Below are 56113 nucleotides of genomic sequence, written 5' to 3' on the forward strand. Positions count from 1 at the left end.
CCGGCAGGGCCGCCAGCGTCTCCACCGGCACGCTCAGCGGGTCCGCCCCCGGGCTGAAGTGGGAGGACTTGCGCACCGCTTCGATCGAATCCGTTCCGCAGATACCGCAGGAACTGGAGGTGAAGATGTTCCGCCCGGTCTCCGGCAGGACGACGTCGGGCCGGAGCTGGGCCTCCACGACGTTGAACGTCTGGACCCCGTCCTCGTCCTCGCCTGCACAAAACCGCAGGGAGACCAGCTGTTCCGGGCTCCAGATGACGCCCTCGGAGACCAGGAACCCGGCCACGAGGTCGAAGTCGTTGCCCGGCGTGCGCATCGTGACGGAAAACGAGAGGCTCCCCAGCCTGATTTCCAGCGGTTCCTCAACGGCCAGCACATCTTCCCGGTAGCGGACCGGAAATTCGAGGGCTTGCGGGGACCCGTCCAGGACGAATTTGTGCACTTTGCGGCGCTGCGTCACGCGACCCATATAAGACTCCTAAGCAACGTGGTGTGGGGGTTTTCGGCTGATTCCATCATTGCAACTGCCGGTCACGGAAGCCAGCGCGGCGCAGACCCGGGAGCTTTCACCCAAGAAGGGCGCTCCAGTCCACGGGCCCGCTGTTCGCTGAGGGCTTCCGGGCCGGCCTCTTGGTTGGCACCGCGGCCTTCGCGGCGGCCTGCGCGGGGTCCGGGATGGGTGCTCCCCACGGAAGCGCGAAGGCGGGAACCAGTGCCCCCAGCTGGACGCCGTGCGGCGGGACCACCAGTACGCCGTCGGCCGCGGCCAGTCCGCGCATCATTCCGGGACCGGCGTGCTGGGCCGGTGATGCCATGCCGTAGAGCAGACGGTAAGGCATCAGCCGGGTCCGTCCGGGATCGGGGTCAATCGTCGACCCGCACGGCACCTCCGCGACCGGCGGCAGGGTCCCGTGGCCCAATGCCGCGAGGAGCGGCGCCCCGATCGTGGACAGCGCCATCATGGCCGCCAGCGGGTTCCCCGGGAGGCCGAGGATGAAGCGGCCGTCGGGCAGCCCGGCCAGCACGGCGGGGTGGCCCGGGCGCATGGCGATGCCATCGATCAGCAGCCGTCCGCCGAGCTCGGCGACGGAGCGCCGGAGGTGGTCCGTACCTGAGCGACCGGTGCCGCCGGTCGTGATGACGACGTCGGCGGGCAGGTTTTCGACGGCGGCCCCAGCCGCCTGGCCGACGCCGGACCCCGGGACTGGAACAGCGGCCTGGGCCGCCGGTCCGGTGGGCTCAGTGTCCTCGAGCGCGGCGAGCCATTCGGCGTAGCTGTCGCCGATCTTCACCTCCTCGGCGCAGATCCCGCCGAGCATGTGCACCACGCCGGCCAGCTGGGGCCCGAAGGTGTCACGCACTTTCCCCGGCCCGGGAAGACCGGACGACACGACCTCGGAGCCGGTCAGCACGAGGCGGACGACGGCCTTGCCAAGCACCGGGAGGGCGTCGTGCCCGGCCAGTGCGGCCAGGGCCAGGTGGGCCGGGTTGAGTACGGTGCCGCTCCGGATCAGCACCTCGCCGGCGGTGGCCTCCTCGGCGGCCCTGCGGATGTGTTCGCCGTTTCGCGGTTCACCGGGCTTGGCGGTGCCGCTGGTCTTGAGGACAGGAAGCCCGTCCTCGTCCGTGGCGAGGGTCCCGCTCTCGCTGCGCAGCACGGCCTTCGCCCCCGCCGGGATGAGTCCGCCGGTGACGATCGGACTCGCCTGGTGCGGGGTGAGCCGCTGGTTCGGTTCAGCCAGGATCCACGGTCCGCTTCCGCTGACGGCCCAGCCGTCCATGGCTGAGGACGCATAGTGCGGTATGTCCTGCAGGGCTGTCACGTCCGCTGAAAGCGTCCGTCCCAGCGCGCTACGGAGCGGCACGGGGGCCGCGGGAATGGGGGTGGCGCAGTCGAAGGCGAGCTGCCGGGCCTCTTGCCAGGTGTGGGCGAGGTGACGGTGCGGCGTTGTGTCGGCGCCGTCCGCCGTCGGGTCCTTCTCCGGGTGCGTCCCGGCGTCGTGGGGATACCCGGGTCCGGAGCCGTCCGCGGAAGCGGGGTCGCCGCCGCGGGGAGGGGCAGGTGTCATGCCCCGGAAGCTTCGGCGTCCGCGTAGTCCTTGGCAAGCTGGCGGGCCACGCGCATGGCAGCCTGCATGGAGGTTGCGTCGGTGGCCTGGCCGGAACCGGATGCCAGTCCGGCGGCGAAGCCGGCGATGAACGTGGTCAGCGGGGCGGCCGGGCGCACTATGGAATGGGCGGCGACGCCGGCCAGGGACAGGACCTCGTTCACGTCAATCTCGACGTCCTCCAGTTCCAGGGCCTGCAGCAGCGCACGGCACCAGTCCTCCAGCGTTTCGTCCTGGCTCTTCACCGTTTGCCTCCAAAGTCGTGTTCAGTTGCGGCCCCCGGACCGGCCTCCTGGACATGGCCGGGAATGGGGCCGGATACCCCGAGCGCGGAGGCGTCGTCCCAAGTGTCCACATCGTCCGTGGAACCGGCCGGGACGCGAACTTCCCGCACCTCAAGACTAGCAAGAAGGCCGAAGACCGAGGCGTTTTCGAGGGCGCCCCGCCCGGCAGCGTCCGCGACGGATCGTTGTAGCGCAATTGTGCTATAGAGCCCGAGGAGGGGTTGCCTGCGTCCGTCGGCGGAGACCGCCATGACGCCCCCTGCCCCGGTCTCGCCGGCCACCCCGTGACCGGACGTGCCCAGCGGCCCGCTTCCTTCCAGCACGTCGAGGAGTGCACGAACGGCGGCTTCCGCGCCCGGCATGTCACACGCCAGGACCAGGGTCAGGGGTGCGGCACCGGTGGAGCCCGGGCGCATGGTCCTGTGCGCGGCCAGCGCGGAGAGCCCGGCGGCGATTGCGGCAGCCGGACCGGCGAAGGGAGGGTCCTCGCGGCAGTTCAAGACGCCGGCGGGCAAGGTTCCCGGGTCCGGCCCGACCACGACGACGTCCCCGGCGCCGTGCGCGGCCCGCAGCGAGAGCTCAAGGAGGGTGGCGCCCCCGTACTCCAGCCCGGATTTGGGCACGCCGCCGAGCCTGGCGGACCGCCCGCCGGCGAGAATGACAGCATCGAACTCCACGGCTTCAGCCTAGCGCGGCGCGGCAGCCGGCGCGGCCGGACCGCGGAGGAAGTCAGGCGGCGGATTCGGGCAGCAGGAACGGATCCCAGGCCGGCGTCGGCTTCTCGAGCTCTTTGATCTGCCAGATGGTGCCCCTGGGCGGGGCTGGGACGAAGCCGAGCTTCCAGCCCATTTCGGCCGGGGTGTGGTCACCTTTGGCGTTGTTGCACCGGAGGCAGGCAGCGACGAGGTTCTCCCAGGAATCGGCCCCGCCCCGGGACTTGGGCTGGACGTGATCGATCGTATGGGCCGCCTTGCCGCAGTACGCGCACCGGTGGCTGTCCCGGCGCAGCACCCCCCGGCGGCTGACCGCGGTCAGGGTGTTGTAGCGGGGCCTGATGTAGCGGTTCAGGAGGATCACGGACGGGCGGCCCAGGATGTCCTGCGGCCCGACGACGGGATCGTCGCCCTCGGCCACCACGCTGGCCTTTCCGGTGAGCACGAGGACAAGAGCCCGGCGGAAGGTCACTACCGCGAGCGGTTCATATCCAGCATTCAGAACGAGAGTGCGCATCCGCATACCTCTTCACGGCCGCACCCGCCAGGGGCACGAGGGCCGGCTGCCCTCTGCATGGTCGGGCTATGGATCGACAAGACAAGAGTAAACACCCAAGTGCCGTATCACCGAATTTTTTTCTCGCCCGCGGGTCCGTAGTACCGGACTGGTTCATGCCGGGGAAACGCAAAGGACCCCCGCCGCAAGGGCAGGGGTCCTTCAAACGATGGAGCTATTGACCTAGCCGCCGACGCGGATGAAGACCGGGCCGGAGCCGATGTTGACGCTGTAGAGGGCGGTGGTGCCGCCGTTCCAGCCGCCGTGGACGGCCATGCCGTTGCCGACGTAAACAGCGATGTGAGCCATGCCCACGCCACCGTTCTGGTAGTAAGCGAGGTCGCCCGGCTGAGCCTCGGCGGCGCTCACGGTGCGGCCCAGGGACAGGTAACCTGCCGGCCAGCCGTGGTAGTGGATGCCGGCTGCGGCCAAAGCGTTCGTGGCCAGCGCGGTGCAGTCCTGCGACACACCGATCTGGGCGTAGGCGGCGGCGGCGATGGTTGCGCCGAAGCCGCTGCCGATGGCTGCCGGTGCGCCGACGGATGCAGTGGCGCCGGCCTGGGTGCCCGCAGTCTTTGCCGCGGTGGCATCCTGGACCTTCACAACGGGCTTAGGGGCCTCGACCACGGGGGCGGGCGACGTGGACACAGTCGGCTTCTCGTAGGAGATCGCGATGGTCGAAGCAGCCGAAATAGTTGCCGGGGAAGCTGACTGGACTTCGAGGGCGGAAGCGGAGGTGGATTCGCGCTGAACGTTGGTCTCAGCAGCGTTGGCCGCGATACCGCTGGTCAGGACCAGGCCGGATGCTGCAGCGATGACTGCAGCCTGGCGGCCCATGCCGCCGGCGTTGTCGCCGACAGCCTTGGCAATGACAGCCAGCGAGTTGGTCTTGGTGACCTCGGCGCGGTGCCGTGCGATTGCACGAGTAGTCATTCAGTTCTCTCTTTCGTGATCCTTGGACCGCGCGTTTTAGGCGCGGACTGAGGACGCTCCGGCATCTTGGGGGTACGCCGGATCGCCCCGAATGGGTTAGTTAGCGAAGGGTGTACTGCGAAGACGCGCCAAAAGCGGGAACTGCGTGCAGGTGCTTGGCCTGCAGTCCGGACTCGGCAGCAATGAAGCGTGTGGAGTCGGATCCAATCCGGGCGCCGGCAAGGGCAGCACGGGACTTGGATTCCAGCGGGCTCGCTAGAGCCGCGCACGCGCGGTGACGCGCAGCATTGTGGCGTGAAGACACGAAAGTAGCCTCTCCCAATGCCTGCGAGGTGAGCTGTCGGATTCGGATGGGAGTCACCCGGCCGCTCCGCTTCCTTGGAAGCTTTGCGACTTAACCCCAAGGCCTTCTTGCGAAGACCAAAATTGGTTCCCCCGCCCCTGCCAGACGATGTAATGCGAACGGACCTTGAGCGGTGGCAGAGCTAGGCAATCCACTCAAGAGCGCCAACTTCGGAAAAGTTGGCGTACCTCATACGGTACAGCAGTTGGGATTCAATGTCACATTCAGATCACGGCGTGTCACAAGAATGCGAGAGTGACCCATCATCTTGGCTCAGAGCCAGCCGAGGGGGTCAACAACATCGCCGTTGACCATCACCTCGAAGTGGAGGTGGCAGCCGGTCGACGCGCCCGTGGTGCCGCTCATCGCGATGAGGTCGCCGCGCGAGACCTTCTGGCCGACGTGGACCGAGGAAGAGGACAGGTGGTTGTAGGTGGTCTCCAGGCCGTTGCCGTGGTCGATCACGATGCGGTTGCCCCCGCCATAGGGGTGCCATCCCGAAAAGGTCACCGTGCCGCTGGCTGCCGCGTGGACGGCTGTTCCGCACTGCGCGGCATAGTCCTGGCCGCGGTGGAACTCACCGGCACCGCCGGTGATCGGGCTGACACGGTAGCCGAAGGGCGAGGAAGCGATCATCACATCCAGCGGCGCACCGAGGGTGCCGGCCGACGCCGCACGGGTGATACTGCCGACGGACTGCGCGCTCAGCAGCTGCTTGAGCTTCCCGTCCGGGTCACCCTTGGTGGTGACGGCCGTGCGGCTGAAGTCGACCTTGGCGCCCGCTGCGGCAGTTACATCCGGCTGCGACGCGGCGGAAACGGATCCGGAAGGCCCGCCGTCCGTGGCCATGACCGGGCTGGTGACCGGGACGGTGACCGTGAGGACCAGGCCTGTGGCAGCCAACGCCATTCCGGCCTTCTGCCCGACGCCGCTGGCAGCGGCAAAGTCCGTAATCTGGCGGAACGGACTGCGGCGGCCCCGGCGTTCGACGCGGTGCGCGTCACGCGGGCGGTCGGCCAACGGCGCGAGAGCCTGACGCGGTACCGGAGCAGGACCGGCGGCGCGACGGCGACCTTTGGCGGTCTGGGTGGTCAAGGACGGTTCCTCTCTGGATGGCCTGCGGAGTTAGCTGTCGGATTCGGGTCAGAGAGATCAAAGACCCGGTCCGCCGTGGCAAGCTTCCAGACACAGAGGCACGTTGGAATCCCACTGTGGAGTGCGCTTGCCGCTGACGGACTTCACCCCAAGGCCGCTCTGAAGGCGGCCGCAAGTGGTTCCCCCGCCCCTGCCAGAAGGCGATTCTGCGACTGATCCGCTGGCAGGGCTCGGCTTCGGATCAGGTAACGCTTTGGTATCGGTACTGGAGACTAACTATAGGTGATTAAGCCGCCCGGTAATAAATCCGTAATCACCCTTGTGCACAACTCATAGGTCGCCCCACCACCCAGGCGTCAGCGCAGGTCAGCCGACCGTTACAAACACATGCGCCGCGACTTCGGGCGGCAGTTCGAGGGCGCCTTCGATATCCGGAACCCGGACCGAGATGTACTCGCCCACCCGCTCCAGCGAGAGGCGCGCCCCGGGGCGGATTCCGCCCTCGTCCAACTGGACGAGCAACTCCGGTTCCACCTGGATCGGCTCCGCCAGGCGGCTGACGATGATCCTCGAATCAGCGCCGTAACCGGCCATGGCGTCCAGCAGGTTCACCACGTCCGCGGCGAACTCGCTGGACGGGGTGCCGCCGAGGTCCGCGAGCCCGGGAATCGGGTTCCCGTACGGCGAAACGGTCGGGTGGTCGAGCATCTCGAAGATCCTGCGCTCCACGCGTTCGCTCATCACGTGTTCCCAGCGGCAGGCTTCCTCGTGGACGTACGCCCAGTCGAGGCCGATCACGTCAGCGAGCAGGCGTTCGGCCAGGCGGTGCTTCCGCATGACTCCGACGGCGCGTTTCCGGCCGGTTTCCGTCAGCTCAAGGTGGCGGTCGCCCGAAACAATCACGAGGCCGTCACGCTCCATCCGGCCAATGGTCTGGGACACAGTGGGGCCGGAGTGACGCAGTCTTTCGGCAATGCGGGCGCGGAGGGCGACGATGTTTTCTTCTTCAAGTTCCAGAATGGTCCGAAGATACATCTCCGTCGTATCAATCAGATCCGTCATTCAGCTCAGCTCCTCGAGCGCCGTCCTTGCATCATTCCCACCGTACCGCGCGCAGGTTGCGCCCTGGCGGGATCCGCCGTACGTTCGCAGCACAGCTTAGCCTATTTTGAATTACTCCGGATAATCTTCGGGCGTACGCGCGGTCGTCTCAATGACCGGACTGTGACGGCCTTTTTCCGCGTCCACCGGGGCAGTCAGGCAGAATGAAACGGAGTCTTCGTTGCAGCCACCCCTGCCGGACCATCTCCCAAGCCACGCTAAGCATCAGCCGAAAATTGGAGCCCCTGTGAGCGACACCAGCATCACGATCCCCGCAAACCTCCTCCCCAAGGACGGACGGTTCGGCGCCGGCCCGTCCAAGGTCCGTCCGGAACAGATGGAGGCCTTGGCAGCGGCGTCGGCGACACTGCTGGGAACTTCCCACCGCCAGGCGCCCGTCAAGAACCTTGTCGGCTCGGTCCGGACGGGGCTCGGTGAATTCTTCCGCGCTCCGGAGGGCTACGAGGTCATCCTCGGTGTCGGCGGCTCCACGGCGTTCTGGGATATCGCCAGCTTCGGCCTGGTCGAGAACAAGGCACAGCACTTGTCCTTTGGAGAATTCGGCTCGAAGTTCGCTGCCGCCACCAACAAGGCGCCCTTCCTCGCGGAGTCGTCCATCATCAAGTCCGAGCCCGGCACCCGCCCGTCCGCCCAGGCAGAGTCCGGCGTCGACGTTTATGCGTGGCCGCAGAACGAAACTTCGACCGGCGTTGCCGCTCCGGTCAAGCGCGTGGCCGGCGCCGACCGGGGTTCCCTCGTGCTCGTGGACGCGACATCGGCGGCGGGTGGCCTGGACGTGGACGTGGCCGAAGCGGACGTGTACTACTTTGCCCCGCAAAAGAACTTCGCGTCCGACGGCGGCCTGTGGCTGGGTCTGTTTTCCCCGGCGGCCCTGGAACGGGCAGCCCGGATCAAGGCCAGCGACCGCTGGATTCCCGATTTCCTGGACCTCCAGACGGCCATCGACAATTCGCGGCTGAACCAGACGTACAACACGCCGGCACTGGCCACGCTGGTCACCCTGGATGCCCAGGTGCGGTGGCTCAACGCCAATGGCGGGCTGGACTTTGCCGCGGCCCGGACCGCGGACTCCGCCGGGCGGATCTACCGCTGGGCCGAGGCCTCCGACTACGCCACGCCGTTCGTGGCCCGGGCTGAGGACCGCTCGAATGTTATCGCCACGATCGATTTCGACGAATCGGTCGACGCCGCCGCCATCGCCAAGGTGCTCCGCGCCAACGGCGTCGTGGACACGGAGCCGTACCGCAAGCTGGGCCGCAACCAGTTGCGGATCGCAACCTTCGTGGCGATCGAGCCGGACGATGTTTCGGCGCTGCTGGAGTGCATCGACTTCGTCGTGGGCGAGCTCAAGAAATAGCGCCACACCGCGGCGAGCCCAGGGCGGGGAACGCCGCCGGCCGCGCAGGGTTCAGTGTTCGACGGCGTCGTCCGGGTTTGTTTCCCGGGCGGCGCCGCTCGCGTTTGCGCCGGAGCCCGATTCGAGGCGGAAGTGCCGCAGCCCGCGGGCACGCCGGTCAAAGCGGATCCGCAGCTGCTTCGCCCGGACAATCCACAGGACCCCGATCAGTGCCGCGATCAGGCCGGAGCCGGCCGCCACGCTCATCGACCAGCGCGGACCGGCAACGTTGGCCACCCAGCCCACGAACGGCGCGCCGATGGGGGTGCCGCCCATGAAGATCGCCATGTACAGGGCCATGACGCGGCCGCGCATTACCGGATCCGTCGTGGTCTGGACATAGCCGTTCGCGCTGGTCATCATGGTGATCGCGAAGAGGCCCACGGGCACCAGCGCGACTCCGAACCAGAAGTAGTCCGGCGCCAGGGCCGCTATCCCGCATGCAACGCCGAACGCTCCGGCGGCGCCGAAGATGATCCGCAGCCTGGGCTTGCTGCGCCCTGCTGACAACAACGCCCCGGCGACCGAGCCGATTGCCATGATCGAGTTCATCAGGCCGAAGGCACCAGCGTCCAGGCCGAACTCGGTCCCTACCATGGCGGCGATGAACAGGGCGAAGTTCAGTCCAAGGGTTCCGACGATGAAGATTGCCACGAGCACCACGACTATGTCCGGCCGGAACCGGACGTACCGCAGACCTTCCCGGATCCGGCCCTTGCCCGTCCCCGCCCGCGGCAGCTGACGAAGTGACATCGCCGGAATCTTCCACAGGCTCAAGAGCAGGGCGAGAAATGTGAGCGTGTTGATCAGGAACACCCAGCCGGGGCCGACGACCACCGTGAGCACGCCGGCCACGGCCGGTCCGATCATCCGGGCCACATTGAACGAGGCACTGTTCAGGGCCACCGCGTTGGGAAGATAGTCGTCCCGGACCAGTTCGGAGACGAAGGTCTGCCGCACGGGCGCGTCCAGCGCGGAGACGACGCCGAGCAGCAGCGCGAACGCGTACACGTGCCAGAGCTGCGCGGCGCCGGAGACCACGAGGACCCCGAGCCCTGCGCTCAGCAGCGCCATCGCGGACTGGGTCAGGACAAGGAGCTGTTTGCGGTTGAACCGGTCGGCGACCAGGCCGGCAACCGGGGCAAGGAACAGCTGGGGACCGAGCTGGAGCGCCATCGTGATGCCCATGGCACCGGCGTCGTGATCGGTGAGGTGGGCAAACACGAGCCAGTCCTGGGCGGTGCGCTGCATCCAGGTCCCGATATTGGAAATGATCGCACCGATAAACCAGATCCGGTAGTTAAGGATCTGCAGCGACTTGAACGTGGACATCATGTCCGGCCCTCCCCGTGCACTCCCCCGGACGCTTCCAACCGCTAGTCAGCCTCGACTGCGGAATCGTCCTGCTCGTCGTCGGATTCTTCGGGCTCGTCGTCGGACATGTCCGAGGGCTGCTCCGCCGGCTGGGCCTGAGCGTCCGTGGTGTCCTCGTCGCCCTGGGCGTCCTCCGGGCGCACGCGCTCTGCCCACGGGATCCAGGCCGGCGCCAGTACGGAATTCTCCGAGGGCAGCAGGCCGAGCTCGTCGACCGTGACCACCTTGGAGCGCGAGTTGCGGGTCAGCACGGCATACCACTGCCAGCCCAGGTAGCCGGGCAGCTTGGAGTCGAACAGGTGCGTCACAACGCGGTCGCCCTCTGACTTGGCACCCAGGTGCTCGCCGATCTGCCACGCCGGGGCGATACCCTCCAGCGCGGTCCGGGCAACGTCGACGGCGGCGGCCAGGAAAGCGTCGGGCTTACCGATGCGCCAAACGGGAACGCCGGTGCGCGGACGGGTGCCGTCTTTGGATTCGGCTTCGCCGCGTGCCTTGCGCACCCTCTGATCAGGTTCCGGAGTCATCAAAAGCCTTATACGTCCAACTCGTCGGCAACCTTACGCAGCGCAACGGCAATCGCCTTGCCCTTGTTGCCTTCCGGGTACTTGCCCGCGGAGAGAGTTCCGGACAGGTTGTCCAGCACGGTCACGAGGTCCTGGACCAGCGGGGCAAGATCCTTGGCGCTGGGCCGCTTTGCCTTGGCGATGGAGGGCGTCTTGTCCAGCACGCGCAGGCCCAGGGCCTGGGCGCCCTTGCGGCCGTCGGCGACACCGAATTCAACGCGGGTGCCGGCCTTCAGCTCCGTGACGCCTTCGGGCAGGGCCGACTTGGGCAGGAACACTTCCTGGCCGTCCTCCCCCGCGAGGAATCCGAAGCCCTTTTCCTTGTCATACCACTTGACCTTGCCGGTAGGCACGTAATCAACCTTCTTCGTTCTGCTGGGTACACGGCCGGCGGTCACCGCATCCGCATGGATATGCGGGTTCAGGGTATGACTGCCTGGAGACCGTGTTGGTCTGTATCTCCAAGGTTATCCTGCCTGACCCACTTTGACGGTGTGAGGCGCGGGCGAGGCCGGACTGTTAGCGTTGCCCTCATGACTCGACAGCGCTATCGGCGGCCCCTCCTGATCCTCGCGGCCGCCGTTGCCGTGCTCTCCCTCGCGGCTGTCGGCGCGGTCATCGCCGCAGCCTCGAACCACGTGGTGACCCCGGTCTGGATCACCTCCGCCGCCCTCTACGGGCTGCCGGTCGCGTTCTTGCTCATGCTGGCGCTGGTGGTGGACGGAGCCGCAGCCCGTCGCCGCCCGCCCGAGCGGCGCGAAAGGTAACGTTGGACTGATGTCCCAGATCCGCGCGCTCAGCAAGGAACTTCAGGCACGCAGCGACGAGTCGTTGCGGGCCCTGTTCTCCGCGCGGCCGGACCTGATTTCCCCCGGGGTTCCGGACTTTGCTGCCCTCGCCGCCCGCGCCAGCGGCCGGGTCAGCGTGCAGCGCGCCCTCGAGCGGCTCAACCGCCCCGAGATGCAGGTACTGGAAACACTCCATCTGTGCACCAACGGGGACACCGGCCACAGCGCGTCCGCGGCAATGCTGAAGAAAGCCATCAATGGCTCCACGGTCGCGGCAATCGAGCGGCTCCTGCATTCACTGCAGGAACTTGCACTCGTCCACCGGGCAGACCCCCCGCACGGCGTCGCCCCGGCGGCAGCGAAGCAGCGCTACTACCTCCCGATCGGCAGCCTCAAGGACGTCATTGGCATCTACCCTGCAGGACTGGGTCGCAGCTACACCGAACTCGTGCGGCTCCAGCCGGCCTTCGCCCAGCGCGTCGTGCAGCTCGTGGGAGAACTCGCCCGCAGCGGGGCGGCCATCTCCCCAGCCACGACGCCGATGGAGGCGGCCTTGTCCCTGCAGCACTGGACGGCGACCCCGGAAGCGCTCCAGAAGATCCTCGCCACAGCCCCGGAACGCACGACGGCCCTCCTGGCCCGGTTCGGGAACTGGGCCATGGGTGCCGTTCCCCAGGCGCAACGCCGCGCCTCCGTGCTTCACGAAAGTGACGACGTCGGCCCCGTGGACTGGCTGCTGGCCAGGGGCCTGCTGGTGCCCCTGGACGCCGCCCACGTTGAACTGCCGCACAGCGTCGGCATTTCGCTGCGCGGCGGGCACGTCATTGAGAACTTCGCACTGACTCCCCCCGTGCCCCGGCTCGGCCAGACCAGCGCGGCGCTGCGGCGCAACGCGGCCCTCGGCGCGATCGCCGAAACCTTGCGGCTCGTAGGCGAACTCCTCTACATCGTGCGTGATCAGCCGCTTGTGACCCTCCGCAGCGGCGGGGTCGGTGTCCGCGAGATGAAACGCCTGGCCGACTCCCTGCGGATCGAACTGCATGAGGCCGGGGTGCTCACGGAGCTGTGCGCCCTTGCCGGGCTCCTGCGCCTGGACGTGGACAGCTCGGCCTGGGTCCAGCCCCCGCAGCTTGAGTGGCTGACCCTTCCGCGGCAGGAACAATGGCTCTGGCTGGTCCACGCCTGGCTGGCCAGTGAACGCGCGCCTTCCCTCGTCGGCCAGCCCGCCGGCGGCGCCGCGTCCGGACCGGCCGGGCACCGGGGCGCAGCCGGCACCACGATCAATGCGCTCTCCGCGGAGGCCCAGCGGCCGGATGCGCCGGTGGTCCGGAAGCGGATCCTGGAAATCCTGAATGAACTCACGCTGGAGGCCGCTGCGCCGGACGGGCAGGCTCCGGTGCTCGATGCCGCCGCCGTGCTGGAGCGCGCGGACTGGGCGCAGCCCCGCATGGCCCGGCGCTTCAGCTCGCTGGTCCGGGGCGTCCTGGCCGAGGCGGAAATGCTGGGCCTCTTCGGCTCGGGGGCCCTCAGCCAGCTCGGTGCGGCGATAGCAGCCGAACAGCCGGACGACGCCCTGGGAATCCTCGGCGAACACCTCCCGGCGGCGCTGAACCACGTCCTGCTGCAGGCAGACCTGACCGCGGTGGCGCCGGGCTATCTCGCACCGGAACTGAGCGAGAGACTCCTCACCATGGCCACCGCCGAAGGCCAGGGGCCGGCCACCATCTACCGGTTCTCCGTGGCGTCAGTCCGCAGGGCCCTCGATGCAGGCCAGGACGCCCAGGCAATCCTGGACTTCCTGGGCCAGCATTCGGCCACGGCCATCCCGCAGCCGCTCAAGTACCTCATCGAAGACACCTCAGCGCGGCATTCCCGGCTCCGTGTCGGAGCCGCCGGCAGCTTCATCCAAAGCGAGGACGAAGCCGCGCTGCTCGAACTGCTCAACGCCCCCGCCGCTGCCGGCCTGGGACTGGCGCGCATTGCCCCCACGGTGCTCATCTCGCACACCGCGCCCCGGGACGCCGCGCAGGTGCTCCGCGCACTGGGGTTGTCGCCCGTGGTCCAGGAGTCCGAATCCGCCGTCGTGCGGCTGCGCCGCAGCACCGCCGTGCCCGGCAGCGGGCGTCCGGTCTATACGGCACCGCGCACCGCCCCGCCGGAAGCCGACGTCGCCGCCCAGCTCGCGGTGCTCCGAAGCGGCCGGGTCCACGCTGCTGGCTCCCCCGATGGCCACTTTCCGGCCGCGGCTCCGGGCAGCGAGGAGGCCACCCAGCTCGGCCTGGAAACGTTGCAGAAGGCGATCCGGCTCAAACAGCGCGTCGTCATGAACGTCGTCGACAGCATGGGGAATGCCAGCCGCGAGACGGTCGTTCCGGTAGCAGTGAACGGCGGGCGCGTGCGGGTCTTCGACCCGGACAAGGAAACCGAGCGGGTCCTGTCCATCCACCGCATTATTGACGTAGAAACCACAGAGGAAATGCTCCAGTGAATGACGGGCCCCTGATCGTCCAGAGTGATAAGACCATCCTGCTCGAAGTCGACCATGAGCTGGCCACCGAAGCCCGCCATGCCATCGCGGCCTTTGCCGAACTGGAACGCGCCCCGGAGCATGTGCACAGCTACCGGCTGACGCCGCTGGGCCTGTGGAACGCCCGGGCCGCCGGGCTGGACGCCGAAAAGGTGCTCGACACCCTGCTCAAGTACTCCCGCTTCCCGGTGCCGCATTCGCTGCTGATCGACGTCGAAGAGACGATGTCCCGGTACGGCCGCCTGCGGCTCGAAAAAGACCCCCAGCACGGGCTGGTGATGCGCACGTCAGACTATCCGGTGCTCGAAGAGGTGAGCCGGGCCAAGAAGATCGAACCCCTGCTGGGACCGCGGATCGACGCCGAGACAGTGGTGGTGCACTCCTCCCAGCGCGGGCAGCTCAAGCAGTTGCTGCTCAAGATCGGCTGGCCGGCGGAAGACCTCGCCGGCTACGTGGACGGCACGCCCCACCCCATCATGCTCAACGAGACCGGGTGGAAGCTGCGTCCGTACCAGCAACTGGCCGCGGAAAACTTCTGGGCCGGCGGCAGCGGCGTCGTCGTGCTTCCCTGCGGTGCGGGCAAGACCCTCGTGGGCGCCGCGGCCATGGCCACGAGCTCCACGACCACCCTGATCCTGGTGACGAACACGGTGTCCGCCCGGCAGTGGAAGGACGAGCTGCTCAAACGGACGTCCCTGACCGAGGAGGAGATCGGCGAATACTCCGGCTCCGTCAAGGAAGTCCGTCCCGTCACGATCGCGACCTACCAGGTCCTCACCACCAAGCGCGGCGGGCTCTACCCCCACCTGGAGCTCGTGGACGGCAACGACTGGGGACTCATCATTTACGACGAGGTCCATCTGCTGCCCGCCCCGATCTTCCGGATGACCGCCGACCTGCAGGCCCGGCGCCGGCTGGGGCTCACCGCCACCCTGATCCGGGAAGACGGCCGGGAGGGCGAGGTCTTCAGCCTGATCGGCCCGAAACGCTATGACGCTCCGTGGAAGGACATTGAGGCCCAAGGCTACATTGCCCCGGCCGACTGCGTGGAGGTCCGGGTGGACCTCCCCCGCGACGAACGGGTGGCGTATGCGATGGCCGAGGACGCGGACAAGTACCGCTTGTGCGCCACCTCGGAGACTAAAACCCGCGTCGTGGAACAGCTCGTGGCAGAGCACGCCGGCGAACAACTTCTCGTGATCGGGCAGTACATCGACCAGCTGGACGAGATCGGCGAGCGCCTGCAGGCGCCGGTGATCAAGGGTGAGACGTCGGTCAAGGAACGCCAGCGGCTGTTCGAAGCCTTCCGCGCCGGGGCGGAACAGATCCTCGTGGTGTCCAAGGTCGCCAACTTCTCCATCGACCTGCCCGAAGCCTCGGTCGCGATCCAGGTCTCCGGCTCCTTCGGCTCCCGCCAGGAGGAGGCCCAGCGCCTGGGCCGGTTGCTGCGCCCGAAGAAGGACGGCCGCGCCGCCCGCTTCTATTCGCTCGTGGCCCGGGACACCCTGGACCAGGACTTCGCCGCGAAGCGGCAGCGCTTCCTCGCCGAACAGGGCTATGCGTACCGGATCATGGACGCCAAGGATGTGGGCACGGCCCGCTGACGGCCCCAGCCGGCACGGGCGAAGGATCCACCCAACACACATCTGCCACCCAGAAAACTCACAGAGTCTGGGAGCATTATGGGAAGTATGAAAAAGAACGGTCCCGAAGCCAAGCTCCTCGTCGTTGATGACGAACCGAACATCCGCGAGCTGCTGTCCACCTCGCTGCGCTTCGCCGGCTTCGAGGTAGTCTCGGCCGGCAACGGACGCGAGGCCCTGGCCGCCGCGGAACTGCACTCCCCGGACCTCGCCGTGCTGGACGTCATGCTGCCGGACATGGACGGCTTCACCGTCACCCGGCGCCTCCGCGCCGCCGGCAAGCACTTCCCCGTCCTGTTCCTGACGGCCAAGGACGACACCGAAGACAAGGTCACGGGCCTGACCGTCGGCGGTGACGACTACGTCACCAAGCCCTTCAGCCTCGACGAAGTCGTGGCCCGAATCCGCGCCGTGCTCCGCCGCACCCAGCCCCAGCTCGACGACGACGACGCCGTGATCCGGGTCGATGACCTGCAGCTCGACGACGACGCCCACGAGGTCCGCCGCGGCGGCACCGTGATCGAGCTGTCCCCCACGGAGTTCAAGCTCCTGCGCTACCTCATGCTTAACCCGAACCGGGTGCTGTCCAAGGCCCAGATCCTGGACCACGTCTGGGAGTACGACTTCAACGGCGACGCCTCGATTGTGGAGTCCTATATCTCCTACCTGCGCCGCAAGGTGGATATCGATCCTGACGCCCCGGCCCTGATCCAGACCAAGCGGGGCGTGGGCTACGTGCTGCGGACAGCCGAGAAGCGCTGACTTTGCTGCACCGCTGGAAATCGGCCTCGCTGCGGTCACAGCTTGTCGCCATCATGATGGCCCTGATGCTGGTGGCCCTCACCGCCACCGGCGCCGGCACCCTGACCCTGCTGCACAGCTTCCTGCAGGGCCAGGTGGATGACAAGCTCAAGGCAGCCATCGATTCCGTGCGGCAGCAGCAGTCCTTCAGCCAGCTGCAGGACACGAACCCCAACGTTCCCACCGACTATTCGCTCATGCTTTTCAGCCCGGGACTTCCGGCCGCCGTCTTCGGCGGCGACAAGGAGTCCCATCCTGGCATCACGGGCATTTCCGCCGCCGACGCCAGGGACCGCCAGCAGGCGCCGTTCCAGGTCCGCGGCACGGAGGGCGGCAACTGGCGGGTCGTTGCGCTGAACGTACTGGACGGCAACCAGCGGAGCGCCGTCGTCGTCATCGGGCTCCCGCTCGACCCTGTCGATTCCGTCATGGAGCACGCCTTCCTCGTCGTCGTGGGGGTTGGGCTCCTGACCCTCGTGCTGGCCTTCTTCATCGCCACCTGGACCGTCTCCCGGTCCTTCCGGCCGTTGGCCCGGGTGGAGAAGACTGCGGCCGCGATCGCCGCCGGAGACCTCTCCCGGCGTGTGGAGGTCGAAAACCCAGGCACGGAAGTGGGGCGGCTGGGCAGCTCCCTCAACGCCATGCTGGCGCACATCGAGACGGCCTTTGCCGCCCGGATGGCGTCCGAGGCGCGCATGCGGCGCTTCGCCGCCGACGCCTCGCACGAGCTGCGCACACCGCTCGTCACCATCCGCGGCTTCTCGGAACTGTACCGGCACGGGGCACTGGCGACCCCGGAGGATGTGGCCACCGCGATGGGACGGATCGAAAGCGAAGCCAAACGCATGGGCGCCATGGTCGAGGACCTGCTGCTGCTGGCACGGATCGATGAGCAGCGCCCCCTGCAGCAGAAGCCGGCAGACCTGTTGCTGCTGGCCAACGACGCCGTCGTGGACACCCAGGCCAGCGACCGCAGCCGCGTCATCACCCTCACGGGAATCGACGGCGCCGCCGCCGGGCCGGCGCCCGTGCTCGGCGACGAGGCCAAGCTGCGGCAGGTGGTCAGCAACCTGGTCGGCAATGCCCTGCGCTACACGCCCGAGGGCAGCCCCATCGAACTCGGCGTGGGGGTCCGGACCGCCCCGGACGGAACCAAACAGTCCGTCATCGAGGTCCGGGACCATGGTCCCGGCGTCCCGGATGACGAAGCGGCCCGGATCTTCGAGCGGTTCTACCGGGCGGACACGTCCCGGACCCGGGAAACGGGCGGCAGCGGGCTCGGGCTGGCCATTGTTGCCGCCATCGTCGGTTCCCACGCCGGCTCCGTGCGGGTCGGGAAGACCGACGGCGGCGGGGCCACACTGGTAGTCAGCCTTCCATTCCTGGACGAGGGCACAGAGGGCCCCGAACCGGCCTCCCCGTAGGGCGCTGTCCACATACGCGCACTATCCACATACGGGTGGCGGCTTGGTCCCCCGCTGCCGGCCACGGCCTAGGCTCGGGCTGTCCGGATCAACCGGACCAGGCAGCCCCCTCGTCCCGCGGGTTCCGGGCCGCCTCACGGCACTGTCCAGAGGATATCTCCATGAGCATTATCTCCGTCGACACGGAACTGCTTCAGCTCAAGTCCGCCAGCGTCAAGGCCACCGTCGAACGGATCAGCGCCGACGTCCAGGCCATGAAACGCGGGCTCGACGAGCTCCAGGCCAGCTGGCGCGGTTCGGCGGCCACCAACTTCCAAAGCCTGGTCGCCGAATGGACCGTGACCCAGGGCAGGGTCGAAGCGTCCCTGGCCTCCATCAACCTCGCCCTGAGCTCTGCAGCCGCCAGCTACGACCAGGCGGAGTTGAACAACGCCCAGCGCTTTAGCTGAGTGTCCCCGTGCGGGCTTCAGGCCTCCGGCGTGCCCTGGTGGAAGCGCAGCCGCCATTGGGTGCCGTCAAGGACCCACAGGGAGCTGCGGAGGGCGCTGCCTGAGCGCGTGGAGCTGCGGTACGTCAGAAGTATGGTGCCTTCGCCCAGCCGATCGGCGGCAAGCAGTTCCAGTTCCGTGGGGCTGCCCGGGTTCTCTTCCAGGGCCATCATCATGGCATCGCGGGTCCAGATCCGGCCGGAGCTGCCGATCTCGGTGAAATCGGGGTGGAGCAGCACTCCGGTGCGGCCCAGGTCAGCCCGGGTTTCCGGCCGGAGCAGTTCGCGTTCAAGGGATTCGACGAGTGCTTCAGGGCTGGCCTCCGCGGCGGTTGCGGCCAGGCGGTCCGCCTCGTCGAGTTCGCTGAACAGATCGGGTTCGTTGAAGGCGCCGGGTTCGCTGAAGAGCTCCTGTTGCCCGGTCGGCGCGGGCGCGGTCGGCGGGTTCGTCGGCCGGCCGGTCTGCGGCGCGGGGATCCGGGGCTGCACGGGCTGTATGGGCTGTGCGGCGTCCTGCGGCGTCGGGCCGAAGCCGGGGCCCTGCCGGACGGCCACGCCCTGCTGGAAGGCGGTGGCTGCCGCCCGGGCACGGTCGTCCGCTGCTTCGTTGAGGTCGTGCCCGGCGTGGCCGCGCACCCATTCGAAGGTGTACTTGCGGCCAACGAGCTCCTGGTCGATGTCTTTGAGCAGGTCCACGTTCAGGACAGGTTTGCCGTCCGCCTTCCGCCAGCCCTTGCGCTTCCAGCCCGGCATCCACTTGGTGACCGCGTTGATGACGTACTGGCTGTCGCAAAGGATGTGGAGATCCTCCGCAGGCACGTGAGCCGTAGCACGGAACAGGTCCAGGACCGCCATCAGCTCACCCTGGTTGTTCGTGCCGTGGGGCCATCCTCCGGCCCGCCAGCAGTCGTCGTCCACGTACCAGGCCCATCCGGCGGGGCCGGGATTTCCTAAAGCCGAACCGTCGGCCGCTGCTGTAATCGTCACTGCACTATCCTGCCAGACCCGCCGACCCCACCGGACGCTCCCTCACCTTTGGCGCCAATCCACCCAACGCTCCCTCACCTTTGGCGCCAATCCACCCAACGCTCCCGCGCATCCGGTTCTCAGGTGAGGGAGCATCCGGTTCTCAGGTGAGGTAGCATCCGGTTCTCAGGTGAGGGAGCATTCGCGCGATCACTGTCATACCTGAGGCGGCGTCGGCCAAGCAATGACCACAACTGAGGGAGGGTTGGATAGAGGGGGGCGATACGTGAGGGAGGGTTGGACCGGGGCCGTCATTAACCGACGACGGCGGCCCCACCCGAAGGTGGGACCGCCGTCGTTGAAACCGGACCTTGTGGGTCAGGCGTTCAGGGGCCTGGGAGCCGGGTGGTTAGAAACCGCCCATGCCGCCCATGCCGCCCATGTCGTCGCCGCCGCCCATGGCCGGGGAGTTCTTCTCCGGCTTGTCGGCCACAACGGCCTCGGTGGTGAGGAACAGGCCGGCGATGGACGCCGCGTTCTGCAGGGCAGAGCGGGTTACCTTGACCGGGTCGTTGATGCCGGCAGCCAGCAGGTCCACGTACTCGCCGGTTGCAGCGTTCAGGCCGTGGCCTGCAGGCAGGCCGCGGACCTTGTCCACCACGACGCCGGGTTCGAGGCCGGCGTTGAAAGCGATCTGCTTCAGCGGGGCGTCGATGGCAACGCGGACGATGTTCGCGCCGGTTGCTTCGTCGCCTTCGAGCTGCAGGTTGGCGAATGCCTTGGCACCGGCCTGGATCAGGGCAACGCCACCGCCGGCGACGATGCCCTCTTCGACAGCAGCCTTGGCGTTGCGGACTGCGTCCTCAATGCGGTGCTTGCGTTCCTTGAGCTCGACTTCGGTTGCGGCACCGGCCTTGATGACTGCAACGCCGCCGGCCAGCTTGGCCAGGCGCTCCTGCAGCTTCTCGCGGTCGTAGTCGGAATCGGAGTTCTCGATCTCGGCGCGGATCTGGGACACGCGGCCGGCGATCTGGTCGGCGTCGCCTGCACCCTCGACAATGGTGGTCTCGTCCTTGGTGACAGTGACCTTGCGGGCGCGGCCGAGGAGTTCGAGGCCGGCGGTCTCAAGCTTGAGGCCGACTTCCTCGGAGATGACCTGGCCACCGGTGAGGATGGCGATGTCCGCAAGCTGGGCCTTCCGGCGGTCGCCGAAGCCCGGGGCCTTGACGGCGACGGACTTGAACGTGCCGCGGATCTTGTTGACGATCAGGGTGGCCAGGGCCTCGCCCTCGATGTCTTCGGCAATGATCAGCAGCGGCTTGTTGGACTGCATGACCTTTTCGAGGACAGCAACCAGTTCCTTGACGTTGGAGATCTTGGAGTTCACGATCAGGATGTACGGATCCTCAAGGACCGTTTCCTGGCGCTCGGCGTCAGTGACGAAGTACGCGGAGATGTAGCCCTTATCGAAGCGCATGCCTTCGGTGAGCTCCAGCTCGAGGCCGAACGTGTTCGACTCCTCGACGGTGATGACGCCTTCCTTGCCGACCTTGTCCAGGGCTTCGGCAATCAGGGCGCCAATTTCGTTGTCACCGGCGGAGATCGACGCCGTGGCGGCAATCTCTTCCTTGGTTTCGATTTCCTTGGCGGATGCCAGGAGTTCGCGGGTGACGGCTTCTACAGCCTTCTCGATGCCGCGCTTGAGGGACAGCGGGTCAGCTCCGGCCGCGACGTTGCGCAGGCCTTCCTTGACCAGGGCCTGTGCCAGAACGGTGGCCGTGGTGGTGCCGTCGCCAGCGACGTCGTCCGTCTTCTTGGCAACTTCCTTGACCAGCTCGGCGCCGATCTTCTCGTAAGGATCGTCCAGCTCGATCTCCTTGGCGATGGAAACACCATCGTTGGTGATCGTGGGGGCGCCCCACTTCTTTTCGAGGACGACGTTGCGTCCACGCGGGCCGAGGGTGACCTTGACGGCGTCGGCGAGGATGTTCAGGCCCCGCTCAAGACCGCGGCGTGCCTCTTCATCAAATGCAATGATCTTGGCCATAACGGCAGTAGTCCTTTCGGGACAGTCGTTAAGAATGAACCTTTGCTGCGGTGCCCGCGACGGACGATCCTTCCCCGGCGGCCTCTGTATGCCGCTGGGTCCGGGATCTCACCCCAGCCAGGTATTTCTTTCGCTCCCGGTCCAAATGCCTCGCTTCGCAACCGGCGGAACCGGGCGTCGTTTTAGCAGTCAGTACGCGGGAGTGCTAAGTCAATAATTAGCACTCCCCCGGGTAGAGTGCAAGCAGTGGGCTGCCGGGGCCGCGCCGTTCGGGGGCCCAATACGCTACAAGCGATCAGCGGCCGCTGCTCCTCGAGGATTCGTTGCCGCTCATTCTGGCCTTGTTGTCCGCGCCGTAGGCGTAGACCGTGTAGTTCGCCTCCGTGATGTCGCCGTGGGCGTCGAAGTTGATCCGTCCGGACGTGCCGTCGTAGTCGGGGCGCTTGCCCGCACGGATCGCGTCGGTGCATTCCTTGTAGGAGTTGCACGTTTGGGCTTCACCGGCCGGCTGCCCGGCCTGGGCGGACGGTGCGGTCCCGCCGGAGACGGCGACGAGGTTAGCCGCGATGGAGGTGCCGGCGTCGTCCTGCGCGGAAGCAGCCGCGATGGCAGCGAGCATGACGGCATCGTAGGTCTCGGCGGCGTACGTCATGTCCTTCAGGCCCGGATCCACGGCCACCAGCGAGGCCTGGAACGCCGCGGACGCGTACAGGCCGGGCAGGATCCCGCGCGCGCCGTCGAGCGCGTTCGCGCCCAGCCCGGAACCGTACTGGTTGACGGCCCCGTCACTGAGGATGAGCTTCTTGCCTGCGAGCCCGACGTTGTTCAGTTCAGCGATGGCGCCCTGAGCACCCGCCTTGGCGATGAGGACGACGGCGTCGGGCGCCGCCGCTTTGGCGGCGGCTGCCGCCTGTTGCGCCTGCCCGGGCTTGAACTCGGCGTCGGCCACGGGATCCATTCCGGCCTGTTTGGCGGCGGCGGTCACAGCGGCCGCGACGTCCGTGCCGTAGCTGCCTTCCTCGTGCACCACGGCTAGAGTCTTGGAGCCGCCGTCCTTGACGAGTTTGGCGAGGACAGGGGCCTGGGCGACGTCGGAAGCCGACGTGCGGAAATAGTAACCGCCGCTCTTGTAGGTGCTGAGGCCGCCGGCGGAATTGGCTGGCGAAATCACAGCAATCTTGGCGTTGGAGAGCACGTCGATGGCACCGGGGGCGTGGCTGGAATCCGTCGGGCCGATCACGACGTCGGCTTTGGCCGCCACCAGGGATTTGGCCTGGGCAGCGGCGTCCGCACTGATCGATTCCGGGAGCAACTCGACCGGTTTGCCTTTATGGCCGCCGGCCGCGTTGATTTCCTTGACTGCAAGCTTCGCGGCGGCCAGCTGGGGAGCATTGAGGAAGTTCTGCGCGCCGGTATTGTCCAGGATCAGGCCTATCCGCAGCGTGCCGTCACCGCTGGCGTCAGCGCCGGCCACGCGGGCGCTGCCTGACGGGCCCAGGCATGCCGACAGGGCCAGAACCGCGGCCCCTCCGATGGCTACGGCGCGGACCGGGCGCGGAAGCCGCGTCAGGCGTCGGGCAGGGGCGTGGCGGGCGTGCGCTGCAGCGGGGAATGTCACTAGGCGGGCCGGACGCTTTCGGCCTGCGGGCCTTTCTCGCCCTCGCCGACTTCCAGCTCCACGCGCTGGCCTTCGTCCAGGGCGCGGTAGCCGTCCCCGACAATCGCGGACCAGTGCACGAACACGTCATTCCCGGAGTCGTCCACGGTGATGAAACCGTAGCCCTTTTCGGCGTTGAACCATTTGACGGTTCCCAGTGCCATGGTGTCCACACTTTCAGCTAGCTTGCGGGCGGCCCACCTCAATGTGCCGCGGAATGCGAAACGAAGTCCGCAGATACTCTACCTACAGCCTTACCCAGGCGGGCGGGCTGCCTGCCCGGTCGGCGACGATAGTTATTCAGGCGTAACCGGATCCGGCTACTTGAAGCCGGGCCCCAGGACAACAACGAGGGGGACCTTGAAATCGGCGGACTCCACAGTCGTCGGGATGCCAAGCAAGCTCCCCAGCGCCTCGGCGTTGCCCTTCTGCGCCGCGCTGCTGTAGAAGATGACGGAGGTGGCCTGCCGGGCGCCGGGCCAGTTGCCCAACGTACCGAGTGTCCAGCCCGCTGTGGAAACAGTGCCACCGACCCGGCTGGCGAGTCCAGCGGTGGTGGTGCCGTTGTAGATGGTCACCGGCTGGGTCTTGTCGACGGCGGCGGCAGCCGCCTTAGGTGCGACGGGGGCGGTGGCGGAGGCCGGGGCGGGGGCCGAGGGCGCGTCGCTGGGCTGGGCGCTGGGCGCCGCAGGGCTCAAAGGAGCCGCGCTGCCCGCGGTCGGTGCGGCCGATGCCGAGACGCTGGCGCCGGACTGGGCGGCCGACAGCGCCGAGGTTTCGCCAGCGGAGGAGAACCCGAGCTTGGGCAGGATCAGGAAGGCCACGAGACCGATGGCCAACGCCACACATCCGACGGCGAGGATGGGCATGAGGCTGCGGCGGCGAGATTCGGCGGCGGCCCGGTGGACCCCCTGCCGTGCGGAGGTCTCCGGGACCCGATCAAATTCATCCCGTGCGTATTTGGTCATGGTAAAACGACGTCCTTGCTGATTTCTTACGAGGTGCCCGAGGCCGGAGCCGGCGCACAAGCGTGCGAATCCGGCTGTGATTCCCGCGGTTTTACGCGTCTGACCCCAACCGGCGTGCAGTGCGGGCACGTTGGCGTGACGTACGTAGTCTACGCAATCTCTTCACAAGCATAGGATCGTGGGCCAGCGCATCCTCTGTATCGATGAGTGCGTTGAGGATCTGGTAATAGTGCGTGGCGGACAGATCGAAGAGTTCCCGGATGGCCTGTTCTTTGGCCCCGGCGTATTTCCACCACTGCCGCTCCAGTGCCAGCATCTGCTGGTCTCGGCTGCTCAGCGGAGAGTCCCCGCGGGAACCCCGAAGTTCGGCAGCTTCCGCATCCTCGTCCGCGGGCAGGAGCTCTTGCGCTTGTTCGGCCACGACACACTCCCTGACTCGTTCGGATGAATTCCTCCCCCATGGTACGGGCGAACCACAGCCTTGTCATTTGCGCCGGACCGGCTTCGGGAGCTTTTCGGACCAGCCCGTACGGTGTCGGAGCAGCCTGCGAGAATGGAGCCCATGGTCGATTCGTTTGCCTTGTTCGAGCACGAACCTCACACTGCAGAAACCGTGAGCTTCGCCGAGATGGCCCGCCTGCCCCTGGGTGAACTCGTCGCGCCGGACTGGGCGGACGCTCTCTCCCCGGTCGAGGGGCAGCTGCGGGCTGTGCTGGAATTCCTCGCCGCTGAAGTGGCCGACGGGCACAAAGTCCTGCCGCCGCCGTCGTACGTGCTGCGGGCCTTCCGGCAGCCGCTGGCCGGCGTCCGGGTCCTGATCGTGGGCCAGGACCCCTACCCGACGCCCGGCCACGCCGTGGGCTTGTCCTTCGCCGTGGACGGCGCCACCCGGCCCATCCCGCGCAGCCTCGCCAATATCTACAAGGAGCTCGACGCCGATCTGGGCCTCCCGCCGCGGGTCCACGGGGATCTGGGATGCTGGTCCGAACAAGGCGTCCTGCTGCTGAACAGGGTCCTGACCGTCCAGGCCGGGGCCGCAGGCTCACACCGGAACAAGGGCTGGGAAGCCATCACGGCAGCGGCCATCACCGCAGTTGCCCACCGCCGCACCGCAGGCGGCGGGCCGGCGCCCCTTGTCGTCATCCTCTGGGGCAAGGACGCGGAATCGGCTACACCGCTGCTGGGCACCGCGCCGGTGATCGCCAGCCCCCACCCCAGCCCGCTCTCGGCCTCGCGGGGTTTCTTCGGCTCCCGGCCCTTCAGCCGCACCAACAAACTGCTCCTGGAGCAGGGCGACGGCGAAGTGGACTGGGAACTGCCGCCGCTGCCGTAACGGACCGCGCACTCAGGCTTCCGCTCAGGCTTCTTTGGTTAGGCTTAGCTCCATGACCTCAGTCCCCGCCGCCACCTCTGCCACCCGGAAATCGCGCCCGCAGACGAACCTCACGGTCCTGCGCCGCGAGCAACTGTCACCGCACATGGTCCGGATCATTGCGGGGGGCCCGGGCTTTGACAGCTACGTCAACAACGAATTCGTGGACCGGTACGTCAAGATCGTGTTCCCGCAGCCCGGCATCGAATACCCGGATCCGCTGGACCTGTGGGCTGTCAGGGAAACCATGCCCCGCCAGGAATGGCCGCACACCCGGACCTACACCGTCCGCTGGGTCGATGAGGCCGCCCGGGAACTAGCCATCGACTTCGTCATCCACGGCGACGAAGGCCTTGCCGGGCCGTGGGCGGCCGCGGCCGAACCCGGGGACGCCCTCATTTTCACCGGGCCGGGCGGCGGTTACAACCCGGATCCGGCAGCGGACTGGCACCTGTTCGCGGGCGATGAGTCCGCGCTGCCGGCCATCAGCGCCGCTATTGAGTCGCTGGCAGCGGACGCCCGCGGACTGGCGTTCCTGGAAGTCGACACCGACGCCGATATCCAGGCGATCGCCGCACCGGCCGGGGTCGAACTGCGCTGGCTCCGGCGCGGCGGCGTCCCCGCCGGGACCAGCGACATCCTGGTCACCGCCGTCCGGGATGCAGAATGGCCCGAAGGCCGGGTACACGTCTTTGCCCATGGAGAACGCGGCTACATGAAGAGCCTGCGGGACGTATTCTATGTCCAGCGGTCCCTGGAGCGAGCGCAGGTTTCACTGTCCGGCTACTGGGCCAACGGCCGGGTGGAGGACGACTTCCAGGCGGAGAAAAAACTCCCGATCGGCAAGATCTAAGCAGCAAGATCCAACGACGCACGACCGGCGCTGCGGGTGCCTCAGCGTGGCCGGACGGGCTGTGGTGGCGCAGCTTAGCGGCGGCGTGCCCGGCGTCGTTCGTTGCTTGCCAGGCTCCGGGTCAGCGGCCGCGCCAGGGTGTCACCGAGCACGATTCCTGCCGCAACGCCCAGCACGATGGCCCCGGCGTTGAGCATGCCGCCGGCTCCCATGAGGATCTCCGATTCCTCGATGGTCAATACATACATGGAGCGGAATATGGTGAGTCCGGGCAGTAGGATCAGCGCCGCCGGGACGGCCACCACGAGCTGCGGCGCCCCCATCCGCAGCGCCACGACGCGGGCCAGCAGCCCGATCACGACGGCGGCGAGGGCCGGCGCGAACCGGGCACCGATTCCGATGGCGTCTCCCCCGATCAGGACGAGGTACCCGACGACGCCGACGGCCGCCGTCGGCAGCAGCAGCGTCCACGAGGTCTGCTCGGTGATGCCGATCATCAGGACGGCGACCGCGATCATGATGATCACCGCCCACAAGGGATACGCGGGCGGGAATGTTTCGGTGACGTTGATCTTCTCCATGCCGGTCATGTCGCCCGCCACAAAGCCGACGGCGATCCCGGCCACGAGCGCGCCAAAGGTCAGCATGGTGGACAGGAACCGGCCGGCCGCCGTGACGGGGAACCCGTTGATGGCGTCCTGTACCGAGGACACCAGACGGCCGGTCGGCAGGAGCAGCAGGATCCCGCCCACTACGACGATGGCCGGAGCGATCTGGATCCCCACGGGGCTGCCGAAGCGCCAGAGGAGCAGGGCGATGATGGTGACCAGGAAGGAACACGATGCGGTGATGAAAAAGTCGGGTGTGCGCCACCGCCCCAACTGCCGGGCCAACAGGCTCACCAGCAGGTTGGACAGGAAGGCGACCGCGGAGGCGCCCGGCCCGCCGCCAAGGACCCCGACGAAGACTGCAGAGAAGACCCCGAACGCCACGGTCACCATCCAGCGCGGAAACGGCTTGGCGCTGCGAATGATTTCCTCGAGCCGGCGCACGGCCTCTTCCCGGCCGACGCCGCCGGCCACGATGTCCGTGACCAGCTGGTGCACCTTCGCCAGGCCCGCATAGTTGTTGGTCCAGGACCGCACCACGCGCAGGAGCGAGATGGGGGTTTGGTCCTTGGGCGCGTAGTTAATGGCCACCGACTGGTTGGTGATGTCCACCTCGATGTTCTTCAGCCCCAGGGCGGCCGTGATGGCGATGATGCTGGTTTCGACTTCCAGCGCGCCGGCGCCGTACCGGAACATGGATTCGGCCAGGTGCAGCGCGAAGTCGATGGTCTTGCGCGCGGAGGTGTCCACCCCGCCGACCTGGATCATGGGGTTGGCGTAGGGGCTGCCGGCCAGCCGGTCCACGATGCTCATGGGGGCTGTCGGCGGGTTCTCCCCCTGGACGAGCCGGCGGAGCATGCGCTTGGCGGCGGCATTCTGGCGCACCTGCATGGGCGACATCGGCTCGGTCCGGGGCAGGCCGTCCGTGGGCGGCCTGCGGCGGCCGTCGGGTGCTTTGGTCATTCCGGCCTCCTCAATTTCCGATCTGGCCGGCTCAGTAGAACTGCTGGCCCGTGCGCCGGGTGTACAGCTGGCGCGCCACCCGCTCACCGGCGGCCATCCAGGCCTTGTACTTCCGCGGGCTCAGGACCTGGTCGTAGCAGCCGACAAAGTCGGTGACGGTCTTGCTGAAGCTGGTCTTGAACAGTCCCAGTCCGTGGAACGGGTTGGAGGTGTCCTTGAGCTGGTCGCTCGGCGGCGTGCCGCAGAAGTCGTACTCGGTGCAGCCGAGTTCCTTGAGCTGGTTGATGGCGGTCCATTGCACCAGGTGTGAATCACCGTACTGGCTGCGTTTCTGGAGGGAGCCGCCATCCTTGTACGTTGCCTTGCGGCCATAGTTGATGACGAAGGCACCGACCGACGGCTCTCCGTTCTCGTAGACGAAGAGCAGCCTGCCCTGGCCGCGGCTGGAGAAGTTGGTCCAGAACTGGCGGTAGTAGTCGTATTCGCGGACCCGGACCTGGGACTTGGCCTCCACCGTGTTGGTCATCAGGGCGTACATCGCACGGAAGTTCTCCTCCGTGGGTTCGACGTTGTGGACCTCCACCGCTTCCCGGATGGCCCGGCGCACGGCATTCCTGCCGCGGGAATGCAGATTGCGCAGCAGCTGGTTTTCCTGGGGCGAAATGTCCAGCAGCGCCGTGGAGTCGTTGGGCTGCAGGTTGTGGGTCTTGACCAGACCGGCCCCCTCGATGACGCGCTTCGCCCCGTCGGACAACACGATGTCAGGTTCGATCTTGACGGCGAACACGCCCAGCCTGGCCCGTTTGACGAAGTCGGCGTTGGCCGCCGCTATGCCGGGAATGTCCTCGACGTCGGCCACATCCGGCCCCTTGATGAGGTACCAGAGCTTACCGAGGAGGGGGAAGGACTTCTCCAGGACGAGGTTGTAGCTCGTGTAGTCCGCTGTCTCATAGACCAGGTGCAGGGGCTTCCAGCCGAAGTGCTGTTTGACCTCGGCGAACGCCTCGGATTGCAGCAGATTGCCGCCGTTCGGGTTCGCGGTGACGTGGGAGTCCCAGTTGGCGACCTCTTCGGCGGAGGCAAAGCGGGCAGTGAATTCTCGCAAGTGCGCGGTATCCAATCATTGCGGAATGAGCTTCGGCGGCATGCGGACATGCAGATTCAAGTCTATCCGTCCCGCACCCTGCCCCCGGTCCGCGCAGAGCGGCTACGCTGGCGTCATGCAGGCTGACCATGGACTGTTTGCGCAGGGCTCCGGGGCCGAAACCGTGGGATCCGCAAGGACCGGGCCGGGGTTGCGCGTGACGGGGCTGCTGCTGTTCCTCGGCGCCTCTGCGCTTGTGGCGGCTGTGGGCAGCCTGGCGACGTTCAAGAATGTGGACGGCTGGTATGCGGGCGCCGACAAGGCGCCCTGGTCACCGCCGAACTGGGTCTTCGGGCCGGTCTGGACCGTGCTCTACACGGCCATGGCCGTCGCAGCCTGGCTCATCTGGCGCCGCCGCGCGGAAGGGTCACGGGCTGCCCTCACCGTCTATGCCGTGCAGCTGGCGCTGAACCTGCTGTGGACACCGGCCTTCTTCGGCCTGTATCCGGCGCTGGGCACCCCGGCGCTGTGGATCGCCTTCGCCATCATCGTGGCGCTCGCGGTGGCCGTTTCAGGAACAGTGATGCTCTTTGGCCCGATCAGCCGGACGGCCGGGGTGCTGATGCTGCCCTACCTGTCCTGGATCGTCTTCGCCGCGTCCCTCAATCTCTGGGTGGCGCTGCACAACTAGCCCTAGCACTCCACCACATTCACTGCGAGGCCGCCCATCGCGGTTTCCTTGTATTTGGAGCTCATGTCCCTGCCCGTCTCCCGCATGGTCACGATGACCTCGTCGAGGGATACCCGGTGCGAGCCGTCGCCCCACAGCGCCATCTTGGCGGCGTTGATGGCCTTGGCCGCGGCAATCGCGTTGCGTTCGATGCAGGGGATCTGGACGAGGCCGCCGATGGGATCGCAGGTGAGGCCGAGGTTATGCTCCATCGCGATTTCCGCAGCGTTTTCGACCTGCTGGGGCGTGCCGCCCATGACTTCCGCCAGGCCGGCGGCGGCCATCGACGATGCCGAGCCCACTTCGCCCTGGCAGCCGACTTCCGCGCCGGAGATCGAGGCCTGCTCCTTGTAGAGCACCCCGATCGCTCCCGCGGTCAGCAGGAATTTAACCACGACGTCGTCGCGGTCCTGCTGGGTTGCCTTGTCCATGCCGGGGGCGAAGTGCAGCGCATAGTAGAGGACAGCGGGGATGATGCCCGCGGCGCCGTTCGTGGGGGCGGTGACCACGCGGCCGCCGGAAGCGTTTTCCTCGTTCACGGCCAGGGCGATCAGGTTGACCCATTCCTGCCAGTACTTCGGGTCCCGGTAGTCGGGGTCCTGGCCGCGGGTTTCCTTCAGGAGCCGTTCGTGCCAGTCCGGCGCCCGACGGCGGACCTTGAGTCCGCCGGGAAGCAGCCCCTCGCGCTTGAGGCTGACCTCGACACAGCCCTCCATGACCGAGTAGATGTGCAGCAGGCCTTCGCGGATCTCCTCGTCGGTCCGGGCAGCGCGTTCGTTGACGAACATGATCTCGCCGATTGACAGGCCCTTCGACTGGCACCTGCCCAGCAGTTCCGCGGCCGTGCGGAACGGCAACGGAAGCTCCTTCTTGGACTCCGCCAGTTCCTTCAGGGCCGCGTCCTCTTCCCCCTCGCGGACGATGAAGCCGCCGCCGACGGAGAAGAACGTCGCCGTGTGGAGGACTCCGCCGTCGGCGCCGGAGACGGTAAACGTCATGCCGTTGGTGTGCCGCGGCAGGATGGTCAGGGGGCGCAGGACCATGTCCTGGACTCCGTAGGGCAGGGCCACAGCTCCGGCCAACTGCAGCGTGCCGGTCTCGGCGATCGCGGCGAGCCGTTCTTCGACTTCTTCCGGCAGGATGCGCTCCGGGTGGAAGCCCTCCAAACCGAGGAGGATGGCGGTCATGGTGCCGTGGCCGTGGCCGGTGGCGGCGAGCGAACCGTAGAGGTCCACGCGCAGCGACACCACCCGGTCCAGGTCTCCGGACGCCTTCAGCTCTTCGGCGAACACTGCGGCGGCCCGCATCGGGCCCACGGTGTGCGAACTGGACGGTCCTATTCCTATGGAAAAAAGGTCAAAGACTCCAACGGCCATGGTCGGTTCCTAACTAGGTCTTACTGTGGCCCGGCAGGGGGTCCTGCCGGAAGGCGGTCATACCGCCGGTGGGCGGCATCACGGCCGGATGCACGACGCCGGGCGGCAACTGGTGGCGGCGGCCCGGCGTCGTGATCTGTACTGGTACTTCTGCAATGCGGGTGTTACTGCTACTTCTGTAATACGTCCTCTAGGCGAGGTTATCAACCGAGGGGTAGAGCGGGTGGGCGGCGGCGAGGGCTTCCACCCGGGTGCGCAGGCCGGACAGGTCCGCGCCGGCGTCGGCGGTCAGGGCCTCGGCGATGATATCGGCGACCTCGGTGAAGGCTGCTTCGCCGAAGCCGCGGGTGGCCAGCGCCGGGGTGCCGATGCGCAGCCCGGAGGTGACCATCGGCGGGCGCGGGTCGAACGGGACGGCGTTGCGGTTGACGGTGATGTCGATCGCCGCGAGGCGGTCCTCGGCTTCCTGCCCGTTGAGCTCGCAGTTGCGCAGGTCAACGAGGACCAGGTGCACGTCGGTGCCGCCGGAAATGACGTTGATCCCCTGGGCGGTGACATCCGCCTGGACGAGGCGCTCGGCGAGGATCCGCGCACCGGCGAGGACGCGCTCCTGGCGTTCCTTGAACTCGGGAGACGCGGCGATTTTGAACGCCACAGCCTTGCCGGCAATGACGTGCTCCAGCGGGCCGCCCTGCTGTCCGGGGAACACGGCCGAGTTGATCTTCTTGGCGATGGCGGCGTCGTTGGAGAGGATGATGCCGCCGCGCGGACCGGCAAGGGTCTTGTGCGTCGTGGAGGTGGTGACGTGGGCGTGCGGCACCGGCGAGGGGTGCAGCCCCGCGGCGACCAGCCCGGCGAAATGCGCCATGTCCACCATGAGGTAAGCGCCCACGGAGTCGGCGATGCGGCGGAACTCGGCAAAGTCCAGCTGCCGGGCGTAGGCGGACCAGCCGGCCACGATCAGCTGCGGCTTGTGCTCCTGGGCCAGCCGCTCCACCTCGGCCATGTCGATCCGGTGGTCCTCTTCGCGGACCTGGTACGGGATGACGTTGTAGAGCCGGCCGGAGAAGTTGATCTTCATCCCGTGCGTCAGGTGCCCGCCGTGGGCCAGGTTCAGGCCCATGATGGTGTCGCCCGGGCGGATCAGGGCGTGCATGACGGAGGCGTTGGCCTGTGCGCCGGAGTGCGGCTGCACGTTGGCGTATTCGGCGCCGAACAGGGCCTTGACCCGGTCGATGGCGAGCTGTTCGATCACGTCGACGTGCTCGCAGCCGCCGTAGTAGCGCTTGCCCGGGTAGCCCTCGGCGTACTTGTTGGTCAGCACGGAGCCCTGGGCCTGCATGACGGCCTTGGCCGTGTGGTTCTCCGAGGCGATCATTTCCAGGCCGTCCCGCTGGCGGGTGAGCTCGGCGTCGATCTGCTCAGCGATCTCCGGATCCAGGGCGGACAGCTCGGCGTCCAGGCTCGGGGAGAGAACCTGCTCAAATGCGGTCTCGGTGCCTGCGGCCGCGGCGGCGCTCACAGCTCGCCGCCGTTCTTGGATGCGTAGTCCTGGGCGGAGAGCAGCGGGCCGTCGGACTCAGCGGCGACCTTGAAGAGCCAGCCGGCACCGTACGGATCGCTGTTGATCAGTGCGGGATCGTCGACGACGGCGGGGTTGATTTCGGTGACCTCGCCCGTGACGGGGGCGTAGAGGTCCGAGACGGACTTGGTCGACTCGACCTCGCCGCAGGTCTCCCCCGCGGTGACAGCGGAGCCGACCTCGGGCAGGTCAACGTAGACGATGTCGCCGAGGGCGTCCGTGGCGACGGCGGAGATGCCGATGGACACTACGTTCCCGGCCTCCCGCGCAACCCACTCGTGCTCGTCGGAGTACTGCAGTTCAGGGGCAACTTTTGCCATGTGTTTTTCCTAAGTCTTGGAGTGGTCGTTGGTGCTAAATCAATTGTGGCTGGGTTACGTACGAGCCTTGGTCGGGTTACGCGGCCGGAAACCGAATTCCTCCGCGTGCTCGGTCGCGAAGGCGCCCGCTGGGCGGACGCGACGCTCCCCACCGTCTCCCTAGCCTCGCAAGCTCGGCCAGGGAACCCTGACGGTGTGGGCCCCCCTTAGACGCACGCTTCCGGATGCCGAGCCCCCGCCGCTAATATCCAGTTCAGTTCTCGGTGCCAACCGTTTTCCGGAAAGAAACAGTGGCTTTTCGATATTTTCTAGAGCCGACCCTCGGTAGGCGGTATATCCCCAGCACCTTTGGCGTTCGAAGGCGCTTCCCAAGGTGCTTGGAACGTGAGGTGAGCTGCCTCTGAGGGGGCGGCCGGGCTGGGTTTTCGAAAGCGTGCGTCTAAGCGAGTGACCGGCGTCCGGGTTCCCTGGCCGAGCTTGCGAGGCGAGGGGGACGGCGGGAAAACGAGCGAGCACGCGTGAAAACCCAGACGGCCGGTCCCGGAGCCAGCCACGGCTCCGGGACCGGGACAGCTTCGGCTACTTTTGGCGCTTGTAGAACGGCAGTGCGACCACTTCGAAGGGCTCGGCCTTGCCGCGCAGATCGATGTCCAGGGCCGTGCCGGGCTCGGTGAACTCGACGTCGACGTACGCCATCGCTACCGGATAGCCGAGGCTCGGGCTGGGCTGGCCGGAGGTGACTTCGCCGACGACGATGCCGTCCTTGAGGACCGGGTAGTGGCCGCGGCCGGCCCGGCGGCCGAGGCCTTTGAGCCCGACGAGCTTGCGGCCGGAAGTGGTGCCTGCGCCGGCTTCCTTCTTGGCGGCGAGGGCGGCCTTGCCGACGAAATCGCCTTCCTTGGACAGCGCGACGACCGGGCCCAGGCCGGCAGCGAACGGGTCGCCTTCGAGGAAGAGCTCGTTGCCGTACAGCGGCATGCCGGCCTCGAGGCGGAGAGAATCCCGGGAGGCAAGTCCGGCGGGCGTCAGCTCGCCGTCGTCGGCGATGGCGACAAGTGCCTGCCAGAGGGCTGCCGCGTCCTCGTTGGCGACGAAGATCTCGAAGCCGTCCTCGCCGGTGTAGCCGGTGCGGGCCAGCAGGAGGTCCTGGCTCGTACCGCCAACGAGGAAGGGAACTTCGACGGCGGCGTAGTACTTGAGGTCCGTGACGAGGCTGTGGTCGGAGGCGGGAACCAGGCGCAGCAGGATTTCCTGCGCCTTGGGGCCCTGCACCGCGATCAGCGAAGTCTCGGCCGAGACGTCGTGGACCGTGACCTCAAAGCCTGCAGCCCGCTCGGCCAGAGCGGCAGCCACGACCTTGGCGTTGCCGGCGTTGGGGACCACGAGGAACTTCTGTTCGTCACGGCGGTAGGTGATGAGGTCGTCGATGATGCCGCCGTCCTCGTTGCAGATCAGCGAGTACTTGGCCTTGCCGACCGCCATGGCGGAGATCTTGCCGACGAGGGCGTAGTCCAGGAATGCTGCGGCGTCCGGGCCGGTGACCCAGACTTCGCCCATGTGGGAGAGGTCGAACAGGCCCGCGGACTTGCGGACCGCGTGGTGCTCGGCCAGCTCGGAGCTGTACTTGAGTGGCATCTGCCAGCCGCCGAAGTCCGTGAAGGAGGCGCCGAGCTTCTTGTGTTCTTCGTAAAGTGCCGTGTAGTTCTCAGTCATCGTTGGCTGTCCTTATTTGGCGGAGTCGTCGGAGTGGTGCTCGAAGGCTGCTGTGCTTTCCTCGAAGGCTTCCAGGGGAGGGCAGGAGCAGATCAGGTTGCGGTCACCCGCGGCACCGTCGATGCGGCCGACCGGCGGGAAGTACTTGTCCTGCCTGAGGGCGTGGACCGGGAAGACGGCCTGCTCACGCGGGTACTCCTGGGTCCAGTCGGTGCTGATGACGACGGCGGCGGTGTGCGGGGCGTTGCGCAGCGGGCTGTGCTCCACGGTGAAGTCGCCGTGCGCCACCTGGTCGATTTCGGCGCGGATGGACACCATAGCCTGGATGAAGCGGTCGATCTCGCCGAGGTCCTCCGATTCGGTGGGCTCGACCATCAAGGTGCCGGCCACGGGGAACGCGAGCGTCGGGGCGTGGAAGCCGTAGTCGATCAGGCGCTTGGCGACGTCCTCGGCGGTCACCCCGGTCTTGGCCGTGAGTTCGCGCAGGTCCAGGATGCATTCGTGGGCCACGAGGCCGCCGTCGCCGGTGTAAAGCACCGGGAAGAAGTCGTTCAGCCGGGACGCGATGTAGTTGGCCGCGAGGAGGGCCGACTTGGTCGCCTCGGTCAGGCCCTGCCCGCCCATGAGCTTCACGTACGCCCAGGAGATCGGCAGGACACCGGCCGAGCCGTAGCGGGACGCGGAGATCGGGGTGCCGTCGGCACCGTTGGCCGGATCCGCCGCGTTGCCCGGCATGAACGGTGCCAGGTGGGCTTTGGCCGCGACCGGGCCGACGCCGGGGCCGCCGCCGCCGTGCGGGATGCAGAACGTCTTGTGCAGGTTCAGGTGCGACACATCGCCGCCGAACTGGCCCGGCTGGGCGAGGCCGACGAGGGCGTTGAGGTTGGCGCCGTCGATGTAGACCTGGCCGCCGGCCGCGTGGATCGCGTCGCAGACTTCGCGGACGTCGGCGTCGTACACCCCGTGGGTGGACGGGTAGGTGATCATGATCGCGGACAGCGCGCCCTTGTGCAGCTCGATCTTGGCAGTGAGGTCCGCGTGGTCGATCGTGCCGTCGGTGGCGGTGGCCACGACGACGACCTTCATGCCGGCGAGCACCGCGGAGGCCGCATTCGTCCCGTGCGCGGAGGCCGGGATCAGGCAGACGTTGCGCTGCGAGTCGCCGCGGGAGTGGTGGTAGCCGCGGATGGCCAGCAGGCCGGCGAGCTCGCCCTGGGAGCCGGCGTTCGGCTGGATGGAGACCTGGTCGTAGCCGGTGATCTCGGTCAGCTGGGCTTCGAGGTCTTCGATCAGTTCACGCCAGCCGGCAGTCTGGGATTCCGGGGCGAAGGGGTGGATGGAGGCAAATTCCGGCCAGGAGATGGCTTCCATCTCGGCCGTGGCGTTCAGCTTCATGGTGCAGGAACCGAGCGGGATCATGGTGCGGTCCAGCGCGAGGTCGCGGTCCGAGAGCCGGCGGATGTAGCGCAGCAGCTGGGTCTCGGAGCGGTGCGTGTTGAAGACCGGGTGCTGGAGGTAGTCGGAGGTGCGCTCGACGGCGGGGTCCAGGGCGAAGCCATCTACCGCTTCCACCACGGTGGCACCAAAGGCGGCGACGACGTCGGCAACGATGGCCGCCGTCGTGGCTTCATCGGCGGAGATGCCGACGGTGTCGGCATCGACGGAGCGCAGGTTGATGCCCTTGGCCTCGGCGGCGGCAATGATGTCTGCTGCCTTGCCCGGCACGGACACGGTTACGGTGTCGAAGAAGGAGGCGTGCAGTACGTCGAGGCCGGCAGCCTTCAGCGATGCGGCGATGGTCTTGGCGTGGCCGTGGGTGGTCTCGGCGATTGCCTTGAGCCCGTCCGGGCCGTGGTAGACGGCGTAGAAGGACGCCACGATGGCCAGCAGGGCCTGTGCGGTGCAGATGTTGGACGTGGCCTTCTCGCGGCGGATGTGCTGCTCGCGGGTCTGGAGCGCCAGGCGGTAGGCGGGGACGCCGGCGTTGTCCTTGGAGACACCGACGAGGCGCCCGGGCATGGACCGCTCCAGGCCCTTCTGGACGGCCATGTAGGCAGCGTGGGGACCGCCGAAGAACAGCGGCACACCGAAGCGCTGCGCGGAACCGACGGCGATATCGGCGCCCTGCTCACCCGGGGAGGTTATCAGGGTCAGGGACAGCAGATCGGCGGCGACTGTCACGAGGGCGCCGCGTTCCTTGGCCTCGGCGATCACGGCGGAGTGGTCGAACGCGCGGCCGGAGACGCCCGGCTGCTGCAGGACAACGCCGTTGATGACGCCGTCAGGCAGGCCCTTGGAAAGATCCGCGACCTCGACCTCGAAGCCGAGGGCCTCGGCGCGGCCCTTGACGATCGCGATGGTCTGCGGCAGGCAGTCGGCGTCGAGGACGGTCTTGCCGTCGTGGGCCGTCTTGTTCTTGTTGGCCCTGCGCATCATCAGCACGGCCTCGGCGACGGCGGTGGCTTCATCCAGGAGGGAGGCATTGGCGATGGGCAGGCCCACGAGGTCCTGGACCATGGTCTGGAAGTTCAGCAGCGCCTCGAGCCGGCCCTGCGAGATCTCCGGCTGGTAGGGCGTGTACGCGGTGTACCAGGCCGGCGCCTCAAGGATGTTCCGGCGGATGACGGCCGGGGTGAGGGTGTCGTAGTAGCCCTGGCCGATCATCTGGACGGCGGTCTTGTTCTTCGCAGCAATCCGGCGCAGCTCGGCGAGGACTTCGACTTCGCTGAGGGCTTCCCCCAGCCCCAGCGGGGAGGCCTGCCGGATGTCCTTCGGAACGGCGGTGTCCACCAGGGCGTCGACGGTGTCGTAGCCGACAGCCTTCAGCATGGCGTCGACGTCGGACTGGCGGCGAGCGCCGATGTGCCGGTCAACGAAGGACGTGGAGGCTGAGGTAACAGTCACAAGGAACTCCATAACTAAGGCGGCGCAGGGTACGCCACATTGATTCGGGTTCCTCCCCGCTCTGTATTGGACCTGAGAGTTTCCGCGCAGCCGTGCTCTCGCATGGCCTCGCTTGCACCGTCGGTGAGCACAGCGTGTCAGGGACAGCCTGCTACTTTCCAGAGTTGCCTTGCCGCGGCGGTACATGGGCCTGAGAGATTCCTGGGGAGGGTTTGCTCCTACGGCGCCTGCTTGTACCTACTTGCAGAACTCTCCCGCCGCAGATCAAAGGCATATTCAATTGCTCGTGACCGCAGTCACAGCTTCCATTGTCCTACGCCGGGCCCGCGTCCGCAAACCGGTTGCGCCGGGAGCCCAAGGGTTACGGCGGCGGCCTGGCGGCGGCCGGAGTGGCCGCCCGGCTGCCCCGCCCGACAACCCCGCCCATGAGGTCGCCGGAAACGTGCGAGGTCGCCCGAACTTTCCGGCGACCTCGCACGTTTCCGGCGACCTCAGCTGGCGGCGGCCGGAGTACTGCTCAGCCGCGCAGCCGTTCGACGGCGGCGAGCAGGCTCTCGAGGTCCGCTCCGACCTCCGGGAGGGGCCCGCCGGGGCCGCGGGCGAGCATCGCATTGAAGTACAGCCCGTCCCCCATGTAGAGGACAGCCTTGGCCATGGCCGGTCCGACGTCGCCGGACAGCAGTTCCAGCCAGCGCGACTGCGCGGCGGCAAACCGGTGCAGGGCCTCTTCATGCGCCACTTCAGCGAGCCGGGTGGCGGCGACGAAGGCCCGGTCCAGCCGCGTGTCCGCCCAGAGGGAAGACTTGATGAAGTACGCCGCGGCACCTTCCGGAGCAGCCGCCATGGCCGCGACATCCTGGGCAAGGAGCCGGTCCAGCCGCTCAAGCAGCACCGAGATCATCGCCTCCTTGCTCGGAAAGTGGTAGAGGAGCCCGCCTTTGGAGACGCCCGCGCGCTTGGCGACGGCGTCCAGCGTCGCGGCACGTTCACCCTCTTCGATGAGCAGGGACTCAAAGGCGTCGAGGACTGCCTCACGGGCGACGGGTTTTCTGGGCATGGTTCTTATCATGCCCGCGATGCCGCGCATTTCTTAACTGCACCGTCCAGACGGTATAGTTATTGACCATGAGCGCTACGTCGATTTCCACACTGACCAGCCCGGCCATCCGCACCGCCCCGCGGGCACCGTGGCGTGACTGGCTGGCGCTGGGCCTGCTGATGTTTCCGGTACTGCTGGTGGCCGTGGACAACACCGCCCTGACTTTTGCGCTGCCGTCCATCGCCCACGGCCTCCATGCCTCAGGCATCGAACTGCTCTGGATTGTCGACACCTACCCCCTGGTCCTTGCCGGCCTGCTGGTGGCGATGGGCAGCATGGGAGACCGGATCGGCCGTCGCAGGCTCCTCTTCATAGGCAGTGCCGGCTTCGCCGCCGTCTCGACCGTCACGGCTTTTGCCCCCGGCGCCGGCTGGCTGATCGCCGGACGCGCGGGGCTGGGGTTTTTCGGCGCCATGCTCATGCCGTCCACATTGTCCTTGATCCGCAATATCTTTCCGGAGCCCCGCCGGCGGAGGCTGGCGGTGGCCATCTGGGCGGCCGGCTTCTCCGGCGGCGCAGCCCTGGGCCCGATTGTCGGCGGCTGGCTCGTGGAGCGCTTCTGGTGGGGAGCCGTCCTGCTCGTGGCCGTGCCGATCATCCTGCCGCTGGTGGCGCTTGGGCCCGCCCTGATTCCGGAATCCCGCGATCCCCATCCGGGCCGGGTGGACGTGCCCAGCATCGGGCTGTCCCTGCTGGCCATGGTTCCGACGGTCTACGGCATCAAGGCACTCGCTACCCACGGCCTGTCGCCGGAGTCCTTGGCAAGCATCGGTCTCGGCCTGATCATGGGCTACCTGTTCATCCGGCGCCAGCGGGCGCTTGGGAGGGGAGGCAAGACGGCGCCGCTACTGGATGTCAGCCTCTTCGGCAACAGGATCTTCAGCACGGCCATCACCGCCAACGTCCTGGCGCTCTTCTCCTACAACGGCTTCATCCTCTTCCTGGCCCAGCACCTGCAGCTGCTCGAGGGGCAGTCCCCTTCGGCGTCCGGCGTCGCCATGGTTCCGGCGCTGGCTGCCACCGTGCTGTCGGGCCTGCTGGTGGTTCCGCTGGTGCGGAAAGTCCGGCCGGGCTTTGTGGTGGCAGGCGGGCTCCTGTTGAGCGCGGGAGGATACTTCCTCGTGGCCTTCGGCGACCACAGCAGCGGTCCGGCCGTACTCCTTGGCGCCCTCCTGATCCTGTGCCTGGGCGTAGGCTCCGCGGAGACGATTTCGAACGACCTGATCCTGTCGGCAGCCCCCGCCGACAAGTCCGGGGCGGCGGCCGCCATTTCCGAGACCGGCTACGAGGTCGGCTCCCTGCTGGGCACGGCCATTCTGGGCTCCATCCTGACAGCGTCCTACCAGCACAACTTCCGGCTCCCCGCCGAAGCTGCCGGGCTCGCGTCGGACGCAGCCAACAGCCGTGCCGGCGAGACGCTCGCCGGCGCCGTCGAACTCGCCCAGACGCTCCCCCGCCCGGCAGCCGAGGCCGCGACAGCCGCCGCGCGGACCGCCTTCGACTCGGGCGTGCACGTCACGGCCGCGATCGCACTGGTCCTGATGGCGGGGGCATCGGTGCTGACCGCCGTCGTCCTCCGCAAGGTACCCGTCGCCCGCTAAGCGACACGTCCGAGGTCAAGGGTTAGACAACAGCGTCCGACGCCGGGAGAAACCCGGCGCCGGACGCTGCGGACGGCCTTCAACTGATGAGGTCGTGGTCGGCCCTGCTACTTGCTGTCCGGGGTGGTCACACTGGCTGAGGCCCGCATGGTCTCGGCGTTGACCATCCATGCGTACTGCTCAAACTTGGCGATGAATGCGTGCAGCAGGTCCGTGGTGGTGGGGTCTTCCTCATCCACTTCGTCGTGGACCTTGCGCATGGTGCCGACCGCTGCTTCAAGGGCCGCAACGATCCGCTCGATGGCGTCCTTGGTGTTGATCAGGCCGGCCGGGAACTCGGCCAGGGACGTGGACTTGGAGACCGTGGAACTGCGGCCGTCCGGCAGGGCATGGAGGGCGCGCATCCGCTCGGCGAGGTCGTCCGCGAACGCGCGGGCCGCGTCGATGATTTCATCGAGCTGCAGGTGGAGGTCCCGGAAGTTCGTGCCCACAATGTTCCAGTGCGCCTGTTTGCCCTGAATGTGGAGCTCGATCAGGTCAGCAAGCACTGACTGCAGGTTGGCGGTCAGAGTAGGTGAAGCTTTCATGCATCCTCCTGGGTAGATCCAGTACCGATAGGTCCGATGCTTCAGACGCTACCGCAGGGCACAGGGGGACAGCGATGGCTCCGCCCGGAATTTCTCGGTCAGCTTACTAAGTGGGCTTACTAACGACTGGCTGCCCTTTTGCGGGGCGGCTCAGACAGCTTCGTTCAGTACAGGGCCCTGCGGGAAAATGGCCCTCGTGATGCCGCCCACGGTCGCCTCGGACAACTGTGCCAGGTAATCGTTCCGGCGCCGCGGGGTGATCCGGGACTGGGGTTCGAAACCCTGATCGGGATCGTCGGCATAATGGGCGGTCAGTCCGTCGCGCATGAGTCGGATGGCTTCGGAGCGCTGCTGGGACACGGCGGCGTGGGTGGATCCGAGTTCCGCGGCGAGCTCCTTGACCGTCCGGTCGCCGAAGTAGATTTCCTCGACGACGTATCGCATCCGCTCGGGCAGGGACTTGACGGCGGCACGGAGGTACTGGAGCCGCTCGTCGGCGAGGACCGAGTGCTCCGGGGACAGGGTCTCGGCAGCCAGCGTGTCCACGACAGCTTCGTCGAGCGGCGTCAGCGTGCGGGAAGCGTCGGCCAGCGCCGCCTCCACGACGCTCTGCTGGACGCCGAGGGCCGAGGCGAGTTCGTCCACAGTGGGGGTCCGGCCAAGAGCAGCCGCCAAGGTTTCCTGCACGGACATGGTTTCCTTGATCCGGCGCCGCGCGGACCGGGTGGCCCAGTCGCTGGCCCGCATCTCGTCGGCGAAGGCACCAAGGATGCGCCGGCGCGCGAAGGCGCCGAACGGCACGCCAAGATCGGGATCAAAGGAATCAGCCGACGTAATCAGGGCAATAGCGCCCGCTGAAGCCAGGTCATCGCGAGAAAGGTGTGACGCCTTTGAGCACAAATCTGAGACGAGATACCCCACCAGCGGAAGATGCTGCGTGACCATCTCGTTGCGTTCCACGCGATTCAATACTGTGTCCCCCCATGAGACCGGATCCAAAGCGTTCCAAACCGTTAAAACGCGTGAGAGCCGCACCCGCAAACGGACCCTGACTCTCCCCATCGGAGGCGGTGTTCGAACCTGGGTGCAGCACCCATGGAGGAAACCTATCACCTGATCCACAATCTGCGTGTACCCTCAGGGAAAAGCATGGCTGAAAATGCGGAACCCGCGCATCCGGGGACGGCAAGGGAATGGGGCCCATGGGCGCAGGTGATCTCTCGGCAGCACTCTGGCAAGAGCGGCGGCAGTTGGAACTGCTCATATTCAGGCTGGAGACGCAGCGGCTGCATGTAGAGGCCGGGAACCTTGAATGGCTTAATTTCACAGCGTCTGAAGTCGAAAGCGTCCTGGACAGGTTGCGCTTCGAGGCCTTGGCCCGGAGCGTGGAATCTGCCGCTGTGGCGGTTGCATGGGGCCTGCCCGCCCAGGCGACCCTGATCGAACTGGTGTCGGCGGCACCGGCAGGCCCGTGGCCTGAGGTCCTGCAGGAACACCTGGACGCGCTTCGCCGGTTGCTGCGGCAGCTCAGCGATGCCGCCCACGCCAACGAGGAGTCATTACGGACCCTTCGATTGCCGGCAGCCTCCGGCCCGGGCGCGACGGACACCGCCGGACTGCTTGAGCAGCTGACGACGGCCCAAAACGTTGAGCGGGCCCTTGCTGTCACACGGCGGGCTACGCAGCCCCTGTTAGTTCAGTACCTCGGCGGCGACCAGGACTAATCCCGAATCCCGGGTTCACTCTTCCGCGGCAGGGACGGCAGTGTCGGCCGGCGGCACCAGGCCGCGCAGTGCGTCCTCGGCGTCCGGTCCGGCTTCCGCCGCGGCACGGTTTGCCGCGGCGATGGCCTCAATGACTTCCCGGCGCTGGATCGGAACACCCCTGGGTGCCTCAATACCTATCCGAACACCGTCGCCTCGGCCTTCCAGAACCGTGATGACGATCCCGTCGCCGATCATGATCTGTTCGCCCGGCTTGCGTGTTAGTACCAGCATCCTCTCAATGTACCCTTCGCCGTGGGGAGCTTCGGACGATTCCCGATGGTTCACTCATGTCGGATTGCCCCGGTCAGATTTTCGCCGTGGCGGCCTGGCCGGCGTCGATCCAGCCGACGGGCAGGCCCAGGCCGTTGACGCTCTCGGGCGTGGACGTTTCCCCTGCGCCGACGACAGCGACTGCACTGATGTTCAGCTGGGCAGACAACACACGGACCCAGCGCGCCGTGTCCTCGTGCTTGCGTCCGGCGTCCACCACCACCCACACCTGGTCGGCGCTCAGTGCCGCCACCGACGGCACCCGGGCCAGTGCGTTGCGGGCTTTGCCAAGGCCGAACGCCACTAGGACCGTCCGCTCCGTCACCACGGCATGGGCGCGGGCCGCCGTCGCGCCCTGGCGTCCGTCCACGTGGAGGTGGCCGTAGGCGGAGAGCTCACCTGCCGTGCGGACATCGGCGCCGCCGACTGCCATCGACATGGCCAAGGCGGTATCCATGGCGTCCTCCCCCAGTCCTACGAGCACCACGAGATCCCCGACGCCGGTGAGGGGCACCGGGACGGCTTCACCCGCCGCGCCGGATGAGGGCGCCGCGTCCGCGTCCGGTGCGGGGAACACTTTCCTCTGCTCCGTGCCGGCCGGTCGGTCAGCACGGACCCCGGGTTCCGGTGTGGCGGGTTGGGCCGATTGGGCCGGCGCCGGCGTGGCGGGGGTACGGAGCCCGGCGCCGAGCTGCTCGAGCAGTTCCGCGAAGCCGGGCGACTCGGTGGAGACACCCGGGTTGGACGGCCGGTGAAGGCTCGCCTCGGCAGCGTCCGCCTCCTCCAGCAGGGCGGCGATGGCGGAGCCCTGCAGTTGATGGGAAGGGCCGGCGGCGGCCGGTGGAGCATCCGGCGCAGCACTCCCGGGGGCGGCGGTTCCGGCGTCGTGGGTGCGGACCGAAGCCGGCGTGGCCGACGGCGGGGCGGAAGCTCCGGCGTCGTGCGACGCGACGGGAGCGGTCCCGCCGGGGATCGCGGCGCCGGCCGCAGCCGGGACGTCCGGTTCGGGGACGACTTCGCCGCTGACCACCTCGTGTTTGGGCAGCACTTCGATCATGGCCTCGTAGCGGTCGCCGGCGAAGAGGCCGGCGATGCCCTGGCTGATGACGCGTTCAGCAGACACGATCCGGGCTGCCGGGCCGTACTGCAGCTCTGCCTTGCGGCGGATCTCCTCAAGGGAGCTTCCTTTAAGCCGATAGCGGTTCGGCATGGCGCACTACTCCTACGGTTTCGATCCTGACGTTGGCTGAGGTGACCTCGCGGTAGGAGAGCACGGGGATGGACCCCGGCTGTGCCCCCACGAGGCGGTGGATCGCCGGCCGGAGTGCCGGGGCGCACACCAGCACGGCCTGGCGGTTGGCGGCGGCCGCGGAGTCGGCGGCGGCGCGCACGGAGCGCAGCACGGAGTCCAGCCGGTCCTGCCCCATGACGATCTGGCTGCCACCTTCCGCGGGGCGCATGTCCTCCAGCATGGACTGCTCCAGGAGGGGGTCGATCATGATGACGTTGAGCACGGGCCCGTCCATGAACTTGGCCGTGAGGGCCGGACCGAGGGCCTGGCGGGCGGATTCCACGAGGGATTCCGGGTCTGTGGAGATCTTGGCGCGGAGCGTGAGCGCCTCGTAGATGCGGGCAAGATCGTTGATGGGCACCTGCTCGTCCAGGAGGCCCTGGAGGACGCGCTGCAGCTCGGCCAGGGAAAGGAGGGAGGGGGTCAGTTCGTCGACGGCGGAGGGGCTCAGCTTCCGCACGCCTTCGGTCAGGACCCGGACGTCCTCGCGGGACAGCAGTCGGGCCGCATTGGCCGTGAGGATCGAGGACAAGTGCGTCACGAGTACCGAGACACGGTCGATCACTGTAGCGCCTGTCATTTCGGCGTTGTGGCGCATTTCGGCCGGAATCCACTTTCCGGCCAGCCCGAACACCGGCTCGATCATCGCAACGCCCGGGAGCGAATCCAGGTTGTCCCCCAGCGCCAGCATCTGGCCTAACGGCGCGGTGCCGCGGCCGGCCTCGACGCCGGCGATCCGGATCGAGTACGTGGCGGGCGGCAGGTCCACGCTGTCCCTCGTGCGCACGGGCGGGATGACCAGGCCCAGCTCCATGGCAATCTTGTGCCGCAGTGACCGGACCCGGGCCAGGAGGTCGTCCGAGGCACCGGAGACCATGTCCACGAGGTCCGGTGCCAGGAGGATCTCCACCGGGTGGACGCGCATGTCCTCCAGCAGCTTCTCGTTCGGATCCATTTCCGGGTGGTTCAGCGCGGTTGCCTCGGCTTCGAGGGTCTTTTCCGCGTCCTGTTGCCTGGCGGCGACCCTGCGGGACGCGAAGAGCAGCCCGGCCCCTACGAGGACAAACGGGATGGGCGGCATGCCGGGGATCAGGGCCATGGCAATGGCCGCGACGCCGGCGATCATGAGCGCGTTCGGTGACTGCAGCAACTGGGTGGACGCGGTCCGGCCCATGTCGGACTCCGCGTTGGAACGGGTCACGATCATGCCGGTGGAGACGGCCATGAGCAGCGCCGGGATCTGCGTGACGAGGCCGTCGCCCATGGTCAGGAGGCCGTAGGTGTTGAGGGCGTCGCCGATGCTCAGGCTGCGTTGCACCATTCCGATGGCGATGCCGCCGACAAAGTTGATGACGATAATGATGATGCCCGCGATCGCATCACCCTTGACGAATTTCGAGGCGCCGTCCATGGCCCCGTAGAAGTCGGCCTCGGCGGAAACCTCGGCCCGCCGTTCACGGGCCTGCGAGTCGGTCAGGAGCCCGGCGTTCAGGTCGGCGTCAATCGCCATCTGCTTGCCCGGCATGGCATCGAGGGTGAAGCGGGCGCCCACTTCGGCCACCCGCTCGGCGCCCTTCGTGACAACGACGAACTGGATGACCACGAGGATGAGGAACACGACGGCGCCGATGATCATGGAGCCGCCAACGGTGACCTTGCCGAACGCTTCAATGACCTGGCCGGCGTAGCCTGCCCCCAGCACCAGCCGCGTGGAGGCGACGTTGAGTCCCAGCCGGAACAGCGTGGCCACCAGCAGCAGTGACGGGAAGACGGAGAAGTCCAACGGCTTCTTGACGAACATGCTGGTCAGCAGCACCAGCAGGGCCAGCAGGATGTTGCAGACGATGAGGAAGTCCAGCAGCGGCGCAGGCACCGGAACGACCAGCAGCAGCACGATGCCCACGATGCCGATGGGCACCGACAGTCGGGCGAGCCTGTTGTTCATGGTGCGGTCCTTTCACAGACGCTGGTTCGCAAAGTGTTCAACCCGCGGTTCAGGACGCGGTGCATTCGGGGCTTCGTGCAGGGCGTCATACGCCGCTTCCCACGGGTGTTCCTGGAGGTCTTCCTGCGGCTGCGCCTGCCATGCGGTGCAGCCCGGTGCCGGCGCCCCGGGCCTTGAGCGCCATGACGAACGCGAGGACCCCGGCGACGGCGCGGTAGAAGTCCACCGGGATCTCCTGGCCGAGCTCGCAGGCGCTGTGGAGGGCCCGGGCCAGCGGAATGTCCTGGACCATGGGTACGTTCTTCGCCTCGGCCTCTGCCCGGATCCTGGCCGCCACATGTCCCGCCCCCTTGGCCACCACGCGGGGCGCGGACTTTCCGGGTTCGTACTTGAGCGCCACCGCCACGTGCGTGGGGTTGACGAGGACGACGTCGGCGTCGCTGATCGCAGCGATCATGCGGTTCCGGCTTATGGCCATCTGCCGCGCCCGGCGCTGGGACTTGATGTGGGGATCGCCCTCGCTGTTCTTGTTCTCATCCTGGACTTCCTTCTTGGACATCCGCGTCTTTTTGCGGTTGCGCCGCATCACGACGAAGAAGTCCACGGCCGCCAGCACGATTCCCGAGGCCACCGCGAACTGGACCAGGGACGCGACTCCGCCGCCCGCGGCCGCCACGACCCCGGACACCGGCAGACCCCCGGCCGTGAGCAGGACCGGGACGAGGCCCTGCACGACGCCGTACAGCACCAGCCCCACGACGCTTGCCTTGAGCAGCGCCTTGACGCCGCCCCAGACCGCCTGGGTGCCGAAGATGCGTTTTAGGCCGCTCAGCAGCTTGAAGTTCTCAAAGTCGAGCTTGAATTTTTTGAAGTGGATGCCGCCTTGGAGGGCGGCCCCGGCGAGGACAACGATGAACACGACAATCAGCATGGGCCCGATGGTTCCCGTGATGGACGCGAATCCGTCGCCGAGCGCCGTGACGGCTTTGCCCGGGTCCGGGGCGGCCACGATCCCGCGGACGCTGAACAGCTGGTCCGTGGCGGCATTGGCGGCCCGCTCCACCGTGCTGGGAATCATGATGGCCGCAGCACCGACTCCAACCCAGGCGGTGAGGTCCTGGGACCGGGAGAGCTGGCCTTTGGAGCGGACCTCCTTCATCCGTTTGTCGGTGGCTTGCTCTGTCTTCTCCTGCGAATCCGACATCAGCCCACCCCCAGGACGGCCTTGGCGGCCTGGCCGGCGAGGCTGGAAACAAGCCTCGGTAGCGCGAGGAACATGAACCCTGCCAGGGACAGCGTCAGAAGGATCTTGAGCGGGAACCCGAGCTGGAACGCGTTCAGGGCGGGCGCCACCCGGGTCAGCAGGCCCAGTCCGACGTCGGCGAGGAACAGCACCACCAGGAGGGGGCCGGCGATCTGGACCGCTGCGAGGAACATTCCCGTGACCGCCGTGGTGATGGCCTGCACCGGCTGGGCCAGGTCAAGGCCGCCGGCCAGGGGCAGGGCCGAGAAGCTGCCGGTGAGGCCGGCAATGACCAGCTGGTAGCCGTCCGAGGAGAACAGCAGCGCCAGGGCGGCCATTTGCAGGAGGCGGGTGAACTGCGCGCCGTTGACCATCATCTGGGGGTCGAAGGCCTGGGCCATCTGGAAACCGCTGCCGAGGTCGATCAGGCTGCCGGCGGACTGGATGGCCGCGAAAATCACCAGGACCAGGAATCCCAGGACCAGTCCGGTGATGAGCTCAAGGACCACGCCGGTGACGAAGGCTGCGGTGTCCCGCGGGGTGTAGCCGCCGGCCACCCGCTGCGTCACGGCAAGGCCCAGCCCCAGTCCGAGCATCGCCTTGACGCGTGCCGGGAAGGCCTGGTGCGCGAAGGGCGGTGCCACGATCAGGAATGCCGTCATCCGGACGGTGGCCAGGAGGAGGACTTCCAGCCAGGTCGGGTCGATCGGAATGCCCACCTCACAGGCCTCCGAGCAGCGACGGAATCTTCGCGAAGAGATCATTGGTGAACGAGACCATCTCCGAGATCATCCAGTGCCCGCAGACGATCAGGGCGACCGCCACCGCGGCGGCCTTCGGCACAAAGGAGAGGGTGGCTTCCTGCAGCTGGGTAATGGACTGCAGCAAGGAGATGGCCAGGCCCACCACGAGGGCGGTCACCAGGACGGGCGCCGCGAGTTTGGCGGCCACGATCATGGCCTGGAGGCAGATGTCCAGGACGGCGTTGGTGTTCATCCGCTGCCTGCATAGCTTTGGATGAGTGCGGTGATGATCAGGCCCCAGCCGTCCACGAGGACAAACAGGAGGATCTTGAACGGAAGCGAGATCATCACCGGGGGCAGCATCATCATGCCCATGGACATGAGCGCCGCCGACACCACGAGGTCGATCACGAGGAACGGGATGAAGATGACGAAGCCGATGATGAACGCGGCGCGGAGCTCGGAAATCATGAACGCCGGGATGAGGGTCTGCAGCGGCACCGCTTCCGGGCTTGCCGGGTTCTCTGCACCGGCGGCCCGGGTCATGAGGGCGATGTCCTCTTCCCGGGTGTGGGCCAGCATGAAGTGCTGCAACGGGCCGGAGGCAGCGCTGACGGCCCCGTTGAAGTCCAGGGTCCCGTTGAGGTAGGGCTGGATGCCGATGTTGTTCATCTCATTGATGACCGGCCACATCACGAAGATGGAGAGGAAGAGGGCCAGTCCGGCGAGGACCTGGTTCGGCGGGATGGACGGCAGCGAGAGGGCGTTGCGGGTCATCGCCAGGACCACGAAAATCTTGGTGAAGGACGTCATCATCAGCAACAGCGCCGGCGCCACGGACAGCAGGGTGATCCCGATCAGGGTCAGTACGGCCGTGGAGGGTTTGCCGTCGAGCCCGTTGATCTGGATGTTGACATTGCCGCCGCCAGGGGCCGCCGGTTCCGTCGGAGCGACCGGCGGGGTCGGATCAACCGGCGCGGCGTGCCCGGCCGTGGCGTTCAGCCACAGCAGCAGGACCGCGAACAGCACGGCGGCGAGCCCGAGGACCAGAATCCTGGCGGGGCGGGCAGTTTCGGGGCGGGGAGCTTCGGTGCGGGCAACGGCTGAACGGGTGCTGACGCCGGAGGGCCCGCCGGTGAGAGGGCGGATCAATTGCGGCGTCCGGTCCTGAGAGCGGCGGCGGCCTGCTTCCACGTGGAGCCGGCCAGGATCGAACCGTGCAAAGGCGGGTGGCCGGTTCCCCGTCCCGCAAGACCGCGGGTGTGGGCGTTCCGGTGGATGGAGGCGCGACGGGACACGGGGATGTTCCGCGAGCTGTCCCCGTCATCGGAGGCCCCGCCGTCGGAGGCCTGGCCCTCGGACGGAGTGCCGTCGTAGGCCTGACCGTCGGTGGGAGCGCCCCCCTGACGGCCGGACAGCGGGTTGGCCTCCGAAAGGATCCGGGCGAATTCCCCGAAGCCCCGGCTGGTCCCGGGCACGGGGGCCTCCTCTTCGGGTTCTTCCGGGATGTCACCGGTATGCAGGACGTTCACGGCATGCTCGGTGACGCCGAGCAGGAAGCGCTGGCCGGCGGCGTCGACCACTACCACGGAGGCCTTCTGTCCCAGGCTCTGGCGGCTGACGACGGTCAGCGCGCGGTCAGCCCGGCGCCGTCCGGTGCCTTTGCCGAGCCGGCGTTGCAGGTACCACATGAGGCCAAGCACCGCGCCCAGGGCCACGACTACCCGCAGCCCGAGGATCAGTGAGTCCATTCAGCTGAGCCCCTCGGCCACGTCGAGGATGCGGGTGATCCGTACTGCGTAGTCCTGGTCCAGGACCACCACTTCGCCGTGCGCGATAAGCCGTCCGTTGAGCAGCACGTCGGCCGGTGCCCCCGCGGAGCGGTCAAGCTCGATGATTTTGCCGGGTTCGAGGGACAGCACGTCGCGGACGGACATCCGGGTGCGTCCGATCTCCACGGTCAGGGCCATTTCGATGTTGTTGATCCGGCCCAGGCGGCCGGCCACGGTGTCTCCGCCGCCGAAGACGTCGCCGGCGCCGTCCTGGCTGTTGCCGTGTTCGCGGAGACGGACAGCGAACCATGCCGCGGGGCTGGTCCCGTCGGAGAGTTCAAAGACGGCCGTGTCGGTGTCCGAGAGCAGCCCGGAGACGTCCGTTTCGCGCAGGTCGGACAAGACCCCGGCGCCGAAGACCGAGCTGGCGCTTTCCATCGCCGGGCGCAACACATCGGTCACGGAGACGTGGCCCAACTGGGTTCCGGCTCCGGCGGCTTCGTCGAGGAAGGTGCGGTCGCTCAGCATGAGAGCCAGGTCTGCCGTGACGGAGCCGACAAACGTGGCGGTGACCGCCTGGCGGGCGTAAGCTGCGGCTGCGCGTGCCGGCACGAGCGCGACAACCTTCAGGGCTACCGGGGTCGGCAGCTCCTCGACAAGCCGTTCCGCCGACGATTCGTGCTTGGTCAGGGTGATGCTCATCGGTGATTCTCCTCGATTGTGACAATGACGGCAGCCGCGCGGGATCCGTTGCGGGCCGGGGCGGCTGTGGCGAGCCGGGTGCCGTCGAGGGTCAGGTCAAACGGCCTGTTCTCCAGGTGCGGCAGGGTGAGGACGTCTCCCACGGCGAGGCCCAGGATCTGGCTGGGGGTGACATACGACGTCGACAGCCGCACCGAAAGTTCCACCGGAACCCGTTCGAGCTGGGCGCTGACGCGGGCTTCGGCGTCGTCGCGGTTGTCGGTCGGGTTGACCTTCTTGAGCCGGCCCAGCAGGATGCCCGCAGGGACCGCCAGGGTGGCGGGGGCGCTGATGTCGCCGACGCTCATGGTGAAGGCGGCGACGATCATCAGTTCACTGGGCGCTGCGGCCTGGGCGAACTGGGAGTTGTACTGGATGGTGTCCACCCGGACGGCTTCGCTCATGAGCGGGCCCAGGGAGTAGCCCAGGTCCTCGAGGGCCTCGTCCATGAGGCCTTTGACCAGGGCCTGCTCAATTTGCGTGAACTTGCGGTCCGGCATGGGTGAATCGTTCGAGGCGCCAAGCATCCGGTTCACCCAGCCGAGCGCGGCCGGTGCCGGGAACTGCACCACGAGTTTGGAATCGTTGGCCTCGACGGTGCACAGGACCATGGCCGTAACTGCCGGCAGGGATGCCGCGTACTCGTCGTAGCTCAGCATGCTGACGTCTTCGAGCCGCACGACGGACTTCACTCGGACCTTGGCCGTCAGTTGGGTGCCCCATTGGCGGGCAAAGGTCTCAAAGGCGAGTTCCAGGACGCGGCTGTGTTCGCGGGCCAGCGTTGCGGGACGCCGGAAGTCGTAGACGCTGACGGTCCGCTCCCGTACCACTTCCCGCTCATCCAGAACACTCACGGTTGCCACTATCGGCAAGGGATCCGCTGCGGTAAGCAATGCCTGCAGGCAAAACGTGCGGGCAGAACCCACAGGCAATGCGTGCAAGTAACGGACAGCCTATTTCTCGGTCATCTTCAGGGCTTCGGGGATCAGTGCACGGACGACGTCGGGCTTGTCGGAGACGACGACGATGTCCACCCTGCGGTTGCGTTCCATGAGTTCCGGGGTGGAATCGTCGTTGACCTGCCGGGCGGAGCCGAACGCGACGGCCCCGATGGATCCGGGCGGGATGCCGCCGTGGTCCACCATGTAGCGCAGGACGTTGACGGCCCGCGCGGAGGACAGTTCCCAGGTGGAGGGATAGGACGTGATGCCGTTCGCGGCGTGGCCCTCCACCATGATTTCCAGGCCGGCGGGGGCCAGGGTCGGCGAGATGATCTGCAGGACCTGTGAGGCCCGGTCTGTGAGTTCCGGCCGGTCGGCTTCGAAGAAGGCCTGGGATCCTATGAGTTTTACCGTCAGTCCGCGCTGGTCGATCTGGAATTCGACGTTTTCGCTGAGTCCCGCAGATGCCAGACCGGCCTTCATTTTCGCCTCAAGGGCGCGCAGGCGGTCCACTTCCTTGAGCGCCTCGGCCAAGGCGTCGGGCGCCGCAGTGGTCTCCGGACCCTTCACGGCAGCAAACGCCTCCAGGTTCTTGTCCACCTGGTCCGGCGGCACGACCGTGCCGGACGCGGTGTCCACCGTCTGGGAGGCAACTGCCCCGAAGCCGGTGGCCAGGGAGTTGCGGAGCTTATCGAACTTGTTCGCATCCACCGAGGACATGGCGAACAGGACGATGAACATGCACATCAGCACGGTGACCATGTCCATGTAGGACGCCATCCACCGTTCGTCGACGTGGTGCTCTGCCGGCTTGGACCGGCCGCGTCGTCTGGGACTCACGCGGCCTTGTCCATTTTGTCGCCCGCGTCGTCAACCGTTTTTCGGCCGCTGTCCGTGGCCTTGAGCTGGTGCTCGGGGACCATGGAGCGCAGCCGTTCGGCAAGCAGCAGGGGTTGGGCGCCGGACTGGACTGCCAGCATTCCCTCCATCAGCAGCGTCATGTGTTCAATGTCCAGCTCGGACAGCCGGGCCAGGCGCGAGCTGAAGGGCAACCAGATGAAGTTTGCCGACAGCAGGCCCCACAAAGTGGCAACGAACGCAGAGGCAATCATGGGACCGAGGTGGTCCGGGGTGGAGAGGTTCTCCAGGACGTGGGTCAAGGACACGACCGTGCCGATGATCCCGATGGTCGGGGCGTAACCGCCGAGGCTGGCGAAGAATTTCGAGGACGCGTGGTCGCTGCGGGACTTGGTGTCGATCTCGTCCTCCAGCTGCATCCGAAGGTCCTCGGCGTCGGTGCCGTCGGCAATGTTCTGCAGGGCCCGGGCCAGGAACGGGTCCTGGGCGCCGGCCGCCTCTTCTTCCAAGGAAAGCAAGCCCTCGCTGCGCGCCTTCTCCGCGAACCGCACCATCTGCTCGATGCTTTCCTGCGGTTTCGAGGTCTTGCCGATGAACATTTTCGGCAGGGCCTTGAAGGCCTGCAGCGCATCCTTGAGGGTATTGCCGGCGAACCCGACGGCCAGGGTGGCGCCGAAGACCAGCACCATGGGGGCCGGCAGCAGGAGCGACGTGACGCTGGCCCCTTCCATGGTCACCATGGCGATAACGGAGCCAAAGGCGAGGAGCAGTCCGATGACTGTTGCGGGATCCATGGCTTACTTTCTTGGTTGCACGGGTGCGGTGGGGCCGCCGTCGTCGGGGTCTTCCGTGCGGACCAGGCTCAACGGGTAGCCGGTGACGGCCGGGAAGTCCCGGGCCTTGCTCAGGACGTAGGCCCGGTAGTCGGCGATGAGCTCGACCACTTCAGCCAGGCTTTCGAGCACCACGTAGGCGGCGCCGTCGAGGGTCACCAGATGCGTGTCCGGACTCTCGTGAATCCGTTCAATCAGGTCCGGATTGACCGCGAAGCGCGTTCCGTTGAGGCGTGTGACGACGATCATGGGCCGAATCTGCTCTGTGAGGGGAAGGGTGTTCTCCTCCCTACTGTCGGCAGCCGAGGCGTCTTCGTTAGGGGCCAGCGCTACCGGGGCCCGTCACGCCCGCAGGGAGTGGACGAAATCGAGCTTCTGGATCACGGCCGGTGGGATCACGAACGGGTAGAGGTCGTCCATTCCCATGCTGCGGTTGACCTGGTTCAGCGCGATCGAGAGCGGCACCCACGTGTCCACGAGGACCTTGGTGAAGGCCCGCTCCCGGTCCGGGCCCGCTGAAACCAGGCCGAACTCCCGGGCCGTCTCGAGGGTGTCCTGGATATGCAGGTAATGGGCAAAGGTTTCGGCGAAATCCTCGTAGGGGTGCATCGTGGCGTACCTCGAGATGTACTCCTCTTCCCAGCCCGCCGGGGCACCCTCGGAATAGTGGCGGTCGATTGCCTCGCCGTAGTCCTGGGTGTCATCCCCGAACAACGTCCGGGCCTGGTCGGCGTGCTCGGCGCTGCCGAACACGAGGACGCCCTCGAAGTAGTGGCCTACCTCGTGGCGGAAATGGCCCAGCATGGTCCGATACGGTTCGTCCAGCTTCGCGCGCATCCGTTCTCGGTATGCGTCCTCGCTCTCCGCCAGGTCGATCGTGATGATCCCGTTGGCGTGGCCGATGGTGACGTTTTCGTTCACGCTGGACAGCAAGTCGAATGCCAGGCCCTTTTCGGGGTCTTCCCTGCGCGTGATGATCGGCAGCCGCAAGGCATCAAGCTCGGCGATGAGGTGGCGTTTGGCGCGTTCGGCGACGGCGAACTGGGTCAGGCCCTTGGCGTCGGCGTCGTTGGGGCGGGTCCGCGTGAGTTCACAGCTGAAGCACTGGCTGTCCTTGCCCGCGGTAAGCCAGGTGCAGGCGGAAAGCTCCAGGTTCACGCAACTGTGCCACTCGACACCCCCTGGCCCGGTGTACGTGCCGCTGCTGTCCACGGTGACGACGCGCTGCTCGTCGCGCGAGTAACGGAGCGCAGTTCCGCAATGAAGGCACGCGGAGTTCTCAAAGAAGACGGGCGAAGCGCAGTTTCCGCAGGATTGTTTTTTCACTTCCCGATCCTAACGGCAGCCGCAGCCTCTGGAAACGAGCCACGGCCGGGACAAACGATGCGGACCTCAAGACCGATTCCCGGCACTGGTGCGCTGCTTCCTCATGATTTACTCAAGCGGCCAACGGAACTCTTGACAGAGTCTTGTCCTAAGACGCGTGGCTGCCTTGATGTGAGACCGGCAATGTTGGTGTTGTTCCCGCCAAACGGTCTCAAACGAAACGGAAACGTCCCCATGGACACTTCATTCAGCTCGGGCATGGGTCCCCGCCGGGGGGCGCGGACCCATCGAACAATCACTGCACTGCGTGTGCTGGGCATCATCGCCGCCACCGCCGCGACCCTCGCGTTCCTGGCCGTCGGGGTCCTGGCCCCGTTGCTTCACATCGGGTTCTCCCCGGTGCTGACCGGAAGCATGCGCCCGGCATATGCACCCGGGGACCTGCTGATCACCGCTCCCGCGGACGTCGCAAGCCTTCGGCCCGGCCGGATCGCCGTCTTCACCCCGCCGGGAGAATCCATCCCGTTCGCCCACCGCATCACCGCCATCGCCGGCACCCCGACCCAGCCGGTCCTCACGACCAAGGGGGACGCTAACCCGGACGCGGACCACTGGCGGGCCGTCCTGAACCAGGCACAGGTGCCCGTCGTCGTCGCCGTCATTCCCTCGGCGGGCACCGCCTTGCTGTGGATCCAGAACCCTCTCCAGCGGGCACTCCTGACCGGCCTGTTCGGCCTGACGGTCACCGGATCCGTTGTCTGGCGGATCCTCCGCACCACCCCGACCTCCCGCGGCCGCCGCGCTACACCAGGCACTTCCGGTCGCCGCAGCGCCATCCCCGCCCACTAGAGAATCCCCGCACCACTTCCCGCAAAGGATCCACCATGTCTGCAATCACAGCCCGCCATACCGCCCGCACCACCCGCCGCCCCGCCCCGGCCCTGCTCGCCGCCTGCGCCGTAGCGGCAGCCGGCCTGGCGATCACCGGAGGCGGCGTCTACGCGGCCTTGAACGCCAACGCCAGCAACACCACCGCCCAGAACGCAACCTCCGGCGTCCTGAGCCTGACCATGGCCAACACCGGCACCGGATTCAGCCAGGCCGTCTCCAACGTCGCCCCGGGCGACTTCGTGAACCGTTACGTCACCCTCACCCAGGGCGCCACCCTGGACGGCAAAGACATCACCCTGGCCGTCGCCGACGCCACCCCGACCCTCCTGACCACCAGCGCCGCCAAGGGACTGCGTGCCACCGTCACCCAGTGCTCGGTCGCATGGGTCCCCGGGACCGGCGCGGGCACGTGCAGCGGAACCCCCACTGTCCTGCTCACCAGCACCCCCCTGAGCACGCTGGCTGTCCCGGCAGCAGTAAAGTCCGGGGCCATCGCAGCCAACACCGTCCTGAACCTCCAGGTCTCCCTGACCCTGCCGGACCAGAACGAAACCACCACCAACGGAACCGTTCCCGCCGGCACGATCCAGGGCCTGTCCTCGGCGCTGACCTGGACCTTCGGCGAAACCCAGCGCACTGCCACCACTACCGGAAGCTAAACCCGCATGAACGTGCGCTCCTACCCCAGCAGGGCGGCGGCCGCCATCGCGGCCGCGGTCCTGCTGGTGTGCACGTCAACACCGGCTGAAGCCGCGGCCATCGCCAGGGCGGCCTCCCCGTCCCAGGCCACAGGCAGCGGCACCTGGGGGGCGGTGGCCACGCTGCGCACCGCCGCCCCCTTCGGGACAGGCCAACTGAAGCTGACTTTCAGAAATACCGGCAGCACCACACAACCGTCGTTCG

General features: G+C 67.3%; 56 protein-coding genes and 4 riboswitches (2 of these 60 cut by a window edge). Of the genes, 15 read left to right on the forward strand and 41 right to left on the reverse strand.

Annotated features, from left to right (window positions below):
• The 8 genes from fdhD to AC1DES_RS05625 form a co-directional block, all read right to left on the reverse strand.
• A protein-coding gene (fdhD, locus tag AC1DES_RS05590) for a formate dehydrogenase accessory sulfurtransferase FdhD (protein WP_476894695.1) crosses the window boundary here: on the reverse strand, positions 1-469 show its 5' portion. 404 nt of this gene lie to the left of the window's left edge; only the first 469 of its 873 coding nucleotides appear in the window; it begins with the start codon at positions 467-469; its stop codon lies off the left edge, out of view.
• A gap of 97 nt (positions 470-566) precedes the next feature.
• A complete protein-coding gene (locus AC1DES_RS05595) occupies positions 567-2069 on the reverse strand; it encodes a molybdopterin molybdotransferase MoeA (RefSeq protein ID WP_476894696.1) in 1503 nt (500 codons plus the stop codon).
• Complete coding sequence (locus AC1DES_RS05600; protein ID WP_476894697.1) at positions 2066-2353, reverse strand: DUF6457 domain-containing protein; 288 nt, start codon at positions 2351-2353, stop codon at positions 2066-2068. Before AC1DES_RS05600 ends, AC1DES_RS05595 begins: the two co-directional genes overlap by 4 nt.
• Entirely contained in the window at positions 2350-3069 is a 720-nt protein-coding gene (mobA, locus tag AC1DES_RS05605) for a molybdenum cofactor guanylyltransferase (RefSeq protein ID WP_476894698.1), read from the reverse strand. Before mobA ends, AC1DES_RS05600 begins: the two co-directional genes overlap by 4 nt.
• Before the next feature lie 52 nt (positions 3070-3121).
• On the reverse strand, positions 3122-3622 hold the full coding sequence (locus tag AC1DES_RS05610) for an HNH endonuclease (RefSeq protein WP_476894699.1): 501 nt from the start codon (positions 3620-3622) through the stop codon (positions 3122-3124).
• Between the two features lie 222 nt (positions 3623-3844).
• Complete coding sequence (locus AC1DES_RS05615; protein ID WP_476894700.1) at positions 3845-4594, reverse strand: NlpC/P60 family protein; 750 nt, start codon at positions 4592-4594, stop codon at positions 3845-3847.
• A gap of 308 nt (positions 4595-4902) precedes the next feature.
• Positions 4903-5072, reverse strand: a riboswitch (cyclic di-AMP (ydaO/yuaA leader).
• Between the two features lie 138 nt (positions 5073-5210).
• Complete coding sequence (locus AC1DES_RS05620) at positions 5211-6032, reverse strand: M23 family metallopeptidase (RefSeq protein ID WP_476894701.1); 822 nt, start codon at positions 6030-6032, stop codon at positions 5211-5213.
• 4 nt (positions 6033-6036) lie between these two features.
• A riboswitch (cyclic di-AMP (ydaO/yuaA leader) is annotated at positions 6037-6245 on the reverse strand.
• A gap of 153 nt (positions 6246-6398) precedes the next feature.
• Complete coding sequence (locus AC1DES_RS05625) at positions 6399-7094, reverse strand: iron-dependent transcriptional repressor DtxR (RefSeq protein ID WP_476894702.1); 696 nt, start codon at positions 7092-7094, stop codon at positions 6399-6401.
• Positions 7095-7380: 286 nt separating this feature from the next.
• Here AC1DES_RS05625 and serC point away from each other — a divergent pair, with 286 nt between their 5' ends.
• Complete coding sequence (serC, locus tag AC1DES_RS05630) at positions 7381-8511, forward strand: phosphoserine transaminase (RefSeq protein WP_476894703.1); 1131 nt, start codon at positions 7381-7383, stop codon at positions 8509-8511.
• A gap of 51 nt (positions 8512-8562) precedes the next feature.
• Here serC and AC1DES_RS05635 read toward each other — a convergent pair whose 3' ends face one another.
• Genes AC1DES_RS05635 through AC1DES_RS05645 form a run of 3 tightly spaced genes read right to left on the reverse strand, consistent with a single transcriptional unit; the run spans position 8563 to position 10843 of the window.
• Positions 8563-9882 (reverse strand): MFS transporter, encoded by a 1320-nt coding sequence (locus tag AC1DES_RS05635; RefSeq protein ID WP_476894789.1) that lies wholly within the window; start codon positions 9880-9882, stop codon positions 8563-8565.
• Between the two features lie 44 nt (positions 9883-9926).
• Complete coding sequence (locus AC1DES_RS05640; protein ID WP_476894704.1) at positions 9927-10451, reverse strand: DUF3027 domain-containing protein; 525 nt, start codon at positions 10449-10451, stop codon at positions 9927-9929.
• Between the two features lie 8 nt (positions 10452-10459).
• A complete protein-coding gene (locus AC1DES_RS05645) occupies positions 10460-10843 on the reverse strand; it encodes a cold-shock protein (protein ID WP_476894705.1) in 384 nt (127 codons plus the stop codon).
• Between the two features lie 180 nt (positions 10844-11023).
• Between AC1DES_RS05645 and AC1DES_RS05650 the strand changes: the two genes are divergently transcribed.
• The 6 genes from AC1DES_RS05650 (at position 11024) to AC1DES_RS05675 (ending at position 18122) form a co-directional block, all read left to right on the forward strand.
• Complete coding sequence (locus AC1DES_RS05650; RefSeq protein WP_476894706.1) at positions 11024-11257, forward strand: hypothetical protein; 234 nt, start codon at positions 11024-11026, stop codon at positions 11255-11257.
• A gap of 10 nt (positions 11258-11267) precedes the next feature.
• Positions 11268-13766: a helicase-associated domain-containing protein gene (locus AC1DES_RS05655; RefSeq protein WP_476894707.1), complete on the forward strand. Its 2499-nt coding sequence runs from the start codon at positions 11268-11270 to the stop codon at positions 13764-13766.
• Positions 13763-15409 (forward strand): DNA repair helicase XPB, encoded by a 1647-nt coding sequence (locus AC1DES_RS05660; protein WP_476894708.1) that lies wholly within the window; start codon positions 13763-13765, stop codon positions 15407-15409. Before AC1DES_RS05655 ends, AC1DES_RS05660 begins: the two co-directional genes overlap by 4 nt.
• An 87-nt stretch (positions 15410-15496) precedes the next feature.
• Positions 15497-16210 carry a response regulator transcription factor gene (locus AC1DES_RS05665; protein WP_476894709.1) on the forward strand — a complete coding sequence of 238 codons (714 nt, stop codon included), beginning with the start codon at positions 15497-15499 and terminating at the stop codon, positions 16208-16210.
• 2 nt (positions 16211-16212) lie between these two features.
• Positions 16213-17673 carry a sensor histidine kinase gene (locus AC1DES_RS05670; RefSeq protein ID WP_476894710.1) on the forward strand — a complete coding sequence of 487 codons (1461 nt, stop codon included), beginning with the start codon at positions 16213-16215 and terminating at the stop codon, positions 17671-17673.
• A gap of 161 nt (positions 17674-17834) precedes the next feature.
• Complete coding sequence (locus AC1DES_RS05675; RefSeq protein ID WP_476894711.1) at positions 17835-18122, forward strand: WXG100 family type VII secretion target; 288 nt, start codon at positions 17835-17837, stop codon at positions 18120-18122.
• Positions 18123-18139: 17 nt separating this feature from the next.
• On the opposite strand, the gene AC1DES_RS05680 is transcribed toward AC1DES_RS05675, so the two are convergent.
• From AC1DES_RS05680 to AC1DES_RS05705, 6 genes are all read right to left on the reverse strand, one after another.
• On the reverse strand, positions 18140-19147 hold the full coding sequence (locus tag AC1DES_RS05680; protein ID WP_476894712.1) for an RNase H family protein: 1008 nt from the start codon (positions 19145-19147) through the stop codon (positions 18140-18142).
• A gap of 388 nt (positions 19148-19535) precedes the next feature.
• Positions 19536-21173, reverse strand: coding sequence for a chaperonin GroEL (gene groL / locus AC1DES_RS05685; RefSeq protein WP_476894713.1), 1638 nt, complete (start codon positions 21171-21173; stop codon positions 19536-19538).
• A 295-nt stretch (positions 21174-21468) separates the two neighbouring features.
• The gene (locus AC1DES_RS05690; RefSeq protein ID WP_476894790.1) at positions 21469-22743 is read right to left on the reverse strand and encodes an ABC transporter substrate-binding protein; all 1275 of its coding nucleotides are present in this window, start codon (positions 22741-22743) and stop codon (positions 21469-21471) included.
• A gap of 47 nt (positions 22744-22790) precedes the next feature.
• The gene (locus AC1DES_RS05695; RefSeq protein WP_476894714.1) at positions 22791-22994 is read right to left on the reverse strand and encodes a cold-shock protein; all 204 of its coding nucleotides are present in this window, start codon (positions 22992-22994) and stop codon (positions 22791-22793) included.
• 156 nt (positions 22995-23150) lie between these two features.
• A complete protein-coding gene (locus tag AC1DES_RS05700; protein WP_476894715.1) occupies positions 23151-23798 on the reverse strand; it encodes a LytR C-terminal domain-containing protein in 648 nt (215 codons plus the stop codon).
• A 91-nt stretch (positions 23799-23889) separates the two neighbouring features.
• Positions 23890-24219: a DUF3263 domain-containing protein gene (locus AC1DES_RS05705; RefSeq protein ID WP_476894716.1), complete on the reverse strand. Its 330-nt coding sequence runs from the start codon at positions 24217-24219 to the stop codon at positions 23890-23892.
• 141 nt (positions 24220-24360) lie between these two features.
• Between AC1DES_RS05705 and AC1DES_RS05710 the strand changes: the two genes are divergently transcribed.
• Complete coding sequence (locus AC1DES_RS05710) at positions 24361-25131, forward strand: uracil-DNA glycosylase (RefSeq protein WP_476894717.1); 771 nt, start codon at positions 24361-24363, stop codon at positions 25129-25131.
• A 52-nt stretch (positions 25132-25183) separates the two neighbouring features.
• A complete protein-coding gene (locus tag AC1DES_RS05715; protein WP_476894718.1) occupies positions 25184-26023 on the forward strand; it encodes a siderophore-interacting protein in 840 nt (279 codons plus the stop codon).
• A gap of 74 nt (positions 26024-26097) precedes the next feature.
• On the opposite strand, the gene AC1DES_RS05720 is transcribed toward AC1DES_RS05715, so the two are convergent.
• Together AC1DES_RS05720 and AC1DES_RS05725 are read right to left on the reverse strand one after the other, a co-directional pair.
• On the reverse strand, positions 26098-27594 hold the full coding sequence (locus tag AC1DES_RS05720) for a threonine/serine exporter family protein (protein ID WP_476894719.1): 1497 nt from the start codon (positions 27592-27594) through the stop codon (positions 26098-26100).
• A gap of 31 nt (positions 27595-27625) precedes the next feature.
• A complete protein-coding gene (locus AC1DES_RS05725) occupies positions 27626-28699 on the reverse strand; it encodes a lipid II:glycine glycyltransferase FemX (RefSeq protein ID WP_476894720.1) in 1074 nt (357 codons plus the stop codon).
• A gap of 115 nt (positions 28700-28814) precedes the next feature.
• Here AC1DES_RS05725 and AC1DES_RS05730 point away from each other — a divergent pair, with 115 nt between their 5' ends.
• Complete coding sequence (locus tag AC1DES_RS05730) at positions 28815-29369, forward strand: TspO/MBR family protein (RefSeq protein WP_476894721.1); 555 nt, start codon at positions 28815-28817, stop codon at positions 29367-29369.
• A 2-nt stretch (positions 29370-29371) separates the two neighbouring features.
• Here AC1DES_RS05730 and AC1DES_RS05735 read toward each other — a convergent pair whose 3' ends face one another.
• The 6 genes from AC1DES_RS05735 to AC1DES_RS05760 form a co-directional block, all read right to left on the reverse strand.
• Positions 29372-30784, reverse strand: coding sequence for an L-serine ammonia-lyase (locus AC1DES_RS05735; protein WP_476894722.1), 1413 nt, complete (start codon positions 30782-30784; stop codon positions 29372-29374).
• A 190-nt stretch (positions 30785-30974) separates the two neighbouring features.
• The gene (gene glyA / locus AC1DES_RS05740) at positions 30975-32306 is read right to left on the reverse strand and encodes a serine hydroxymethyltransferase (RefSeq protein WP_476894723.1); all 1332 of its coding nucleotides are present in this window, start codon (positions 32304-32306) and stop codon (positions 30975-30977) included.
• A complete protein-coding gene (gene gcvH, locus AC1DES_RS05745) occupies positions 32303-32686 on the reverse strand; it encodes a glycine cleavage system protein GcvH (protein ID WP_441425582.1) in 384 nt (127 codons plus the stop codon). The genes glyA and gcvH overlap by 4 nt, the downstream gene beginning before the upstream one ends.
• A 579-nt stretch (positions 32687-33265) precedes the next feature.
• Entirely contained in the window at positions 33266-34399 is a 1134-nt protein-coding gene (gcvT, locus tag AC1DES_RS05750) for a glycine cleavage system aminomethyltransferase GcvT (protein ID WP_476894724.1), read from the reverse strand.
• Between the two features lie 12 nt (positions 34400-34411).
• A complete protein-coding gene (gene gcvP / locus AC1DES_RS05755; RefSeq protein WP_476894725.1) occupies positions 34412-37315 on the reverse strand; it encodes an aminomethyl-transferring glycine dehydrogenase in 2904 nt (967 codons plus the stop codon).
• 39 nt (positions 37316-37354) lie between these two features.
• Positions 37355-37470: riboswitch (glycine riboswitch) on the reverse strand.
• Position 37471: 1 nt separating this feature from the next.
• Positions 37472-37570, reverse strand: a riboswitch (glycine riboswitch).
• A gap of 250 nt (positions 37571-37820) precedes the next feature.
• On the reverse strand, positions 37821-38360 hold the full coding sequence (locus AC1DES_RS05760) for a TetR/AcrR family transcriptional regulator (protein WP_476894726.1): 540 nt from the start codon (positions 38358-38360) through the stop codon (positions 37821-37823).
• Positions 38361-38428: 68 nt separating this feature from the next.
• Here AC1DES_RS05760 and AC1DES_RS05765 point away from each other — a divergent pair, with 68 nt between their 5' ends.
• Complete coding sequence (locus AC1DES_RS05765; RefSeq protein ID WP_476894727.1) at positions 38429-40003, forward strand: MFS transporter; 1575 nt, start codon at positions 38429-38431, stop codon at positions 40001-40003.
• Between the two features lie 107 nt (positions 40004-40110).
• Here AC1DES_RS05765 and AC1DES_RS05770 read toward each other — a convergent pair whose 3' ends face one another.
• Together AC1DES_RS05770 and AC1DES_RS05775 are read right to left on the reverse strand one after the other, a co-directional pair.
• Complete coding sequence (locus AC1DES_RS05770) at positions 40111-40590, reverse strand: Dps family protein (RefSeq protein ID WP_476894728.1); 480 nt, start codon at positions 40588-40590, stop codon at positions 40111-40113.
• 150 nt (positions 40591-40740) lie between these two features.
• Positions 40741-41559: a sigma-70 family RNA polymerase sigma factor gene (locus tag AC1DES_RS05775; protein ID WP_476894729.1), complete on the reverse strand. Its 819-nt coding sequence runs from the start codon at positions 41557-41559 to the stop codon at positions 40741-40743.
• 233 nt (positions 41560-41792) lie between these two features.
• Here AC1DES_RS05775 and flgN point away from each other — a divergent pair, with 233 nt between their 5' ends.
• Entirely contained in the window at positions 41793-42314 is a 522-nt protein-coding gene (flgN, locus tag AC1DES_RS05780) for a flagellar export chaperone FlgN (RefSeq protein WP_476894730.1), read from the forward strand.
• 15 nt (positions 42315-42329) lie between these two features.
• Here the strand turns inward: flgN and AC1DES_RS05785 are convergent, their stop codons facing one another.
• The 14 genes from AC1DES_RS05785 to AC1DES_RS05850 all read right to left on the reverse strand — a co-directional run bounded on the left by AC1DES_RS05785 (position 42330) and on the right by AC1DES_RS05850 (position 54319).
• Positions 42330-42587 carry a carbon storage regulator gene (locus tag AC1DES_RS05785; RefSeq protein WP_476894731.1) on the reverse strand — a complete coding sequence of 86 codons (258 nt, stop codon included), beginning with the start codon at positions 42585-42587 and terminating at the stop codon, positions 42330-42332.
• Between the two features lie 73 nt (positions 42588-42660).
• The gene (locus AC1DES_RS05790) at positions 42661-43836 is read right to left on the reverse strand and encodes a hypothetical protein (protein ID WP_476894732.1); all 1176 of its coding nucleotides are present in this window, start codon (positions 43834-43836) and stop codon (positions 42661-42663) included.
• Positions 43814-45862, reverse strand: coding sequence for a flagellar biosynthesis protein FlhA (locus AC1DES_RS05795; protein WP_476894733.1), 2049 nt, complete (start codon positions 45860-45862; stop codon positions 43814-43816). Before AC1DES_RS05795 ends, AC1DES_RS05790 begins: the two co-directional genes overlap by 23 nt.
• Before the next feature lie 85 nt (positions 45863-45947).
• Positions 45948-47066 (reverse strand): EscU/YscU/HrcU family type III secretion system export apparatus switch protein, encoded by a 1119-nt coding sequence (locus AC1DES_RS05800; protein ID WP_476894734.1) that lies wholly within the window; start codon positions 47064-47066, stop codon positions 45948-45950.
• Entirely contained in the window at positions 47066-47824 is a 759-nt protein-coding gene (locus AC1DES_RS05805; RefSeq protein ID WP_476894735.1) for a flagellar biosynthetic protein FliR, read from the reverse strand. The genes AC1DES_RS05800 and AC1DES_RS05805 overlap by 1 nt, the downstream gene beginning before the upstream one ends.
• A gap of 1 nt (position 47825) precedes the next feature.
• Positions 47826-48101 carry a flagellar biosynthesis protein FliQ gene (gene fliQ, locus AC1DES_RS05810; RefSeq protein ID WP_476894736.1) on the reverse strand — a complete coding sequence of 92 codons (276 nt, stop codon included), beginning with the start codon at positions 48099-48101 and terminating at the stop codon, positions 47826-47828.
• Positions 48098-48901 (reverse strand): flagellar type III secretion system pore protein FliP, encoded by an 804-nt coding sequence (gene fliP, locus AC1DES_RS05815; RefSeq protein ID WP_476894791.1) that lies wholly within the window; start codon positions 48899-48901, stop codon positions 48098-48100. Before fliP ends, fliQ begins: the two co-directional genes overlap by 4 nt.
• A 95-nt stretch (positions 48902-48996) precedes the next feature.
• Complete coding sequence (gene fliO / locus AC1DES_RS05820) at positions 48997-49599, reverse strand: flagellar biosynthetic protein FliO (RefSeq protein ID WP_476894737.1); 603 nt, start codon at positions 49597-49599, stop codon at positions 48997-48999.
• Positions 49600-50322 carry a flagellar motor switch protein FliN gene (gene fliN / locus AC1DES_RS05825; RefSeq protein ID WP_476894738.1) on the reverse strand — a complete coding sequence of 241 codons (723 nt, stop codon included), beginning with the start codon at positions 50320-50322 and terminating at the stop codon, positions 49600-49602.
• Positions 50319-51215 carry a flagellar motor switch protein FliM gene (locus tag AC1DES_RS05830; RefSeq protein WP_476894739.1) on the reverse strand — a complete coding sequence of 299 codons (897 nt, stop codon included), beginning with the start codon at positions 51213-51215 and terminating at the stop codon, positions 50319-50321. The genes fliN and AC1DES_RS05830 overlap by 4 nt, the downstream gene beginning before the upstream one ends.
• 99 nt (positions 51216-51314) lie before the next feature.
• A complete protein-coding gene (locus tag AC1DES_RS05835) occupies positions 51315-52142 on the reverse strand; it encodes an OmpA/MotB family protein (protein ID WP_476894740.1) in 828 nt (275 codons plus the stop codon).
• Complete coding sequence (locus AC1DES_RS05840; RefSeq protein WP_476894741.1) at positions 52139-52954, reverse strand: motility protein A; 816 nt, start codon at positions 52952-52954, stop codon at positions 52139-52141. The genes AC1DES_RS05835 and AC1DES_RS05840 overlap by 4 nt, the downstream gene beginning before the upstream one ends.
• A 3-nt stretch (positions 52955-52957) precedes the next feature.
• Complete coding sequence (locus AC1DES_RS05845) at positions 52958-53242, reverse strand: flagellar FlbD family protein (RefSeq protein WP_476894742.1); 285 nt, start codon at positions 53240-53242, stop codon at positions 52958-52960.
• A gap of 93 nt (positions 53243-53335) precedes the next feature.
• Positions 53336-54319, reverse strand: a complete 984-nt coding sequence (locus AC1DES_RS05850; RefSeq protein ID WP_476894743.1) for a zinc-binding metallopeptidase family protein — start codon at positions 54317-54319, stop codon at positions 53336-53338.
• 234 nt (positions 54320-54553) lie between these two features.
• On the opposite strand from AC1DES_RS05850, the gene AC1DES_RS05855 reads away from it, so the two are divergent.
• The 3 genes in view from AC1DES_RS05855 to AC1DES_RS05865 are tightly spaced (at most 35 nt apart) and all read left to right on the forward strand, a layout consistent with a single transcriptional unit that may run on beyond the window.
• Positions 54554-55168: a signal peptidase I gene (locus AC1DES_RS05855; RefSeq protein ID WP_476894744.1), complete on the forward strand. Its 615-nt coding sequence runs from the start codon at positions 54554-54556 to the stop codon at positions 55166-55168.
• A 35-nt stretch (positions 55169-55203) separates the two neighbouring features.
• A complete protein-coding gene (locus tag AC1DES_RS05860; RefSeq protein ID WP_476894745.1) occupies positions 55204-55869 on the forward strand; it encodes a TasA family protein in 666 nt (221 codons plus the stop codon).
• 6 nt (positions 55870-55875) lie between these two features.
• Positions 55876-56113: the 5' end (the start) of a hypothetical protein gene (locus tag AC1DES_RS05865; RefSeq protein WP_476894746.1), read on the forward strand. It continues 368 nt past the right edge of the window; the window shows 238 of its 606 coding nt (coding positions 1-238); its start codon is at positions 55876-55878; the stop codon falls past the right edge of the window.

The sequence above is a fragment of the Arthrobacter sp. 05T442 genome (genome assembly GCF_056395945.1).

Excerpts from the sequence above, each read along its gene's own strand:
- AC1DES_RS05595 (WP_476894696.1), bottom strand. The coding sequence starts at position 2,069 with ATGACACCTGCCCCTCCCCGCGGCGGCGACCCCGCTTCCGCGGACGGC.
- AC1DES_RS05610 (WP_476894699.1), bottom strand. The coding sequence starts at position 3,622 with ATGCGCACTCTCGTTCTGAATGCTGGATATGAACCGCTCGCGGTAGTG.
- AC1DES_RS05615 (WP_476894700.1), bottom strand. The coding sequence starts at position 4,594 with ATGACTACTCGTGCAATCGCACGGCACCGCGCCGAGGTCACCAAGACC.
- AC1DES_RS05625 (WP_476894702.1), bottom strand. The coding sequence starts at position 7,094 with ATGACGGATCTGATTGATACGACGGAGATGTATCTTCGGACCATTCTG.
- AC1DES_RS05635 (WP_476894789.1), bottom strand. The coding sequence starts at position 9,882 with ATGTCCACGTTCAAGTCGCTGCAGATCCTTAACTACCGGATCTGGTTT.
- AC1DES_RS05640 (WP_476894704.1), bottom strand. The coding sequence starts at position 10,451 with ATGACTCCGGAACCTGATCAGAGGGTGCGCAAGGCACGCGGCGAAGCC.
- AC1DES_RS05650 (WP_476894706.1), top strand. The coding sequence starts at position 11,024 with ATGACTCGACAGCGCTATCGGCGGCCCCTCCTGATCCTCGCGGCCGCC.
- AC1DES_RS05655 (WP_476894707.1), top strand. The coding sequence starts at position 11,268 with ATGTCCCAGATCCGCGCGCTCAGCAAGGAACTTCAGGCACGCAGCGAC.
- AC1DES_RS05665 (WP_476894709.1), top strand. The coding sequence starts at position 15,497 with ATGAAAAAGAACGGTCCCGAAGCCAAGCTCCTCGTCGTTGATGACGAA.
- AC1DES_RS05675 (WP_476894711.1), top strand. The coding sequence starts at position 17,835 with ATGAGCATTATCTCCGTCGACACGGAACTGCTTCAGCTCAAGTCCGCC.
- groL (WP_476894713.1), bottom strand. The coding sequence starts at position 21,173 with ATGGCCAAGATCATTGCATTTGATGAAGAGGCACGCCGCGGTCTTGAG.
- AC1DES_RS05695 (WP_476894714.1), bottom strand. The coding sequence starts at position 22,994 with ATGGCACTGGGAACCGTCAAATGGTTCAACGCCGAAAAGGGCTACGGT.
- AC1DES_RS05700 (WP_476894715.1), bottom strand. The coding sequence starts at position 23,798 with ATGACCAAATACGCACGGGATGAATTTGATCGGGTCCCGGAGACCTCC.
- AC1DES_RS05710 (WP_476894717.1), top strand. The coding sequence starts at position 24,361 with ATGGTCGATTCGTTTGCCTTGTTCGAGCACGAACCTCACACTGCAGAA.
- AC1DES_RS05715 (WP_476894718.1), top strand. The coding sequence starts at position 25,184 with ATGACCTCAGTCCCCGCCGCCACCTCTGCCACCCGGAAATCGCGCCCG.
- AC1DES_RS05720 (WP_476894719.1), bottom strand. The coding sequence starts at position 27,594 with ATGACCAAAGCACCCGACGGCCGCCGCAGGCCGCCCACGGACGGCCTG.
- AC1DES_RS05730 (WP_476894721.1), top strand. The coding sequence starts at position 28,815 with ATGCAGGCTGACCATGGACTGTTTGCGCAGGGCTCCGGGGCCGAAACC.
- AC1DES_RS05735 (WP_476894722.1), bottom strand. The coding sequence starts at position 30,784 with ATGGCCGTTGGAGTCTTTGACCTTTTTTCCATAGGAATAGGACCGTCC.
- gcvH (WP_441425582.1), bottom strand. The coding sequence starts at position 32,686 with ATGGCAAAAGTTGCCCCTGAACTGCAGTACTCCGACGAGCACGAGTGG.
- gcvT (WP_476894724.1), bottom strand. The coding sequence starts at position 34,399 with ATGACTGAGAACTACACGGCACTTTACGAAGAACACAAGAAGCTCGGC.
- gcvP (WP_476894725.1), bottom strand. The coding sequence starts at position 37,315 with ATGGAGTTCCTTGTGACTGTTACCTCAGCCTCCACGTCCTTCGTTGAC.
- AC1DES_RS05760 (WP_476894726.1), bottom strand. The coding sequence starts at position 38,360 with ATGCCCAGAAAACCCGTCGCCCGTGAGGCAGTCCTCGACGCCTTTGAG.
- AC1DES_RS05765 (WP_476894727.1), top strand. The coding sequence starts at position 38,429 with ATGAGCGCTACGTCGATTTCCACACTGACCAGCCCGGCCATCCGCACC.
- AC1DES_RS05770 (WP_476894728.1), bottom strand. The coding sequence starts at position 40,590 with ATGAAAGCTTCACCTACTCTGACCGCCAACCTGCAGTCAGTGCTTGCT.
- flgN (WP_476894730.1), top strand. The coding sequence starts at position 41,793 with ATGGGCGCAGGTGATCTCTCGGCAGCACTCTGGCAAGAGCGGCGGCAG.
- AC1DES_RS05785 (WP_476894731.1), bottom strand. The coding sequence starts at position 42,587 with ATGCTGGTACTAACACGCAAGCCGGGCGAACAGATCATGATCGGCGAC.
- AC1DES_RS05790 (WP_476894732.1), bottom strand. The coding sequence starts at position 43,836 with ATGCCGAACCGCTATCGGCTTAAAGGAAGCTCCCTTGAGGAGATCCGC.
- AC1DES_RS05795 (WP_476894733.1), bottom strand. The coding sequence starts at position 45,862 with ATGAACAACAGGCTCGCCCGACTGTCGGTGCCCATCGGCATCGTGGGC.
- AC1DES_RS05800 (WP_476894734.1), bottom strand. The coding sequence starts at position 47,066 with ATGTCGGATTCGCAGGAGAAGACAGAGCAAGCCACCGACAAACGGATG.
- fliQ (WP_476894736.1), bottom strand. The coding sequence starts at position 48,101 with ATGAACACCAACGCCGTCCTGGACATCTGCCTCCAGGCCATGATCGTG.
- fliO (WP_476894737.1), bottom strand. The coding sequence starts at position 49,599 with ATGGACTCACTGATCCTCGGGCTGCGGGTAGTCGTGGCCCTGGGCGCG.
- fliN (WP_476894738.1), bottom strand. The coding sequence starts at position 50,322 with ATGAGCATCACCCTGACCAAGCACGAATCGTCGGCGGAACGGCTTGTC.
- AC1DES_RS05840 (WP_476894741.1), bottom strand. The coding sequence starts at position 52,954 with ATGGATCCCGCAACAGTCATCGGACTGCTCCTCGCCTTTGGCTCCGTT.
- AC1DES_RS05845 (WP_476894742.1), bottom strand. The coding sequence starts at position 53,242 with ATGATCGTCGTCACACGCCTCAACGGAACGCGCTTCGCGGTCAATCCG.
- AC1DES_RS05855 (WP_476894744.1), top strand. The coding sequence starts at position 54,554 with ATGGACACTTCATTCAGCTCGGGCATGGGTCCCCGCCGGGGGGCGCGG.
- AC1DES_RS05860 (WP_476894745.1), top strand. The coding sequence starts at position 55,204 with ATGTCTGCAATCACAGCCCGCCATACCGCCCGCACCACCCGCCGCCCC.